This window comes from Pediococcus stilesii (assembly GCF_001437075.1).
In the GTDB taxonomy this organism is placed as follows: Bacteria; Bacillota; Bacilli; order Lactobacillales; family Lactobacillaceae; genus Pediococcus; species Pediococcus stilesii.
The window spans coordinates 1-57671 of record NZ_JQBX01000010.1 but is presented as its reverse complement, the minus strand read 5'-3'; the positions used below and the strand labels follow the sequence as shown (position 1 = coordinate 57671).

The window sequence follows — 57671 nt, the reverse complement described above, 5'->3', positions numbered from 1 at the left end:
ATATCGGTGATTGCGATGGATTTATTGTAACTGGAATGTTAAAAGCGGATACGGATTGGATAAAGTCGTTTGAAAAACCCGTTGTAATTTTTGGAGAAAACCATGACGGACTCGATTCGGTTGATACTGATAATCGTCAAGGCACAAAAGTATCGACAGAATATGCTTTGAAGGTGGGATATACACATTTAACGTTTATTGGTCTTGATCGTGATGAAGCGTTTGAATATGCAAGAGAAGCGGGATATATCGAAGCTGTTCAGACACAACAGATGATTCCTGATATTCATAGGATGGCTAACCATAGCCATTTAGCGTCTGATTTTATTAAGCAACATTGGGATAATATTGAAAAAAATACGGCGTTTATTTGTGGCAGCGATCGACTTGCTCTGGGAGTTGAAAGAGGAATATTCGAATCCGGTGGGAATGTTCCCGACGGTTACGGAGTGATTGGATTTGATGGTGTCTTTTTAAACCAAGTTTCTGATCCAAAGCTAACAACAATTGAACAACCAGAGGAAATGATGGGAGAAGCAATCGCCGATATGGTGTTGAATAAAATTAAACAAAATAATATTCCACAAGGATCCAAGTTATTTTCGCCTCACTTACTAATTGGGGGCTCAACGAGGAAAATTGTTAACGGTAACAACTGATTATCTATTGAGTTTCACCTCCTTTCTGCGTAAGCTGTTTTTGAAAGCGATTTACGGAGAGGGAGGTTTTTAATTTGGATCAGTGGTTTAAACGGGCGATTATATATCAGGTTTATCCTCGAAGCTTTTTTGATACAAACAATGACGGGATTGGTGACTTAAAGGGAGTCATCGTAAAACTTCCGTATCTAAAAAAACTGGGAGTTAACACGATTTGGATTAATCCAGTTTTTGTTTCTCCGCAAGTAGATAACGGATACGACGTTTCGAACTATTTTGCAATTGATAGCCAAATGGGTACGATGGACGATTTTGAAGAATTAATTCGAACGGTACACAGGATGAAAATGAGAATTATTGTTGATTTTGTAATGAATCATACCTCTGACCAACATCCTTGGTTTCAAGACGCTATTAATAATAGGCAAAGTATTTACCACGATTATTATTTATGGAAAGAATCAGAAGATGGACGTGAGCCAAACAATTGGGGTTCTTTTTTTGGTGGTAGCGTCTGGGAGCCAAATCCAAATAACAAAAACGAATACTACTTTCATTTGTTCGATAAAAAAATGCCAGATTTAAATTGGAAGAATCCCGAAGTTCAACGCTCGGTTACTGATATCGCAAAATTTTGGGTAAAAAAGGGAATTGATGGAATTAGGTTGGATGCTTTTATTCATATTGCTAAAGCAGATTTTACTCAAAACTTCATTTCTAATTCGAATGAAGAATTTCCGATTGCAGAGATAATGTATTCGAATCGAATTGAGCTACGCAATTACTTGAGGGGATTTACATCAGAACTAAAGCAAATCAATCCAGAACTATTTATTTTGGGCGAGGCTGCATCGGCTAATGCGGATTTAATTGCTGATTATGCTAGTCAAAATCACAACTTATGTGATGAAGTAATTTCGTTTTATCATTTTGCCGACGACCGAACTAAAAATAATCATCAGCTGAACTTTGAATTTCAGCCAGTGAAACTGGACTTAGCAGCTTTTAAGGGAAAAATGCTAGAATTTCAATCAAAATTACAAAATGTTTGTTTGCCCGTCCTTTATTGGAGTAATCATGATATGGCTCGTATTGCTACAAGATACGGTGACTCAGAATTTGTAAAAGAAAGTGCAAAAGCGTTGGCAACAACTCTTTATTTACAACGGGGAGTTCCCATAATTTATTACGGTGAAGAGATTGGAATGCAAAATGAGAAACGAAATAGTTTGAATGATTTTAATGATATCAAGGTTACGCAATTTCATAAAGAAGCATTAAATCGGGGGTACACGGATAAACAAGTTCTGCAGATGGTCAATCTGACTCATAAAAAATGTGCCAGGGGATGGATGCGATGGGACGATATAAGTGTTACAAGTAAAGATAGCGTTTTTAGTTTTTACCAATCAGTGTTAAGGCTGAAACAACAACCATTATTTATAGAGGGTAAAGAGATTATTTTAGAACTCGGCGAGCATATTTTTGCTTACCGTAGGGAGCGACGAGATGAGAAGGCATGGATTATTTGTAATCTTTCAAGAGAAGAGCAGACCGCTGACGCTCCCCAATATAAGAAGATATTGCTAAAACAATCTGGTGTAAAGATAGTCGGTGGGAAAATTATGCTACCGGCTTGGACAAGTATCGTTTTGTTGGATAAGGTGGAGGGTCAAAATGACACAGAAGACAAATATTAACATGAGAAAAGAGCTAATTTACTCTATTTTTGTTAGAAATTTTTCTGATCAAGGAACATTTAAAGGAGTCGAATCTCAACTAGACCGACTAAAACAAATGGGCGTTGATACTATATGGCTAATGCCAATCAATACAATTGGTAGCGAAAATCGTAAGGGAGATTTGGGATCACCTTATGCAATTAAGGATTACTATGAAATTAATTCGGAGTTGGGATCCGAGTCAGATTTAAAAAATCTAATTAACGCCATCCATCAGCATCGAATGAAGGTAATGATCGATATTGTATTTAACCATACCTCTACGGATTCAAAGCTGTATAAGGATAAACCCGACTGGTTTTTACACGACTCAAGTGGTAAGCGAGTGAACAAGAACCCTGAGTGGACGGATGTTTCTGAGCTAGACTATTCAAAAAATGACCTATGGAATTATCAAATCGAGGTATTAAAATATTACGCAAAATTTGTCGACGGGTTCAGATGTGACGTGGCTCCACAGGTGCCTATTAATTTTTGGATTACTGCTCGGCATGAAGTTGACAAAGTTAATAATCGCCTAATTTGGTTAGCGGAATCGACGGATAAAGAGTATATAAGAAGTATTCGTAGCAAGGGATTTTGGGCTTCATCTGATGGTGAGCTGTACAACGCGTTTGACATGACATATGATTATGACATTGATCAGCTATGGCGGTCTTATGTTAAGGGAAAAACGAGTACAGCTGACTATGTTAAAGCGTTAAATGAGCAGACTGTAATTTATCCAGATAACGCAATAAAAATGCGTGCACTGGAAAATCACGACCAAGATCGCGCACATGACTTAATTCCTAATATGAATGATTTGATTAATTGGACGGCTTTTTCAGGTTTTCAACGCGGATCTTTGCTGATTTATAATGGTCAGGAGTATGGAATACATCGAACGCCGTCACTATTTACTCGCGATCCGATTGATTGGGAAGCAAAAGACGGTGATTTAACGGATTTAATTACACGACTACATCAGTTAATGCAAGATGATATTCAAGTGAGTGGTGATTATATGATTACGGAAGACTATAACGATATTGTTCAAGTTAGTTACCGACTCAAGGATAAAATTCGGATTGGAATTTTTAATTTAAAAAGTAAGGGTGGCTGGTGTAAAGTCAGTCTGCTTGATGGAGAATACCAAAATTTATTAAATGAGGAGCAAGTGAAAGTTCTTAATGGGACAACCGAAATAGGATTAGATCCGGTGATTATCGAAGGAAAACTTTAGATGATTTCATTGAAAGAGCGAGCAAAAGAGGCTAGGCAAAATTTACTTTGTCTAGCCTCTTTTGTGTTTTAAGGAACATTTATGCATTAATTAAAAAATACTTTTAGCATAACGAATGTTACAAAAACTCGCTAAAAGGTTTTGAATTTTGTTATCGGTAACATAAACCAAACCTATTGCAAACGCTAACAAATCGGGTGAGAATAGAACTTGTTAAAAAGATTAATTTTAGGAGGTAGTTTATCGTGAAAGCTAAAGTTTGGAAACGCCTTGGCTTATTGGCAATGGCCGCAGGGGTGACACTCAGCCTCGCCGCGTGTGGTAATAGTGGCTCAAGTAAAAAAGTTAAGGTAACTATTTTGCAGGGTAAGGTAGAATCAAACAAGCAATTCAAACAAATTGCTAAGGAATATGAAAAGACACATTCCAACGTTGATATTGAAATTACATCAATTGGTGGTGGAACTCAATATAATCCAGTATTAAAGACACGAATTTCATCTGGAAACTCACCAACAATTTTCAGTCTAGCTGGTCCTGCTGATGCCAAGCAGTTTAAGGCATATACGGCGGACTTATCAAAGACAAAAGCGGCTAAAAATGCGTTGCCTGGAACGGTTAGTGCGGTATCAACAAATGGTAAAACTTATGGATTACCATTCAATGTTGAAGGATATGGTTTTGTTTATAACAAAGACGTTTTCAAAAAAGCTGGAATCGATCCTACCAGTTTGACATCATACGACAAACTTGAAGCAGCCGTTAAGAAGATTGACAGCCAGAAAGATAAATTAGGAATTAAGGGCGTCTTTGCATTACCTGGTAAAGAATCCTGGATTTTATCAGACCATTTGATGAGTTTATATCTTGGGCAAGAGTTTAACGGTAACGCTCAAAAATTGTACAACTCTAAGAGCATAAAATTCAATAACAACGCAGATATGAAACAAATGATTGATTTACAAAAGCAATATTCAGTACAACCAGTAATGCAAATGGATTACGCTGGACAAGTTAACCAAAACTTTTCACAGGGCAAGGCGGCGATGATTCAGCAAGGTGACTGGATTTATCCAACAATAGAATCTGTTGACAGCAAGTTTGCTAAAAATAATGTTGGTATGATTCCGATTCCGGTTAAAGGAGAAGAAGGGAAATTGCCTGTTGGTACATCACTTTATTGGGCTGTAAACAAAAAGAAGACAACGGCTGAACAAAAGGCCGCAACAGATTTCCTTGACTGGTTGTATACATCAAAGGCCGGAAAGAAAGATGTTGTTAACACATTGCACTTTGTTCCAGCTTACAAGGGATACGAAGGAATGAAGATGCCTGATGCTTTGACACAAGTTGTTTATGAATATTCAAAGGATAATAAGACAATTGGATGGGCATTTCCTGGATACACAGGCACATCATGGGATCCAGATGTGGCACAACCTAATTTACAGAAATATCTATCTGGTAAGCAAAGTTGGGATAAAACAGTTGAAAATTTAAAGGATGGTTGGAAGAAGCAACAAAGTAACGTATCAAATTAGTTCAGTTGGTAATATAAAATAATTGGATAAAAACAAGGGGATGCATCATGAAAAATAGAAGTCTTTCATTCTGGTTATTCTTGACCCCAACCCTGATTGCGTTAGCACTAGTAGTTTTCATTCCAATGCTTGAGGGTCTATTCTATTCATTTACTGATTGGGATGGACTCTCATTTACTAAGGTGGTTGGTTTTCAAAACTATGCAACCTTACTGCAAGATAAAGCATTTGTGAATGCCTTCTGGTTTACCGTTGCTTTCGTTATAGTGACGGTGATTATGTTAAACGTTATTGGGTTAGGTCTAGCATTACTGGTTACACAAAAGTTTAAGGGAAGTAATTTTTTAAGAACGGTTTTCTTTATGCCGAATATGATTGGTGGATTAATTTTAGGATTTATTTGGCAATTTATTTTTACTCAAGGTTTCAGTGCGTTGGGAACGACGTTGCATTTGGGCTGGCTAAATAATTGGTTGACGAATGAAGTTACTGGATTTTGGGGACTAGTTATTGTAACGGTTTGGCAGATGAGCGGGTATATTATGATTATTTACATTGCTTACTTGCAAAATATTCCAAATGAAGTGATCGAAGCAGCTAAAATTGACGGGGCTTCTGCATGGCAGCGATTTACGAAAATTACCTTTCCAATGATTGCTCCAGCATTTACGGTATGTATGTTTTTAACGCTCTCGAACGGGTTCAAAATTTACGACCAAAACCTTTCTTTAACGAATGGTGGTCCGTATAATTCTACGCAAATGCTAGCAATGGATATTGTTAATACAGCGTATAATTCAAGCAACTTTTCATTAGCTGAGGCAAAAGCAATTATCTTCTTTATAATCGTTGCCGCAATTTCTCTCCTCCAAGTCTTTTATAACAGAAAACGGGAGGTTGACCTCTAATGAAAATAAAAAGTAAAAAAATGATAGGAATTTTGGGACTCATAATTGGTATCTTGTGGCTGTTTCCTTTTTATATGATTGTAGCCAATTCATTTAAAACTCCGAAGGGAATTTTTGCATCTGTGTTGGCACTCCCTGCGCCGGCTACTGGTGAAAATTATGCTAATTCATTTAAAGCCTTAAATTTCATCGGATCATTGACTAATTCATTAATTATCACAATTTGTAGCGTGCTACTAATTATTTTGTGTTCATCGATGGCTGCATATGCTTTGCAAAGGAATAAATCTAAATTGAGTAGTGGATTACTATTGCTGTTCATTTCAGCCATGTTAATTCCCTTTCAATCGGTAATGATCCCAATGACCGCAAATTTTGGCAGCGCTCACATGCTTAATATGTACGGACTAATGTTCATGTATCTGGGATTTAATTGTAGTTTGTCGATTTTCTTGTACCAAGGTACACTTTCCAGTATTCCGATTGCGATGGATGAAGCGGCGGAAATGGAAGGAGCCAGTCGTTGGCAAATTTACTATAAAATAATTTTGCCAATGTTGAGCCCGATGACAGTAACAGTTGCGATCCTAAATATTATTGCGATATGGAATGATTATCTATTACCGTCGTTAGTTTTGCCGCAGATACAATATACAATTCCACTTCAAATGTTTAACTTCTTTGGAGAATATACTAAACAATGGCATCTAGCATTAGCCGGCATAACGTTATCAATCATTCCGGTAATTATATTTTATCTCTTTGCGCAGAAATGGATTATTAAGGGTGTTACTGATGGTGCGGTTAAATAGAAAAGAGAGAGGATTTAGTGATGAAAAACAAAAAAATTTTATTGGAAGCTGGAAATTGGGTATGGTCGCTTTTTACGATTAATTTAGCTTGGTTTCTATTAAATTTCCCGTTAATTTTAATGACAGTTATTATCTGGAACTTTCCGATGAAAATGAATTTTTTTATGCTAAATACTGTTCTAATTGGAATGATAATGTTCTTTTTAATACCAAGTATAACGGCGGTATTTTTTGGCATTAAGAAGTGGGGAGAACGGGGAAACGGAGAGTACTTTCGAACCGTATTAAAATGCTGGTGGGATCAGGCTTTCGATATGAAATTAAATGGAACTATCGCTATTATAATTGGACTCATTGTGACAGGCTTAAAATTTTTTGGTGAAAATAGCATTATGATCCAATCTGAATTACTGATGATATCAATTTTTATCATAATGTTTATAATCACAATGAGTTTTTTGAAGGCAGAGAATAATTATAGTTTATCAAATGTACTCAACATAACTATTCATCATCCGGTCAGATTACTGGTTGGTGCAATAACGTTCATCACTCTAATTGGAATTAATACTTTTCTAAAATTAGCTTTTCTGATAATGATTTGTAGCGTTTCATTGGCAGCGTTAATCACTACTAGTCTATTTAAAAATGCATCACTAAAACCTGATAAAGGAGAAAAAGAATAATGGTTGAACTTAATTTAGAGCACGTTTATAAAAAGTATAAAGGGAATAAAGATTATTCAGTATCGGATTTTGATCTTCATGTCGATGACGGAGAATTTATCGTTTTTGTGGGGCCATCTGGGTGTGGTAAATCAACAACCTTACGGATGATTGCTGGATTGGAAGATATTTCAAAAGGTGATTATAAAATGGGCGACAGAGTAATGAACAACGTTGCTCCCAAAGACCGTGACATAGCGATGGTTTTCCAAAATTATGCGTTATACCCGCACATGACGGTTTTTGATAACATGGCTTTCGGATTAAACATCCGTAAAAATGATAAGGAAGATACTAAAAAAAGAGTTGAGGAAGCTGCAAGGATTTTGGGACTAACTGATTACTTACAAAGAAAGCCAGCTGCCCTTTCAGGTGGTCAAAGACAACGTGTAGCACTAGGACGTGCGATTGTTCGCGATGCTGAATTATTTCTGCTTGACGAACCGCTTTCAAATCTAGACGCTAAACTACGGGTACAAATGCGAACGGAAATTGCACAGTTACACCAGCGTTTGGGACGTAATTTTATTTATGTAACTCATGATCAAATCGAAGCAATGACGATGGCAGATCGAATCGTTATTATGAATAAAGGACGAATTCAACAGGTGGGAACCCCGGCAGAGTTGTACAACATGCCAGTTAATAAGTTTGTCGCTGGATTTATTGGATCGCCATCTACAAACTTTTTTGATGTTAGATTAGAAAATGGGTACATTACAAATGATGATGGACTGCGTGTTGCGGTTGCAGAGGGACAACTAAAAACGCTCGTTGAAAAAGGATATGATGGTCGTAATTTAACTTTTGGAATTCGACCAGAAGATATTCATGCAGAAGAAATTGCGCTACAAACGTATCCGGATGCAATTATTGAGGCAGAAGTTGAAGTATCAGAATTGCTTGGAGCAAATTCGATGCTGTACTCTAAATTAGGAAAAACTGATTTTATTGCTGAAGTAAACTCAAGAGACTACCACGAGCCGGGTGATAGACTCAAGATGGCTCTTGAAATGACTAAAGCACACTACTTTGATAAGGATACAGAGGAAACAATTATCTGAAGATTGATGGGAGAGGAATACGATGATACAAACCTTTGAAATTAATCCTTGGAAAATTGTGACGCATCAACTTGACAAGGATCATAAAAGATTACAAGAGAGCATGACAAGTATCGGCAACGGTTATATGGGAATGCGCGGAATGTTTGAGGAAGATTACTCAGGCGATACTCTTCCTGGAATTTATATTGGTGGAGTTTGGTATCCAGATAAGACGGTTGTTGGTTGGTGGAAAAATGGATATCCGGAGTACTTTGGTAAAGTAATTAATGCAATTAACTTTATCAAAACCAATGTCCTAATCGACGGTGAAAAAATTGATTTAGCCATTGATCAAATTCGTGAGTTTGAATTGAGTTTAGACATGCATAACGGTATTTTAACCAGGCAATTTGAAATTTTAAAGGGTGATAAAAAAATCCACTTTAAAATCCAACGATTCGTAAGTGTGTCTCAAAAACAATTGTTTGATTTAAATTACGAAATTGAAAATCGATCTGACTCAGATGTTTCTATTGAAATCAATTCGGAAATTGATGCGGACGTTAAAAACGAAGACGCAAATTATGATGAAAAATTTTGGGAGGTTAAAGAAGCAGAAGTTGATGGTCGTAGCTCGTATATGATCGTTAAAACTAAACCAAATAATTTTGGAGTTCCGAGATTTACGGTAGGAGTAAAGGCTCAATATTTAACGTTAATGAATGAACATAAAGTCATTAAAGATGATTGGGACGTGCAAAATATATTTAAACAAACGTTAAGCCCCAAAAAGTCGATTGATTTTGAAAAAAGAGTTGTGGTCGTTACGTCAAGAGATTATTCGCAGCCAGAAAATCTTAAGCTGGCTTTGAATGATATAAGTTCTCGAGTTATTCAAAAAAAACGCAATCAACTGATTCATGAACAATCTGCAGTTTGGAACGAGCGTTGGGAACACGCTGACGTTGAAATAGAGGGAAATAACTCTGCTCAACAGGGGATTAGATTTAATCTATTTCAACTATTTTCAACCTTTTATGGAGAAGATAAACGTTTGAATATTGGTCCAAAAGGTTTTACCGGAGAAAAATATGGCGGAGCAACGTATTGGGATACAGAAGCATTTGCGATACCAATGTACATGGCTTTAGCTGATCAATCAGTTGCCCGTAATTTATTGGAGTATCGCCATAACCAGTTGGCTGGAGCTTTTCATAATGCTCAACAGCAAGGACTCAAGGGCGCACTTTTCCCGATGGTAACGTTTAATGGTATCGAAAATCATAACGAATGGGAAATAACTTTTGAAGAGATTCATCGTAATGGGACAATCGCATACGCCATATATAATTACACCCGATATACTGGTGATGAAAGTTATCTTTTGTCTGAAGGAATTGAAGTTTTAACAGCAATTTCTAAATTTTGGGCGGACAGGGTCCATTTTTCGAGCCGAAAGCAAGTATACATGATACACGGCGTCACTGGTCCTAATGAATATGAAAATAACGTTAATAATAATTGGTACACGAATTTGATTGCAAAGTGGACTTTGAAATACACGATGGATGCTTTGGGAAAATTAGATAAAGGTCGAGTGGAGAAGTTAAAGGTCACTCCACATGAACTTCGGCATTGGAGTGATATCATCGATCACATGTATTTGCCGAAAGACTCGGAATACGGGATTTTTCTTCAACAGGACAATTTTCTGGATAAAGAATTAAAACCAGCAAGTTCGATCCCGATTAATCAACGACCAATAAACCAACACTGGTCCTGGGACAAAATTTTACGGTCACCGTATATTAAGCAAGCTGATGTTCTCCAAGGAATCTGGTATTTTATTGACCAATTTTCACCAGAAGAAAAGAAGCGAAACTACGATTTTTATGAACCGCTCACCGTACACGAATCGAGCTTATCCGCGGCAGTTCACTCAATTTTAGCGGCCGACTTACGTTACGAAGATAAAGCCGTTGAAATGTATGAGAGAACTGCAAGATTAGACCTTGATAATTATAACAATGATACCGATGATGGACTTCATATTACGTCAATGACGGGTAGTTGGTTAGCAATTGTCCAAGGATTTGCAGGCATGCGTATTGACCGAGATGGATTTCTATCATTTAAGCCATTTATTCCCAAAAAATGGTCCGCATATCAATTTCGAATTAACTTTAGAAATCGATTAATCAAAATATCGGTGAAAGGTAAACAAGTAACGATTAAGCTATTAAGTGGTTCGCCACTTAGCATAAAGCTCAATGGGAAAATTGTGAAGTTGGAGGGATCAAAATGATGGAGGGAGTTCTATTTGATTTAGATGGAATCATTACAGATACTGCAAAATTTCATTTTAAGGCCTGGAAACAGCTCGCTCAGGATGAATTAAATATAACGCTGCCTGCATCATTTGAATCGCAGTTGAAGGGCATTAGTCGGATGGAGTCAATGAAGTTAATTTTAAAGTTTGCCAATTTAGAAGATAACTTTAGTGAAAAAGAAGTTTTCCAACTCGCGAATAAAAAAAACGAATTATATCTTCGAGAAATTAATAAACTTACTCAAGCTGATATTTTACCGGGAATAGAAAACCTGCTAGATGCATTAGCGGCAAACAGAATTTTATTGTCGATTGCTTCTGCCAGCAAAAATGCTCCTCTTATTTTGGAAAAATTGGGTTTGCTAAATCGATTTGATGCAATTGCTAATCCTGAAAATGTTGCAAATGGAAAACCTGCACCAGATATTTTTATTGAGGCCGCACATCAGATCGGTTTATCACCTGAAAAATGTGTTGGAATTGAAGATGCGCCCGCTGGTGTCATTGCTATTAAAAAAGCAAAGGCAGTAGCAGTTGGGGTGGGAGACGATGCAGAATTAAATGAAGCAGATGTAGTAGTTAACAAAACTAGTAATCTATCCTATCTACTATTAGTTGACACGTACGACAAAAAATATTTGAATGAACCTAAAAATGATGAAATAAAATAATTACAATTTTTAACATGCAAAAGATTTTGTGGAACTTAAAATCCAATTCGCCCTGACACTTAAGTTGGTGAACTGGATTTTTTATTAGCTGATTATTAGGCGCTTACGATTTTTTACTTTGATTAAATATTAATTCCGGTATACAATGATAAACGAAAAAGAAGCCGTGAATTGGAGTTCACGGCTTCCTGTGTAGCAAGGCTTGCTACTCGAATAGAAGCAACTTGATAGCACCGATTGATTATTTAAATACTTTTAAACAAAAAACCATTGCCGGCAAGCAAAGTGGTTTTTTTGTTTACGAAAATATTTTCACTGCTGTAATGCATATCGCTATGACAATCACAACAGCTCCAATGATGCACATGCCTTGAATAATTGGCGAGCGTATTAAACTCACGTTTTTGACGAGGTTGGCAATCCATTGAAAATTTGAAAACAAAGGTTTTTATATCTCCCAATTTTCGGCGGACCGTAACCAAAACAAAAATTCTTTTGCATAGGCAACACCTCCACTTTCAAATTTCAGTGCCACCATGCAGTTCTATGACTTGCTAACTTGGTAAGCATAGCATAATGGAGCTGTTGGTGGTTATGCAGAAAAGTTATCGTCAATAATTGATTTTTCGAGACGATAATCGTGGCAGCAATTGAATAACATCGCTGAAAATAAAATCCTGATATATGTCTCTAAAAACGATCTTTCATTCTTTAGGAGTCCAATGCAACACAAATTCACTAAAAATAAGCACAACAAAAAATACAATTAAAAATCTAGATAAATCGCTAATTTGAACGTGATTAACAATTAAAACTGTTGTTCCCGAAACAATGCCGACAGCAAGTGCTTGTCTTTGTTTATTTTTAAACATGTCATTTCCTCCTCTGACCGTTAAGGTGAATTGATTATATTTAAGGATCTTATAAGAAATAAGTCAAATAGTACGACTTAGAGGTTTTGTTTGACTATTGCCGTTGATTTTAGATATGATACTTAATACAAACAAAAATTTTATTTTTAAGGAGAAACATGTATGAGATCAAAATCCACATCCGATGACTATGGAGCGCAGCCGCGCTATAATAATGATTTTTACAACGTTGAGGCAGAAAAGGTTGCTCAAGATTTGAGAACTGATTCTGAGCTTGGTTTAACCGAAAGGGAAGCGGAGGACCGGCTGAAAAAGCACGGGCCCAACGCCTTAATCGAGAAAAAGCAAAGTAATTTGATGCGCTTTTTACGGCAATTCAATAATAGTATTATCTATATTTTGATTTTAGCCGCAATCGCAACTTTTGCTTTGAAAGAATATTCTGACTCAATTGTTATTGGAATGGTGGTAATCATAAATGCCCTAATTGGGTATTTCCAAGAGGTGAAAGCCTCTGATGCAATTGATAAAATTAAACAGATGCTTCAAGTTGAAGCGACTGTTATTCGTGACGGGCGCCGAGTTGATGTTCCTGCTGAAGACTTAGTGGTGGGCGATGTCGTCTTTTTAGAAGCAGGTGACAACGTTCCGGCCGATTTACGAATTATTGACGCTGATAACCTTAGAATCCAAGAGTCCGTGCTGACTGGTGAAGCAGATTCAGTTTTAAAGAATGCTGAAGTACTACCAGACAAAACTACTTTAGGTGACCAAACTAATATGGCTTTTGCGTCAACTGCTGTTACGAACGGTAGTGGACTCGGAATCGTCGCCGCCACGGGGGTTCATACTCAGTTGGGACAGATTAGTTCTAGTGTGGATGAAGTAAAGTCCAAGACAACGCCATTGATGCGTGAAATTAATGGATTAGGTAAATATATTTCTTACGGAATTGTGATTGTGGCGATGTTAGTCGGAATTTATGGATTTGCAACCCAAATCTATTCGTTACCGGTGTTGGTAATCGCATTAATTACAATGATTGTGGGATCCTTACCAGAAGGTCTTCCAGCTAGTACTTCGGTTGTTTTAGCGATGGGCGTTAGCAAAATGACCAAGCAGAACGCCATTATGAAGTCACTTCCATCTGTTGAAACGTTGGGTGCCGTGAACGTTATTGCAACGGATAAAACCGGAACTTTGACTAAAAACGAAATGACAATTGATGAAGTGATTACTAAGGATGGAACCTATGAGATTACTGGAACGGGTTATCAACCCTTAGGAAACATTCTATTTAATGGTCAAAAAATTGATCTAGCCGAACACGAAAGTTTACGTCGACTAATTATTACCGGTCATGAAGCCAATGACACAACGTTGGCTAAAGAAGATGGCGTTTGGACCATTAATGGTGAACCAACTGATGGAGCCTTCTTAACATTAGCTAACAAGGCTTTCCACCAAAAGGTTCCTGAGTGGACGGAAATTGATAAGATTCCGTTTGACTCAGATTACCGTTACATTGCTGAACTTAGTGAAAAGCCAGACGGTGGACGTCGAATCTTAGTTAAAGGCTCGCCAGATAAGATCTTTGAAATGGCAGCAGTTGGCGATCCAACATTTGACGAAAAATACTGGTATAACAAGGTTTCCGAAATTGCGCAAGAAGGCCATCGAGTGGTTGCAGTGGCATATAAGCAAGTTGAAGCGACAAAAGATACTATTGATCACGCCGATTTGACGACGGGGATGCAGTTCTTGGGGATTGCAGGCCTGATTGACCCACCACGTGAAGAAACCATCCAGGCTCTAAAGGAAATGCGGAGCGCCGGTGTTAAGGTGAAAATGATCACAGGTGATCATCCTGAAACCGCTGCGGCAATTGCTAAAAAATTGGGTCTGGACGATCAAATTGCGGCGATTACGGGTGCCGAAATTAATGAAATGGATGATGAACAGTTAAAAAATATTATCCAAGATTACAACGTCTTTGCTCGAACAACGCCAAATGATAAATTACGAATTGTGAAGGCATATCAAGCGAACGGTCTAGTAACGGCGATGACTGGGGACGGTGTTAATGATGCTCCGGCCTTGAAGCGGGCTGATATTGGGGTCGCGATGGGGATTAAGGGAACTGACGTGGCCAAAGAGTCCGCCGATATGGTCTTGACCGACGATAACTTTGCAACCTTAACGAAGGCGATTAAAGAAGGTCGTCGAGTATATGACAACATTAAAAAGACGATTCGTTTCTTACTACCTACCAGTTTTGCGGAAGGGTTGATTGTTTTGCTGTCGATTTTGGCACAGCAAGATTTACCATTAGTTCCAACCCAGTTATTGTGGATTAACATGGTTTCGGCAATTACCATTCAGTTTGCATTCCTGTTTGAACCAGCTGAAGAGGGAATTATGAAGCGTAAACCGCGTCCTTCAGGGAAGTCGTTCTTAAACAAGGCCGATGTGATTCAAATTATTTATGTTTCAATTTTGATCGCCGGTCTAGGAATTGTTGGATTTGACTGGTTAGTTGGACAGGGCGTAAGTGAAGTGGTCGCTAGCACCGTGACGGTTAATATTATCGTTTTTGGAAAGATTTTCTACCTATTTAATATTCGAACACCAAAGCCTGCCTTTTCAAAAGATATTTTACGGAATTTGCACGCCTTTTGGATAATTGCGCTTCTATTAGTGTTACAATTTGGTTTAACCTACGTTCCGTTCATGCAGTCAATCTTTAGTACTGGCTCAATGAGCTGGATGCAGTGGTTAATTCCTATCGTAGCCGGGATTATTGTTCTAATTGTGACGGAAGTGGATAAATATTTCCATCCGGCACATTTCAAACAGGTTCATCCTGAATAAAGGTGCGGTAGAAACTGATTCAACGGAGGAATTTGCATGAGTTTATTAGAAGTTCGGGATGTCCACAAATCTTATTTCTTAGGAAATCAAGAATTTAAAGTTCTAAAGGGCATTAACCTTCAGTTCGACCGCGGAGAATTTGTCTCGATTTTAGGAGAATCCGGGGGTGGTAAATCAACGCTCATGAATATTATTGGTGGGCTTGATAATCAGTATGATGGAGATGTTGTTTATAATGGTCGTTCCCTTCATTCTGCTAAACAAAAGGTCTTGGATGCTTACCGCCGAGAAAATATTGGATTCATTTTTCAAAGCTTTAACCTGATTAGTCATCTAAATATTTTAGATAATGTGATGGTTTCACTTGAAATGACCAAGCTTTCACATTCTAAGCGGGTGGCTAGAGCAAAGGAACTATTGGAACGTGTTGGGCTTAAAGATCACATGAAGAAGCATCCCAACCAACTTTCTGGTGGTCAAAAACAACGTGTGGCAATTGCGCGTGCTTTAGCTGGAGATCCCGATGTCATCATTGCAGATGAACCAACAGGTGCCTTAGATAGTCAAAACACTAAGGAAGTTTTGGAAATTTTAGAGTCCATCGCCAAAGACGGAAAACTTGTCATTGCGGTCACTCATTCGCAAGAAGTCGCGGACTTTGGAACGCGGGTGGTGCATTTAGATGACGGTGTACTCCATGGGGAAGCGCAGTTACGAGAACCGTATCCAGTGCCCGATGCGCCTAAAACGTTGATTCCAAAACATTTAACCTTTATGGCAGCTTTAAAGATGGCTCTCAAGCACATGGGATATAATTTAAAGCGCAATTTGTTAATTATCTTTGGAGCATCAATTGGGATCTTTTCAGTGATTTTAATGTTGGGTCTCGGAAATGGTGTGACAGGGTATATGAACGACCAAATTTCATCGCAAATTAATCCAACGGCGATTCAAGTTGCTAAAAACGTTAGTCAAGATCAAATGGAAAACGGTGAAAGCGCGGATCTTTCCGACACCGACTATCAGCGAATGAAAGACATTAAGAATGTGAAGTCCGTTGAAAAAGGTTACTTTTTACAATCGGTGAAGGTTGTTCGCGATAAAAAGTCAGCTACAATCCAAGCTTTCCAAACTTGGAACAAGACTGAACGAGCAAGCGATATTAAATATGGTAGCAAGCCTGGGACAAACGAGATCTTGCTAGATGAGGCATCAGCCAAGAAGTTCGATAAGACATATAAAAACGTTGTTGGACAAAAAGTAACCGCATATGTTACAACCGTTAATAGTAAAAATCAGCCCGTCCAAATTCAAAAAGAATTAACAGTTTCGGGTGTGATTACTTCGGGAACGAGTGCGATTGATTACAACACATTAAAGAAAATGTACCAAGATCAAGACCTAACGTTTAATCCTAATTTTTTGACGGTTAACGTAAATGAAACACAAAATGTTAAAGACGTTCAAAATAAGATTAAGGATTTCAAACGAACGGTTAAGAATAAAAAACAAGCTTCGTATACAATCACAGGTGTCGGCGCAATCTTAGACACGGTTAACACGTATATTAAATTAGCCTTCTATGTTCTAGCTGCAATTGCTGGGATTTCACTATTAGTATCTGCCATCATGATTATTGTGGTGCTCTACATTAGTGTTTCCGAACGTACGAAGGAAATTGGAATTCTTCGCGCAATTGGAGCACGGCGGAAAGATATTCGTAATCTGTTTGTTTCTGAAGCATTCTTCTTGGGACTCTTCTCAAGTCTGTTGGGATCAGCATTTGCGTTACTTGCTCAATGGGGGGCCAATGCCATTTCGACCAAGCACATCGACTTTTCAATCATTGGTATTACACCAGGATACTTAATTTTTGGTGTAATTATCAGTGTGATTATTAGTCTCTTGGCGGCATTTACTCCGTCACGGAAGGCTTCGAAGTTAGATCCTGTTGAGGCGTTGTCACAGGAATAGAAATAGAATTTAATTTAATAAACAAAGAAAGTCATTAATTGACTGTCCAATGTTAGGACGGAAAATTAATGACTTTTTTATTATCTTCTTTAATAAAGTTCGTATTTTATATATGAAAATTAAATTTACTATAAAAATATTTCGTGTTATTATGACTTATATTACGAAAGGGGTTGGGTCTGATTTATAGCAAAAAGATTATTAAGGGGTCATTCTTTACTTCCAGAACGGATAAAGAAGTTTATTTTGTTAAAGATGCATTGATTGAAACGGATGATAATGGTGAAATTACTAAAATCATTAACCCGGCGGATCAAGATTACCAACGCACGCTTGAAGATGCAAAAGAAAATAAACAACTGGTTGAAACGAGGGACGATGAATATGTTTTGCCAGGATTTATTGACTTACATGTGCATGCGCCGCAATGGCCACAAGCGGGATTGGCTCTTGATCAACCATTGAACGAGTGGCTTGAACAATATACATTTCCGCTAGAAGCGAAGTATCAAGATTTAGAGTTTGCTCGTAAAAGTTACCGCCATCTTACTCGTAATTTAGTTAAAAACGGGACAACAACGGCACTTTATTTTGGAACAATTCATGAAGATGCGAACTTGATATTAGCAGAAGAATGTCAGCATGTGGGGCAGCGGGCGTTTATCGGGCAGGTCGTTATGGATAATCCGGAGCAAACGCCAAAGTATTATCGAGATTCTTCCACAAAGGAAGCTTTAAACAAGACGATTGATTTCATTAAACAAATTCGAACACTATATCAAGATTCAGACCTAATTCAACCCGTGGTAACGCCACGATTTGTACCCAATTGCACGGACGAAGCTTTGGAAGGATTAGGGCAAATTGCAAAGAAATTTGACGTTTTAGTTCAGTCCCATTGTAGCGAAAGTGATTGGGAACATGGATATGCAATTGAACGATTTGGCAAAACGGATACGGAAGTACTCAAACAGTACGGTTTGTTAAATGAAAAATCGGTTATGGCACACGGAACGCTATTAACGGAAGCAAATATGGATACTTTTAAGGACGAGAAGGCGGCTATCGCACATTGTCCAATCTCAAATGCCTATTTCGGAAACGCAGTATTGCCAACTCGTAAGCTTTTGGAAAGGAAAATTAAAGTGGGGATTGGGACTGATATTTCAGGTGGATTCTCATCAAGTATGTATCGAAACATCCAGCAGGCGCTAATTTCATCAAGAATGCTGGAAGACGGTGTCGACGCACAAAAGCCAGCAGCAGAACGTGGGGTAGCAGGTGCAAGAATCTCCGCTAAACAAGCTTTTTATATGGCAACAATCGGTGGCGCGGAAGCATTACATATCCGTGCAGGACAAATTAAGGTAGGCTTTAAAGCTGATTTACAAATCGTTCGAGACGAATTATCAGCAATTTCTTCAAACGCATCCCAAGATGTTTTTGAACGTTTAATGTATCAAACCAATGCAGACAACATCTCAAAGGTTTTTGTCTCAGGTAAGTTAGTTGATCACAAATGAAACTAGGAGAGTAGCATTTACATGGAAGAGAAACGAAGTAACTTAATAATTGGACCGGATGACAAAATTGGAAACGTTGAAGCAGGACTCCTAGGACTTCAGCATGTATTAGCAATGGATGTATACGTTCCGCCCGTTATTTTAGCAATGATGTTGGCGATGTCAGTGGGCGACAAGATGGGCCTCCTGCAAGTGACCTTTTTAGCGGCCGGGATTGGAACGATTATTCAAACAGCCATTTTTATGAAAATGCCGGTTTCTCAAGGCCCGTCTTTTGTTCCATTAACCGCGGCTGCAGGAGTGGTTCTCGCTAATGGTGGCGTTAAAAATGGGATGGCGACTCTGCTGGGAGCTTTAGTTGTTGGTGCCATTCTACTGATGCTATTGGGAGTCTCAGGAGCCTTTTACAAGATAATCAACACGCTGGTTCCAGCAATTGTTGGGGGAACGATTATTACCTGCGTTGGTTTATCTTTAATCCCAACGGCTCTTAACAGTAATATTTTTCAGGCGGCAGGAAATATTAATCAAAATATGATTCTTGCTGGTATCACGGCACTTACTTTATTGGTATCAATCTCAATCAGTATTCATTTTCCAAAGCTACAACGAATTTTTAGAACGGGTGCGATTATTATCGCCCTTTTGGTGGGAACGGTTGTTGCAACCATGATGGGTCGTTTTGATTGGAATACCGTAGGAAATGCAGCTTGGTTTAGCCTTCCACAGGGGACAGCGTTGCATTATGGGATTTCCTTTTCACCATCGGCAATTTTAACCTTTATCATCATTTACGCCATTTTGACGACTGAAACGACGGGAACATGGTTTGCGATGGGAGCAGTTACTAACCATCAAATTACAAATAAACAATGGAATCGGGGAATTATCGGTGAAGGAGTTAGCTGTTTAATCGCGGCTTTGTTGGGAACAACCCCTGTAACTGGTTATTCAACTAATGCTGGAATTATTTCGATTACTGGAATTGCCAGCAAACGGGTCTTTATTTCCGCCGGTATTTGGTTTATCCTGTTGGGATTTTTCACTAAAATTTCAGCTTTTCTATCCGCAATTCCTGCTCCCGTAATCGGAGGAGTATTTGCGATTATTTGCGTAACCATCATGTTGAACGGCTTACGTGTGATTCGTAACTTAAAAGAAAGTGAGAGTGATATTTACGTAATCGGCGTTCCGATTATTTTAACGTTAGCTTTGGTATTAATCCCGGCAGCGGTAGTTAAAGAAGCACCACAAATGTTGCAATATCTCTTAGGATCACCGATTGCGGCCGCAGCTGTAGCGGCAATTATTTTAAACTTAGTGATGACAAAACGGGAACGTAAACAAGAATTAAACACTGAAAAAATCTAAGGCCACTTGCGGCCTTTTTTCGTATCAAATTTTGGTTGGTTGAACTGGATTTTAAACGAGGAGAGTATTGATTTGAAAAAAGAGCAGGTAGTTGAATTAAATCGTTCGTTAGGATTATGGTCGGCTTTAGCATTAGTGATCGGAACAATTATTGGTTCAGGGGTGTTTGTGCGGCAAGCCGCCGTATTGGATCAAACGGGCTCGGTTAAAGTAGCGCTGTTTGCCTGGTTGGCAGGTGGAATAATGACGCTGGCAGCAGGATTAACGATTGCCGAAGTTGCATCGCAAATGCCTAAAACGGGTGGCTTGTACTATTATATGGAAAAGATGTACGGTCGCATCTGGGGCTTTCTTTCAGGATGGATGCAGATTATTGTTTATGGTCCAGCGATGATTGCAACCATTGCCGCTTATTTAGGAATTTTAATCGTTGATTTTTTCGGAATTAATCCGGCATTTAAAATACCGATTGCGGTCATTTCAATTACCTTATTAGCAATTCTGAATTTCTTTTCTAACCGCTATGGAGCAATGTTTGCGATTATTACGACGGTTTGTAAATTGGTTCCAGTATTGGCGATTATTGCGTTGGGATTATTTTTTGGAAAAGAACAGTCATTGGTTCAAAGTATCAATGGAATTCAAACATCAACCGGTAGTTTTGGAGTAGCTATTTTGGGAACCCTGTTTGCCTATGATGGGTGGATACTGGTCGCTAACCTGGGTGATGAAATTAAAAATCCGGCCCGACGACTACCGCAGGCCATCATTTGGGGAATCGTAATTGTAACTTTTGCCTATGTTTTTGTTAGTTTTGGAGTTTTTCAAAGTATTGGCGCAGCCAAAGTTCATCAACTGGGAATCGGAGCAATTCCATACCTTGCCTCAAAAAGTTTTGGTGTTTATGGAGGCCGACTTTTAAGTATTGGCGTAATAATTTCAATCGTTGGTTGCTTAAATGGTAAGGTTATGACTTTCCCACGAATTATGTATGCCATGGCGGATAACCGTGAACTTCCATTTTCAAAGCAACTAAGTTATCTGCATCCGAAGTCACGGACACCGATTTGGTCGGTAGTAACGATTGTGGGTATCGCAATTATCATGATTGTATTCTTCGATGCCGATCGTTTATCCGAGTTATGTATTTTTACCGTTTACTGTTTTTATTTGATGGCATTTTTTGGCTCATTTAAGTTACGTCGACAAAATTTGGACCGCGTTTTCAGTGTTCCACTTTATCCGTTACCACAGCTCGTTGCGATTGGAAGTTCGATTTTCGTTTTAGTAAGTGAAATTCAAAATGATTTAATAGGGGTAATGTTGTCGTTAATGATTGTACTTGTTGGAGTTCCAGTGTATTGGAAGTACCGGAATCAAAGAAGTATCGTGGACAATAAGGTTGTTCAAGAACGCTAGATATGTTAAATTAAACAGACTGGGTGAAATTGGGACAAGACGTTGTTTTGCCTCTTTTTCTTTTGTCTAAATAATGGAGGAAATTAATGATAACTGTAACTGATATGAGCATGCAATTCTCTGATCGAAAGTTGTATAGCGATGTTAATTTGAAATTTACCCCCGGCAACTGTTACGGCATTATTGGTGCTAATGGTGCTGGTAAGTCAACATTTTTGAAAATTCTAGAAGGTAAATTACAACCTACTTCTGGAAATGTAAGTATTTCGCCTAACGAGCGGATGTCCAGCTTGAATCAGGATCATTACGCATTTGAAGAATTTACCGTAATGGATACCGTAATTCAAGGCTATAAAAAATTATACGAAGTAATGCAAGAAAAAGATGCTCTATATGCAAAGCCTGATTTTACTGAAGAAGATGGGATGAAGGCGGCCGATTTAGAGGCTGAATTTGCTGAAATGGATGGCTGGAACGCCGAGGCAGAGGCTTCACAGTTACTTCAACAACTTGGAATTGAAGAAAGTCTTCACCAAAGTAAAATGAGCGAATTGACAGAAGGCCAACGAATTAAGGTCCTTTTAGGGCAGGCACTGTTTGGAAAGCCGGATATCCTAATTTTGGATGAGCCAACTAATGGTCTTGATCCAAAGTCAATTAGCTGGTTGGAAGACTTCTTAGCCGATTTTCCCAACACCGTGATTGTTGTTTCACATGACCGTCACTTCTTAAATTCGGTATGTACAATGATGTGCGACGTTGACTTTGGTAAGATTGAACTCTTTGTTGGTAACTATGATTTTTGGATGGAATCTAGTGCTCTAGCTAAACGTCTTCGCGAAAATGCCAACTCTAAAAAAGAAGAACAAATTAAAGAATTACAAGAATTCGTTGCACGTTTTAGCGCTAATGCTTCCAAATCAAAACAAGCTACTTCACGTAAAAAACAATTGGAAAAAATTACCTTGGATGACATTAAACCGTCATCACGGAAGTATCCGTTCATTCGGTTTACTCCAGAACGTGAGCTTGGTAATGATTTAGTTCGGGTTGATAAGGTTAGCAAGTCAATTGATGGCGTTAAAATTTTAGATAACATTACCTTCACGGTTCGTCCGGGAGAAAAGGCTGCTATTTTGAGCCGAAATGATTTGGCAACGACCGTATTGATGCAAATTCTCGCTGGGGAAATGGAACCAGATACGGGTTCTGTAACTTGGGGACAAACGACCGAACGAAGCTATATTCCACGTGATATTAACCCATACTTTACGGATGACCGCTTGGATATCTTAGAATGGCTTCGTCAATATGCACCAAAAGAAGAAAGTGATAACACCTTCCTTCGCGGCTTCTTGGGTAAAATGCTCTTTTCTGGAGAAGACGTATTGAAGAACGTTACAAAACTTTCTGGTGGTGAAAAGGTTCGCTGCATGATTTCTAAGACAATGTTGAGCAAGGCCAACGTATTATTGCTTGATGATCCAACCAATCATTTGGATCTGGAATCAATTACTTCATTAAATGAAGGACTAACGAGCTTTAAGAGTTCGATTATTATGACTTCACATGATCATGAATTCATTCAAACGATCGCCGATCATATTATTGAAGTATCCGATAAGGGTGTGGTCGATCGGGCAGAAACCTCATATGATGAATTCTTAAATCACAGTGTCATTCAAGAACAAGTAAATAAACTATATTAATACTAATGTTTCATAACCTTTAAAGAATATAAGTACGAGATAAATTTAATTAAAATTTATCTCGTTTTTTTAATGTTTTTAACCTTTTTCTGTTTTAATTCAATTAATAACGTGATAATCTAGTCATGTAAATTAGTTGATTCTATTGAACTTTGACGTTTACACACGTATATAATTTTACTTGCATAAGAAGTAGGTGATATTTGGAGGAGAAATTAAATGAGGTTTAAAGAGACGAGAGAATACTATGAACAACATTTAGTTCGCCAATTTTTGCGGATTCGAAAGCTTAAAGTTTATGACGCAATTCAGCAAACAATCGTGATTCTGTACCCATTTATGTTAGTTGGCTCGATTATGGAGCTTCTTCGAGAATCCTTTTTGATTAAAGGAAGCTATTTTGATGAACTTTTTGGAACCGTGGCAATGATTCCGCATGCCAATGGAATTAACTTTTTCTTAGGTAGCATGTCGAAATTAACCATTGGTTTTGCCGGGGTCCTCGCAGCGACAGAAGTAGCTCGTAACTTGGCTAAAAAATTTGATAAAGATACCCAAATGGCTGGAGTGACTGGTGGGTTAGCCTACTTGATATTAACTTTTTATGATAGTGATCAAGGGGTGCTTGGGTTCACCGCACGTTCGCTAGGTTTTTCAAGCCTGCTGTTTGGAATTTTAGTGGGCGTAGTTACTGGCTATATTTTTAAGTATTTAAGTCGAAAAGTTGACACGAACCAGCCAAAGGGATCCGTTATTCGGGATCGAATGTTTAACTCGATGTGGGCAATCACCGTGACGCTGATCCTATCTGCTGGATTAAATACGGTATTTTACCTACTAAATAGTAAGGCATTAACGCCCGAAATTAACCGTTTGTTAATTCAAAACGTAATGAATACCCATTCGGCATGGGTATTGACCGGCGGGACAGCGCTAAGCATCATCCTCCAATTTATTGGTATGGGTAGTCCGATTGCAAACGGACAAATGATGGGCGCCGACGCGGTTAGTAATTTAAACTACGCACTGCAACATCAGAGTGCGTGGAACATTCCGAATCCAATTAACGCGCATGGAATAATCGGTATTTATACCAACATCGGTGGTACGGGGGCAACGTTGGGTTTGCTGATCGCGATCATCTGGGTTGGAAAGGGACGCCAATTTCAACGGGTGGCGAAACAGTCACTATTGCCAGGTCTATTTAACTACAATCAATCGACCCTCGTGGGATTGCCGATTCTATTTAATATAGCCTATGTAATTCCATTTATACTAGCACCAATTGTTAATTTGCTGATCACGATGAGTGCCTTAAAGCTCCATCTGATTCCTTCGGCGGTTTATCAAATTCCAAATGGAACACCAGGGATTTTTATGGGATTTATTGGCACCAATGGTAGTGTGCAAGCGCTGATTTTATCATTGGTCTTGGTTGCGGTGGATGTACTAATTTACGTTCCGTTTGTTGAAATCGGTGAAAAGGTAAATGCTGATTTAAACCAAGGAGGGGATGCTGAATGAAAAAAATAAAAAGGCTTCTCTTTGGTGCAATCTTTATCGCACTGGTAATCCTGCTAATTCCAACTAATACTTGGATTAAATCTAATGTTAAAAACCAGGAATTGCGGCATAACACACGGATGGTACCAATTTTCTGGGTTCCAGGAAGTAGTGCCACGGTTAATCGATTTGATGGAGTTTTTAAGACGATTAATAGTGAGGCAAAGTCAAAACACAGTATTTTAAAAGTAAAAGTAATGAAAGATAATACTTTAAAATATTCCGGCTCCATTCGTCCAGGTGATCAACAACCATTTATCGTTGTGGGATTCGAGGATAACAGCGATGGATATGAAACAATCAAAAAAGAAGCTAAATGGTTCAACATCGCCTTTAATGATCTGGACGAAAAGTATCAATTTGGTAAATTCGAAGGTGTGGGACATTCCAATGGTGGATTAGTTCTTTCATTTTTTTTAGAAGATTATAATGACTCTAATCAAAATCAAATGACGAAATTGATGACACTCGGTTCACCGTATAATTCGTATGAAACATCAACTAGTACCAAGACACAAATGTTGACTGATCTAATTGATAGCCGAAAAAATATTGACTCCAATTTAATCGTATATTCTGTTTTGGGAACCGAAAATTATAGTAATGATGGAATTGTGCCGGAGGAAAGTGTTCAGGCTGGTAAATATGTGTTCCAAAAACAAGTAAAACAGTACACACAGCTAACTGTTACGGGTGTCAATGCGCAGCACTCTGACCTACCTTCTAATTCGCAAGTAATTGATTTAATTGAGAAAAACATTATTGATAGTAGTTCAAAAACTAATAAAAATCGACCAAATAATGCACAAGATGTGAAACATAAGGACTCGTAACTGGGTGCTAATAAAATTAAAATCAGATTGACAAACATTGCCATTCTGTTAAAATTTAAACATGTGTACAATTTTGAGTCGCTTAACTAGGAGGAAACAATGAAAATGAAACAAGCAGATATTACATTTATTGCACAAACTTATAACAAGAGTCTAAAGTTAATCGGTTCTTTACTAGAAAGTAAAATTTCTGATCCACGGGTCTCGTTTGATATGTTTATGATTATGCATTTTATCGAAGAAGCAGGTTCAGAACCAATCACACTTAGCGAGATTGCTGATGCACAAGAAGTAACTAAGAGTGCTATTTCACGTAAGGTGGGTACTTTATTAGACCTTGGACTGATTGAACAAGAAAGTGATCGGGTGGATCGTCGTAAGAAATACCTCTCGCTAACTACAAAAGGTCATGACCTATATAAAGAAAATGACAAAGTTTTCCGCGATATGCTTAATGAAGTTTCCGATAAGTTTGGCAAAGACGACTTTTTAAAAACATTGGAACACGTTAACTCCATCCTTGAAATCATCAAAAAAACAGCTGAATAAAAATTAGTTTAACTAATCGTAAGCGGAGTGCAATGCTTCGCTTTTTTGTATATACCGATTTTTATTTTAACTTTTAAATACAAATATGTTTTAAATTAGCTTTTATGGTGGTAATTTTTTAGATATAATCGTAAGTGTTGTGTAAAAATATTTGTATGTGGGGTTTCTTATGGAAAAAGAATTAATCAACCAACACGTGGGAAAAGGAATCTTTTGGGCGTTATTGGCTTCCTGCATGTGGGGAATTTCAGGAACGGTGCTCCAGGTAATTTCTCAAGGAGAAAGTATTCCAGCGTCTTGGTTTTTATCGGCCCGAACACTCGGTGCTGGTCTAGTATTAATTATCATCAGCTTTATTAAATATCAATTTCATATCTTTGACGTTTTTAAATCACTTCGAGACGTATTGTGGTTATTAGCTTATGCGATTTTTGGATTAATGGCTAATTTATTAACATTTTACATGAGTGTTCAAGAGGGGAATGCCTCAGCTGCAACCATCCTACAATACTTAAGTCCATTATTTATTGTGTTGGGAAGCCTAATTTTTCAAAAGGAATGGCCGTTAAGAAGTGACATAATCGCCTTTGCTTTAGCAATGCTGGGTGTTTTCTTGGCAATTACACACGGCAACATCCATAGCTTGGCGATTTCCAATACTGCGTTAATTTGGGGAGTTCTTTCCGGTGTTACAGCGGCGTTTTACGTTGTTCTTCCCAAACCAGTCACTAAAAATCATCCACCAATGGTTGTCTTGGGCTGGGCGTTGATTATCGGTAGTATTTTGTTTAATATTCATCAACCGGTTTGGGTTAATACACCAGATATTTCAACTAAGCTGGTTCTTTCAATGGCAACGGTGATTCTAATTGGAACAGTATTTCCATTTTGGGCATTGTTGCATAGCCTTAATTTTGCACCATCGGCGGTCGTGAGCATCCTTGATGCAGTTCAACCGGTGGTGACGTTCATTTTAAGTTTAATCTTTTTAAACCTTAAATTTAATATTGTCGAATTAATTGGAGCAATTTTAGTTGTAATCGCAATTATAATTATTCAGAAATTTCGATCAGAGCCTTAAAAGCTGGAAAAAGCAGGAATTATTACGAATTTATTCGTAGTGATTCCTGCTTTTTTGTGTATTTTAATTAATAATTAGGGTTTAATTGTTGACATCTTACGTCTACATCTGTAGTCTATAAGTATAAATTACATTTGTAAACGAAAGGAATTAGCCATGAATACAACGGATGAAATTGAAATTAGCCAATCGGAATGGGAAACAATGCGAGTGATATGGACCTTAAACGGTGCCAGCAGTAAGCAGATCATTGCAATTTTAGCCGAAAAATTGGGGTGGAAGGCTTCCACAACTAAAACCTATTTAGGACGGTTAGTCAAAAAAGGGGCGCTATCGACTACTAAAAACGGCCGAGAGTATGTATACCAGCCTTTGATTGAAGAACAAGTTGCAATGAATAATGCGACAAGCGGTCTATTCGACCATCTTTGTCAACACAAAGTGGGACCAACGCTGACAACACTGATTAATAATGTCGAACTTTCCCAGTCTGATATTGAAGAATTGATCAACGAGTTGAACCAAAAAGCAAAAACGGCTCCAGAAATGGTTAAATGCAATTGTTTACCTGACGGATGTGACGAAAATTGTGAAATGGAGGAAATGAAGTAATGAAACATGATGAAATGAACGAACATGACGGAATGAAAATGGATCATTCTAAAATGGATCATGGAAAGATGCAGATGGATCACGCTCAAATGAATCATGGCGATATGAAAATGGACCATTCCACAATGGACATGAGTATGGAAGGTATGGAAGGTCATGATATGGGCGGTGGCCACATGATGCACATGGGGAACTTAAAGCAATTATTTTGGATCAGTTTGGTTGCCACGATTCCAATCTTATTGTTCTCGCCTTTTATGGGAATGGATTTTAGCATCGGGAGTTTCCAGTTACCAATTACGTTTGCTGGTTCAGAGTACATCGTGTTAGTATTGGCTACATTCTTATACTTCTACGGTGGGAAACCATTTCTTACCGGCGCGATAGGTGAATTAAAGGAAAAAGCGCCGGCAATGATGACGTTAATTGCCATGGGAATCACGGTCGCTTATGGCTACTCGTTGTACGCCTTCATCATGAATCAGTGGGTAAATCCGGCTGGACATGTGATGGATTTCTTTTGGGAATTAGCGACTTTAATTGTGATCATGTTGCTTGGTCACTGGGTTGAAATGAATTCGGTGATGGCAGCTGGGTCTGCCGTCGAAAAAATGGCAGCATTACTTCCAGGAAAAGCCCATGTACTGCATGGGGATCACGTTATGGATATGGATTTAGCTGATGTCACGATTGGTCAGACAGTTCGAGTACTTGCGGGTGAGCAAATTCCAACCGATGGGAAGGTGCTTTCTGGTAGCACCAAAGTGAACGAGTCGTTGGTGACGGGTGAAGCACGTTTAATTGATAAAAAAGAAGGAAACCAAGTAATTGGTGGTTCGGTGAATGGTGATGGAGTAATCGAAGTCGAAGTTACCGGAACTGGCGAGAGTGGCTACCTTTCGCAAGTAATGAAATTGGTTAGCGATGCTCAAAAATCAAAATCAAAGGCCGAAAGTTTGGCCGATAAGGTAGCGTCATGGTTATTTTATGCAGCATTAATTATTGGATTAGTTGCGTTTGTGGCATGGTTGCCGCAGGGATTAGACGTTGCCTTTGAAAGAATGGTTACCGTGTTTATTATCGCTTGTCCGCATGCACTTGGACTAGCAATTCCGCTTGTTGTAGCTCGTAGCACAAGCATTGCGGCAACCAATGGATTATTGGTTCGAAACCGGCAGGCTATTGAAAAAGCTAAACAGGTTAAATACGTCTTAATGGACAAGACTGGAACTCTGACTGAAGGAGAATTCACCGTTAACGCTACTAAGAGTTATAGTGACGCACACACTGACGATGATATTTTAGCAATCATGGCCGGACTTGAAGAACATTCCGATCATCCGTTAGCAACAGGAATTAAAGCAGCAGCTCAAAAACTGAAACAAGCAATTCCACAGGCTCAAAAAGTGACTGTTCAAAAGGGAGTCGGTTTGACTGGAGTAGTTGATCAAAAAGAATATCAAATTGTAAATGCGGCATATTTGAGAAAGAATCAAATTAGTTTTGATCAAAATGACTTTGATCAATGGAGCAAGGCCGGAAACTCCGTGGCATATTTACTTGAAGAAGATCAGGTGCTTGGTGGCCTCGCAGAAGGCGATCAGTTGAAATCGAACAGTGTAAGTTTTGTTAAGGAATTGAAGAATCTCGGGTATACGCCGGTTATGTTAACCGGGGATAATCGCGCCACGGCTGAAAAAATTGCTGATAGTTTAGGAATCGAAGAATGGCATGGCGAATTAATGCCAGAAGATAAGTTGAAATTACTTGAAAAGTATCAAAAAACAGCCAAAGTTATCATGGTTGGTGATGGTGTTAATGATGCACCAAGTTTAGCTAAGGCCGACATTGGAATTGCAATTGGTGCGGGAACGGACGTGGCGATTGATTCTGCAGATGTAGTGCTAGTTCATAGTGATCCAAATGATATTTTGAACTTTTTGAAGCTGGCGCGAGCAACTAACGCCAAAATGGTTCAAAATTTATGGTGGGGAGCTGGATACAACCTCTTTGCAATCCCGCTAGCCGCCGGAATTCTGGCACCGATCGGATTCATATTGAGTCCCGCCGTCGGAGCGGTATTAATGTCACTATCAACGGTGATTGTGGCGTTGAACGCAATGACGTTGAAGATTAAAGATTCTGAGTAAGGACAGAATCTCTAGGAAAGCATAAATCAGTAATCAAAAGAAGCACGATGCGTTATGTCGTGCTTCTTTTTTTATTAACCTAAACTTTCGGAAAATAAAATTCAATAATATTAAATTCACCGAGCTTTCACCGGAAATTATAGATGATTAGTTTTGCGAAATATTAAATAAATTAATAGAAGAGTCATGGCAAAGGATAAAATTTGGGTAAAGGCGCTGAAACCAGTTAAAAACAAAGAAATGAAGTCGAGAACTACGAGCAAAATGGCGGTGTTTCGAGCGAATTTATTCATGTACCGTTCTCCTTATTTACAATAATGTTTGCTTTAAAGATTAGTGACACCGACTTTGATTCACCCTGATTAAACACCGATAACGTAACAAATTCAAGTTATACGTTTTAAAGTGACCGTAGGACAGAATTAAGAAATTAGTAAAGAATTTTAAATGAAAAGGTTTTAATTTTAAAAAATGTATAAATTAGGGGAATCCTTAGGATATAATTGGCGTATAAAATCAATGGGGGATGCACCGATGAATGAAGAGAGAACATTAATCTTAGTTAAACCTGATGGAGTTCAGTGTGGTCATATTGGTCACGTGATCTCGAGAATTGAAAATCGCCGTTACGAAATTAAAGCGCTAAAAATGGTTAACCCAACGAAGGAACAACTTCGTCAACACTATTCGGAACTGGTGGATAAACCATATTATCCAGGAATCGAAGAATTTATGACAAGTGGTCCAATTGTTGCAATTATCGCTGAAGGCGACGAAATTATTGAAACATTCCGAAAAATGGCTGGTCCGACCGATCCGACCGCCGCACCAGCCGGAACAATCCGAGGAGATTATGCTAGATCTTGGGGACCCGGTCCAATTAAAAACGTTGTGCATAGTTCGGATAGCGCTGAAAGTGCCACGAAGGAAATTAAGATCTGGTTCCCGGAACGCAGTTAATACTAATTACAAAAAATAGTGCAAATCACTTGAAAACCTGACCTTTCCTGACTAATATAAACCTTGTAAGGATGAATAGATAAGTTCATCTGATTTAGAAAGGGGTTTTATTTTATGGCAAATGAAATGATGAATCGTAATCGTCGGAATGATATGTGGGATCCATTCTTTGATCGTTTATCTCGTGGTTTCTTTAACGACGGATGGAATGGAACTCCAACCACTCTAAAGACGGATGTTAGCGAATCAGATTCAGAATATAAGGTTAAGATTGATGTTCCAGGAATTGACAAGAAGGATATTAAGTTAAATTACCAAGATGGTGTATTGAATGTTGAAGTGAAGAAAGATAGCTTTGCCGATCATGAAGACCAAGACCATAATGTGACGATGACGGAACGCAGCTACGGAATGATGCACAGAAGTTATGCGCTTCCTTCCGTTGATTCAGACAATATCAAGGCTAAGGTTGAAAGTGGTGTTTTGAACATTACTTTGCCAAAGGTTAGCGGCGATCAAGCGTCTGGAATTGAGATTGAGTAGTATTGAATTATTAACGATAAAAAGTAAAAGAGACGTGCGAAAAAATTGCACGTCTCTTTTTTGTTCTTAGCTTAATCGGGATCATCAGCGTTAATTTTCATTAAACTCGGTTTTCCATAATAATAGCCCTGTCGCAGATCAATTTTCATTAAATCTGCCCAGGCATCATCACGATCGTTATCGATGCCTTCTAAAACAAAGCGAATCGAGTTAACGTTAGCAATATTTCGCCAAAAAGATACCCGACGATCAGTTTCAGCTTGATCAAGATGTTCTTTATAGTTTTGGAGTGCATATTTTAGTTCACAGGCATAGGGAAGGAGCGGTTCAATTTCTGGCCAGGTATTAATCCCGCTCCCAACGTCATCTAGACAGAATTGGATACCAACTTCGTTTAACCCATTAGCAATTTGAATTAATTTCGCATTAGAAACAGCCGGTTTGACGGCGCTTTCAATCAGTTCAATAACCAGCTTTACGGGGCGCAGCATCCCTTGAGCGATAACTAATGCGTCCAATAATTTTTGATCTTGAATTTGAAAACGATCAACGTTGATAGAAACGGATCCTACTTTTAACGACAGTTTTCTAGCGGTTGCAATTAAGGTTTCCGCGATCGTTTTTGCTGAAATATCTGAAAAAGAGGCGGGCATTTGCCAACGACCGTCTCGATATTCCTTCATTAATAATTCGTAACCCACTACGGCTTGAGCCTGAGTATTTAACTGAGGTTGAATAAAAAATCTATACATACTTGTATTCTCCCTGCGTTTTATTTTATCGTCCGGTTTTATTATAATATTAAAAGGATCAATAAAACGCTTTAATTGATAAATTAATTTTATCGATTACATATCCATAAAATAGTATACTTAAATTAATTATAAATTCATAATTTTTATACTTGTATATAGTTATTAGTTTTTACATTTTAGGACATAAGCCTTGGCATAGACCATTTAGGAGGAAATATGAAGATTGCAATTATTGGATGTACACATGCTGGTACAGCCGCTGTAAGAGAAATCTTACGACAATCACCAGAAACGGAAGTTAATATTTATGAACGAAATGATAATATTTCATTTTTATCGTGTGGTATATCATTGTACCTAAATGGTCGAGTAAAAAGGTTAGAAGACATGTTTTATGATAGTGCGGAAGATTTACGCTCGGCCAACATCCATGTTAATCTTCAACATGATGTTTTACGAATCGATCGAAATAAAAAGGATTTGTTAATCCAATCTTTAGAAGACTACAGTATTAGTCACGAATCTTACGACAAAATCATTTTGTGTACCGGTTCGTCCGTGATCTTGCCACCAATTAACGGCATTGATCATTCGCGTGTACTTCTTTGTAAAAATTACGCACAAGCCCGTCAATTATATGAAGCATCAAAAGATCAGCGACGAATTGCTTTAGTTGGTGGAGGATACGTCAACGTTTAATTAGCGGAGAGCTTTGCCACTACTGGGCATGAAGTTACCCTTTTTCAAAGTCACGAAACGATCCTTAATAATTATGTCGATGAACAGATTAGCCACAAGATGATGGATTTACTGACCGAGCATGGTGTTAGAGTGGAAACGAGAGGCAATGTAGTTTCTTTTACGGATGAAGAGGATGATCTAGTTGTAACAACTGAAGACGGCCGGAACTTTAAAACTGACATTGCGGTCGTTTCAACCGGATTTGTGCCAGAAACTGATTTGCTTCAAGGACAGGTTAAAATGGATCGCAAGGGCGCAATTATCACGAATAAGTACGGTCAAAGCTCAGATCCTGATATTTATGTTGCGGGAGATGCGCGAACGATTGAATACAATCCGACGGGTGATTTTGAGTATATTCCACTGGCAACCAATGCGGTTCGACAAGGGTTAATCGCTGGAATCAATGTTTTTGGTAATCGATGGCCAGAGATGGGCGCGCAAGGAACTTCAGCAATTGAGCTTTTTGGACATACCCTGTCAACGACCGGTTTGACCTATGCGCGCGCATTGAAAGCCGGATTCGATGCCGATTTCAGTTTTTTCGAAGATAGTTATCGTCCAGGCTTTATGCCTTCGACAGAAATGATTACGATCGTGATTGTTTATGATAAAAAGGACTTACGAATTCTGGGTGCACAATTCTTTAGTAAGTACGATGTTGCACAGTCCGCCAACACCCTTTCATTGGCAATTCAAAATAAAAATACGTTAAAGGATCTCGCGTTTGTTGATATGTTATTTCAACCTTACTATGATCAACCGTTTAATTACATCAATTTGGCGGCCCAAGAAGGTTTGAAAAAAGAAGGTCTAATTTAAAGAAGGAAAGTGTTTTAGAAATGGCAAAAACTGAGCGAGAAAAGATGACGGCTGGGGAACCGTACCAGCAGTTTGATACAGAATTGATTGAACGTCGGAAATTTATCCGTCAGCAACTACAAGCGATTAATAGTGAAACGGATAATGAAAAACGAAACGGTGATTTTAAGAAACTATTAGGAGATGTCGGTGAGGACTTCTTCGTTGAAAGTGACTTTAAATTTGATTACGGATGGAATATTCATATTGGCGACCACTTCTATGGTAACTACGACATGACCTTTTTGGATACGTGTCCGATCACGATTGGCGAACATTGTTATTTTGGACCCAATGTAGGATTGTATACACCAATTCACCCACTGGATCCGGTCCAAAGAAATGCGGACGTAGAATTAGGCGCACCAATCACCATTGGAGATAGTTGCTGGTTTGGTGGACGAGTAACCGTTTTGCCGGGTGTTACACTTGGTAATAACGTAGTGGTCGGCGCAGGTTCTGTGGTGACTAAAAGCTTCGGCGACAATGTTGTAATTGCGGGAAATCCGGCTAAAAAGATAAAGGATATGAAGAAAGGCGATTAAGAGTTGAGGATTAGTCTAGCTATGGCCAATATCCACGGATTGAGTGGATGTTGGCCATAGCGTAACTAACCGGAAACTCTTGCCTTTCAGAGTTCACTAGGCTATAAAGCAGGTATAACGCCTCAATCGAGTCTAGTTGAACTACGAAAGATTGAGTTCTGCGGATAGCTACGTTTAGTAAAACATCCACCGAAACCGTGAGCATTTCACTAAACTAGGCTATTCCTCAAACTCAGCCCATCTTTCTGCGTATCCTTAGTTGAACTATGAAAGATTGAGTTCTGCGGATAGCTACGTTTAGTAAAACATCCACCGAAACCGTGGACATTTCACTAAATTAGGCTATTCCTCAAACTCAGCCCATCTTTCTGCGTATCCTGGGTTTAGTCGAGCTCCAGAAACCAGAAGTCTGCGGTTAGTTACGCTATGACCAACATCCACCCAACCCGTGGATATTAGTCATAGCTAGACTAATCCTCAACTTCTAACCGGTTTCTTCCACATCCTAGGTTTCTTGCGCATCCCCATCCTTTGTAGTACCATGAAAATAACAGGTATGACGAGTTTCGAACTAATTTCGATTGAGCAACGCTATGCAGGTGTAATTTAATACGCCAGCTGCGTTGCTTTTTTTGTACCTGAATTTTTGAGAGCATATGGGAGGAATTTTTTATCTTACACAGTAAGAATGTCGATCGAGCTGTCTTTTTACCAACAATGATTCTGTTTGGAGTTGTTTCGGTAATATTAATCACAGGCGGCCCAGCCGTTCAGCAATTAATGAACGCGTTGTTGTCATTCGTTACAAGCAAATATGAATGGTTGTATATATCAATTTACGTCATTAATTTTGTTTTCTTTATCGTTCTGATTTTTAGCAAGTACGGAAAAATCAGATTTGGAAAAGCAGATCCAGGCAAGGACTACAGCTCCTTTCAATGGGGAAGCATGGTGTTTGCGACGGCAATTGATGCCAGTATTTTGATGTTAAGTGCAACCGATCCGTTACAATATTTGCAACATCCCGCATTTGGCGCAAAGCCTTTATCGGCAGATGCGTTTGCGTATGCAAATGTGGTGGGACAATTCAATTGGGGGCCAATGGCATGGATGATGTTTGCAACGGCCACAATTGCGATTGCGTATACAATGTATGTTAAAAAAATTCCGGTAAGACGACTAAGCACGGTCATTCCAATTTTACGTGGTGATCAATTTTATAAAAAGGTGCTTCGTCAGTTTATTGATTTTCTAGTTGTTTTTGGAATTATGGGTGGGATCGGTTCTTCAATTGGAATGGAAATCCCCGTAATTGCCCGAGTTTTAAGTATTATCGTAGGTATCAAGGACACGATCTACTTAAAATTGTTTTTGTTTTTTATTTTGTTAATACTATTTTCACTAACGGTCTATGCTGGTTTGAATAAGGGAATTAAAAAATTATCAGCATGGCACATTTACTTAGCAATTATTTTTTTGGCAATCGTTTTATTGGTAGGTCCAACCAAGTATTTAATCGGTTCGGAAGGACATAGTTTGGAATTAATGGGGCAACATTTTGCCGCACTATCATTTAACAAAGCTAATGCCGGAACGAACGGATTTGCACAACATCAAACCTTATTTTACTGGGGATGGTGGTTGGCTTACATGCCGGTCATGGGACTTTTCATCGCCAGAATTTCGCACGGAAAAACAATTCGTCAGGTCGTAATTGGAATGATGACGTATGGTGTTGGGGGGTGTCTTTCGTTTTATGCCGTTCTCGGTGGCTATGCGCTATGGCTACAACAGTCCGGTACATTAAATATTGTGCACATTTTGAATACTCAGGGCCAAGCTGCGGTACAAGCGGCTTTGATCACCACCTTACCGATGAATAAACTAATGTTAATAATTTTCTGCGTTTCCTGTTTTATTTTTCTGGCAACGACGATTTCTTCTTCGGCATTTATTGTGTCATCATTTACAAGCTTGGATTTGTCGAACGGTAGACAGCCAAGTCGTTGGAACCGAATGGCATGGGTAATCGTCTTTATTATCTTCTCACTAGGAATTGTGGTTGTTGGCGGCTTTGAAACGGTTCAGGCAATTTGCACGGTGGCTGGTTTTCCACTAATTTTTGTCTGTGGATTATTGTTATTTTCGATTTATCAAAGTGTAACTGGTCGTGAAGAAATGGCAAAGGTGAAGGTTCCAAACTACTTACCAGTCGTCAATTTACGTCCGCTACAAAAAATAATGATTAACCATCATTTGTTGCATAATATTAGTCAGGATGACTTTTAAAAATTAAAAAAAGATGAGACATTTGAAACATTTCGGACTACAATTAACTTAGAATATCAAAGGAGGATGATTTTATGGCAAAAGTAGAAAGTTTTGAATTAGATCACACAAAGGTTAAAGCTCCATATGTTCGTTTGATTACGGTTGAATCAGGTGGCAAAGGAGATAAAATTTCAAATTTTGATTTGCGCTTAGTTCAACCAAATGAAAATGCGATTCCAACAGCCGGACTGCATACCATTGAACATTTATTAGCCGGATTATTACGTGATCGAATGGATGGAATCATTGACTGTTCTCCGTTTGGTTGTCGGACAGGCTTCCACTTAATCGCTTGGGGCGAACCAACCACAACTGAGGTTGCAAAAGCTCTAAAGGGTGCATTAGAAGAAATCGCGAATGTTACTAAATGGGAAGATGTTCCTGGGACGGATATCTACAGCTGTGGAAATTATCGAGATCACTCGTTATTCTCTGCCAAAGAGTGGTCAAAGAAAATTCTAAGTGAAGGAATCAGCGATGATCCATTTGAAAGAAATGTAATTTAATATTTCCATAAAAATATTGATTTAAAGAGAGGCCAAGAAAAATTTGACTTCTCTTTTTTAAAAAGTTATAGTAACCCTATTGTTTAATTTTGGGTTACAAATAAGTGATCGATATTTTAGAGCGTCAAGAAGAGGAGTTTAAAATGGAAAGAAAAGTACAAGGGACCGTTAGAATGACGGTAGTGGCGGCAATGATTACCGCCTTAACGATCGCGATGGGATTAGTTCCAGGAATTCCGATGATATTAATTCCTGTGCCAATCATTCTACAGAACATCGGTGTGATGTTTGCGGGTGAAGTTTTAGGCGCCAAGTATGGAACCTTATCAGTTGCGGTATTTCTACTATTGGCGAGTCTGGGTTTTCCGGTTCTATCCGGGGGACATGGAGGCGCGGCAGTTTTTGTGGGGCCAACCGGAGGATACTTAGTCGCTTGGTTGCTTGCGCCAATGGTTATTAACTTGGTTAAAAAATTTTTACCAAGTAAAATTAACTCTGGCTGGATTGGAAGCTTGGTTTCAGTTTGGCTTGGTGGAGCAGTTTTTATGGACTTATTTGGCGCATTTTGGTTATCAATATTTTTCCATGTCCCATTTGTAACGGCGATGGTTTCTAGCTTAATGTTTATTCCTGGAGATACGATTAAAGCAATCTTGACGGCTTTAGTAGCAAAGCGCCTAAAGAAAATAGTACACTTGAGATAACTAATTCGAAGGTGAGGAGTGGTCGTAATCAAAACAAAACAAAAAGTGCTATTGGAACTGTTAAAAAATCAAATGAAGTGGATATCGGGAAGTGAAATGGCGGCGGACCTCGATGTTAGTCGTGAAACCGTGTGGAAAAACATAAATGCGTTAAAGCATGATGGACACGTCATTGTTAGTAAAAAAAATATGGGTTATCGATACGAAAATAGTTCAAACCTGGATGAAACGGTCGTTAATTTTTACAAAGGTCAAGTTGTTGACCATGTATATGTGGAAGAACAGATGGATTCAACACAGGTAACCGCTAAAAATTTCTTGTTAACTAATACAATCGAAAAACCAATTGCTTTTTTAACTAATCACCAATTAAAGGGCTATGGTCGACGAGGGCGACAATTCTATTCGCCAGAATCTTCGGGCCTTTATCTCAGCGTGGTGCTTCCGCGACCGAAATTTGATGTGAACCAAGTCGGTTTGATTACCACGGGCGTGGCGTTAGTGGTGGCCAAAGTATTGGAGAATTTTTTAGATGAGCCAAATTTAAAATTAAAATGGGTTAATGATATTTATTTAAATGGTCGAAAAGTTGCGGGGATTATTACCGAAGCGATCACTGAAATTGAATACACGTCAACACAGGCGTTAGTGATTGGCGTGGGAATCAACTTAACAACCGATAATTTTCCAGAAGAATTGAGCGAAAAAGCTGGAGCCATTACGTCAAAGAAGGCAATTAACCGAAACCAATTAGCCGCTGAATTAATTACAACAATTATTAAGAACTGGGATAATTATTTAGATGGATCACTATTACCAGAATACCGAAAGCGTTCCTTAGTAATTGGGAACAGGGTTACCTTAGAAGTTGGCAATACGGCAGTTAGCGGAGTAGTTGAGGATATCGATGATACCGGAAATATCGTGATTAAAGACGGTAATGGAACGCAGCGCAGCTTTAATAATGGAGAAATTCAAAAAGTTAATATTTAATTTAATGGAAGCGAGATTGATGACCGCATTAAGTGTGGAATCAATCTCTTTTTTGTTTTGGACGTGTTATGATAGTGGGATACGCCAACTATAAGGAGATGAATTGCAAAATGAATAGTAAAAATAGAAAAACTTTGTATATTTTAATTATTGGAAATCTTTTAATATGTTTAGGAATTGGGTTAGTTATACCGGTCACGCCGTTTATTAAAAATTACTATCACTATTCCACAACTCAAATGGGGATAATGACGGCTTTATTTGCCTTTTCGCAATTTATTGCGTCTCCTTTGGTTGGAAGATTGTCCGATCGAATTGGTAGAAAACCACTAATTGTTGCAGGATTATTATTGTATGGTGTATCAGAAGTGATCTTTGCAATCTCAAATACATTACTTTTGTTCAATGTTTCGCGTGTGATTGGGGGCTTATCGGCTGCGTTATTTATTCCAACTTCAATGGCGTTAGCATCAGACGTGACGACGATTGACCAGCGAGCCAAAGTAATTGGCTGGATTTCCGCCGCATTCAGTGGCGGATTAATTCTTGGCCCAGGAATCGGTGGAATGCTGGCGAACATTAGCTATAAAACGCCCTTCTGGGTCGCCGCTGCACTGGGATTAATCGCCACAATTTTTACCCAAATGGTTATGCCAAAAACAGAGATCAAAATTGAAGAAGCCAAGATTACCGGAACTCCCAAAACTAGTGCGTTAAAAAGCGTTTTGACGGCTCCATTAATTATTTTATTTGCCATGATTTTCATTGCATCGTTTGGTTTACAGGGCTTTGAAAGTATCTACAGTATCTATGTTAATCAAATTTTTGGCTTCACCCTTGGAACGATTGCGTTGGTTCTAACGTTAAATGGAATTTTTTCGTTGATCCTGCAAGTTTTTATTTTTGATTTTCTAGTTCGAAAAATGGGCGAGGTGCGCTTAATTGGAGCGTGTTTCCTCCTAGGAGCAATTTTTGTCTTTTGGATTACGCAGGCACATACTCAAATCGAAGTAATTATTGCCACATTAGTTATCTTTTCAGCATTTGACATTTTGCGTCCAGCGATTACGACTTTGCTCACTAAGGAAGGGAAAAATAATCAAGGACTGATTAATGGCCTCAACATGTCACTGACAAGTGTCGGGAACGTTATTGGACCCATCATGGCAGGAATGTTAATGGATTACAATACGCATATTCCATATCTAATCGTGGCAGTAATTCTGTTTATTTCTTACGGAATTACGTTTGTGGTAAACTCTGCCATGAAAAGAGAAAAGTCCTAAAAAGTTAAGCGTGTTTAATTGATTTTAAACTCTGTAAGAAGTATAGTGTGGTTGTTGAAAATACCTTTACTTATAACGGAGGGATAATATGAATATTCAAAAGTAGTTAATTGTTATAGCAATTTTTATGCTCGCATCTGCCGTTTTAAATTCACTTCACGTTCTAAGCTGGTGGTCAGCAATGCTGTTGGTAGTTGTAGAGTTGTTTGGACTTTACATGATGGTGCATACGCAAGAAAAGAAATAATCAAGAGAATATAAAAAAGACGCTAGGCCATACGGAATGATTTCTTCGTACGGTTTAACGTCTTTTTAGCTAGTTTAATTCAAAAGCAAAGCGATTAACTTTATACCAGTTCTCCAGCCTTTGGACCAGCATCTAATGTCCAGATTGTATCAATTTCGATGACAACGGCCGCTTTAGCTGCGGGATGTCCACCTTTTTCAGCCCATTCTTTAGCCATATCAAAGTACTTTCCTTCTGTATAAGCTGTTGCGGTACCGCCAAAACGGTAACCTTTCATTGTTGGAAGATCAGCAACCGCTACAATTGCCTTTCCGTTATCCTTGATATTACTGTAAATCTGTTTTCCAGTCATTTCATTGTAAATAAGATGGCTATCATCTAAAACGCGGAGGCTCATTTTAGGGCCGACATCTGGATTACCATCATGATCAACGGTTGCGATGTAAGCCAGGTCCTTATCAAAATATGCCTTCATATCATCAGTCATTACTGACATGTTCAATTCCTCCTAAAAATCTATTTTTCATTCACTTACAAAAAGTATTGTAAAACTGTTGACATTTTGAAGCAACAGATATATTTTAGTAAATGTACTTACAAAAAGTAAGCAATAATTTTAAAAAATAAACATTATTAAATATACACGCACAGGAGAGATTGAAAAATGGCAAAAATGAAAGCAGGACAAGCATTAGCACAAGTTTTGAAAAGCTGGGATATTGACCATATTTATGGAATTACAGCAGACTCAATCAACAATACGGTTGATGGACTTTATCAAGAACGTGATGGATTGGACTATATCCAAGTTCGTCATGAAGAAGTTGGTTCACTTGCAGCAACGGCAGATGCAAAGTTAACAGGTAAAATTGGAGTTAGTTTTGGATCAGCTGGACCTGGTGCAACACACTTGTTCAACGGATTATACGACGCAAAAATGGACCACGCTCCAGTACTCGCAATTGTGGGTCAATCAAGCACGGAAGTTATGAATACTAATTTCTTCCAAGAAATGAATCAAGATCCAATGTTCATTGATGTTGCAGTTTTCCACAAGCAGGTAGTTAGTGCTGAACAGATTCCTTACGTTGTTGACGAAGCTATCCGCGCCGCATATGCACAACATGGACCAGCTGTTGTAATTATTCCGGACAATTTATCCGGTCAAGAAATTGACTATGCGCCAATGAAGACGGCTAAAGTTTATAGCAACGCGACGAAGTCTGATATTTCTGAAGAAGCAATTGATGAAACAGTCAACATGCTAAGAGAAGCAAAGCATCCCGTACTTTGGATTGGTCGTGGAGTAGCAGGCGCACGTGAACAAGTAATCGAATTATCACAAAACTATCAAATGCCCGTTGTATCAACGGTTCCCGGAACTGGAATTATTCCATCAGACCATCCAAGTTTCATGGGCTCAATGGGACGTCTTGGTACAAAACCAGCTTTTGAAGTAGCACAAAATGCGGACTTGATTCTTTTTGTTGGAACTAACTTCCCATTTGCGCGCTTCTGGCCTGAAAACGTTAAGGTTCTTCAAGTTAACAATAGTGCAGAAGACCTTGGAAAGCAGCATGATGCAGACTTTACAATTTTAGCCGATGCTAAAGATTTCTTGAATGATCTGTTATCACGAGGTGTAAAACTTCCTGAAAGCAAGTGGCTAAAGGCTGCACAAGAAGATAAAGCAAATTGGGACGAGTGGTTACTTGATTTATCTAAAGATGAAAGCAAGGGCCTTCGTGCTGAAAGCGTAATGGAAGCAATTAAGGAAAATGCAACGGATGAAACCGTCTTTGGCCTTGATGTTGGTAATAATACTGAATGGGCAATTCGTCAAATCCCATTAAATAAGGATCAAAAATTCTCACTATCAGGTTGGTTCGCTACCATGGGCTACGGATTACCAGCTGGAATGGCTGCTAAATTAAGCTACCCAGATCGCCAAGTTGTAACAATTTCTGGTGACGGTGGATACGCAATGGTAATGCAAGATTTGATTACCGAAGTTAAATACAACATGCCAGTTATCAACGTTGTTTTGGAAAATAAAGCATTTGGTTTCATTGGTCATGAAAAGTTAGTTGCTGGACAAGCTCCTTATGGAATTGAACTCCAAGGTGCAGATTGGGCCGGAATTGCCGAAAACATGGGCGCAATCGGATTAACTGCAACGGATCTTCCATCATTGAAGGCTGCTTTTGATAAGATTAAAGAGCTTGAGGCAGCTGGAAATACAAAACCAATTGTTTTAGATGCTAAGATTGCAAACATCGATCCCGTGGACACTGCATTCATGCCACTTGATCCAAAGATCTTTGACAAGGAAACAATTGACGGCTTCCGTGCTCAATACGAGTTAACAGGTAACCAACCAGCATTGAGTGAAATTTTGGATAAGGATTAGGATGTGAAAGAAGCCGGGTAGAAGTTGAGGATTAGTCTAGCTATGACTAATATCCATGGGCTTGGTGGATGTTGGTCATGGCGTAACTAACCGCAGACTTCTGGTTTCTGGAACTCAACTAAAATCAGGATACGCAGAAAGATGGGCTGAGTTTGAGGACTAGCATAGTCTGGTGCAAGGACTTGCGAAGCAAGGCATTTTGCTGGACGTAGCTATCCGCAGAACTCAATCTTTCGAAGTTCAACTAAAGTAAGGATATGAAGAAAGGCAACTAAGGGTTGAGTATTAACCTAGCTAAGCCCAGTATCCATTGGTTTAGTGGATGGTGGGTTTGGCGTAGTTAAACGGAAGAAGCAGATTTTCGTAGTTCAACTAAACCAAAATGCTTCGAACCCAACCTTCCAAACTTAATCGAAATAAATAATTTTTTAACCGCAACGGTCGGAACAATTCCACCGTTGCGGTTTTTTGATGGAAAATTGTTTAAAAATGAGTTGCTTTAGATGATAATAATTGTCTGTCAGAAACGAAGCGATTATTATGGTGGTAGTAAAAGTTAAGATTAAATGTTTTTGTTTGGAGGAATGCTTATGAAAATATTGATTATTGACGGCGTTGGTTTAATTGGGGAGACAATCGCTCGAAAACTTTTAGAAAATGTTGAATTGAAATTTTTTTCAAAAGATCCGATGAATTTAGAGATTCATGGTGAAAATGTTGAAAGAATTAATGGCGATGTCCAAAATGTTGAACAGTTGATGGTGGCGATGGCTGATATTGACCGAGTTTTGGTAATACCATCTAACGACGATTTACCTCAGGTGATGCAAGGATTAATAGAAACGATGTCGGAAAGAAATGTTCAGAAAGTCGTTTTTATCGTTCCAACGGAAGTTTACGATGAAAATCCCGCGCAAATAGAAATTGAGGGAGACTTAAAAGATGATTTGCTTTTGAGAAATATCCGCGAAGCAACGGATGAAATTGAAAACTCAGGGATTAATTACACGATTATTCAGCCAGATTGGTTTGATAACCCTCAAGATCGGTATCGGATTGCTCAAAAGAAACCAGCAGCTAATGGTTACGATACCGATTTGCAAAAGAAATGTGTAGATTTAGCGATTCGGGCGTTGATTAGTGAAGACTATGCCGCAAGAGAAAGCCTTAAGGTTTAGTAAACCAAAGATTATGGTAATTCGAAGTCGCTTTACTGCTAAACTAAAACCGTTTTTGCTACAATTCAATTGAGAAAATCATTTGGAGGGATGCAAGATGGATTTTGACGTGTTGTTTATTGGTAGTGGTCAAGGAGCTTGGAATGGCGCGATTCCAATGAGTCAAGCCGGACTGAAAGTTGCCGTAGTGGAAGAGGGACGCTTTGGTGGCGTATGTACAAATCGGGGATGTAACGCAAAAATCACACTCGATCGTCCCGTCGAAATTTTACGTCAGGTTGAACAGCTACAAGGAAAGGGATTTGAATCGACGCCGGCATTAAATTGGGCGGATTTAATGTCACACAAACATGAAGTAATTGACGGTTTGGCTGAGGGAAATCGAATGAAACTGGTCAATGCGGGTGTGACTAACATTATTGGTCATGGAAAATTTATTGATGCCCACACGATTGATGTAAACGGTCAGCAGTATACAAGTGAAAAAGTAGTGATCGTCGCAGGGCGTCATCCACATCGAATGGATATTCCAGGAAGCGAGTTATTTCACGATAGTACCGATTTTTTAGTTATAGAAGAAATGCCGGAAAAATTGGTAATCATTGGTGGAGGATACGTGGCGATGGAATTTGCAACGATTGCAAATGCTTTCGGCAGTGATGTGACGATGATTCTACGTGGAACCAAGGTTTTAAGAGATTTTTATCAACCGTATGTTCAAAAAATTGTTACAGATTTGAAAGAGCGCGGTGTTAAGTTTAATTTTGATGAAACTCTTACAAAGGCTGAAAAAATCGGCGAGAAAATTCGGCTAACCGGCAGTGACGGATACCAGATAACGGCAGATTACGTTTTAGATGCTACGGGGCGGATTCCTAACGTCACGGGGATGAACTTTGATGAAATTGGATTAGATTACGATAATTTGAAGGGCATTCCAGTCAACGATCATTTAGAAACCAATGTTAAAGATGTTTACGCAACCGGTGATATTGTTGATAAAAATTTACCAAAAATCACGCCAACTGCAATCTTTGAGTCCATGTACCTATCGCATCTTTTTACCGGTGAAACGGATAAAGCAATTCACTATCCGGCAATTGCATACACGGTGTTCACTTCCCCAAGACTGGCTTCCGTGGGGGTAACAGTGGAAGAAGCGCAGTCAAAACCTGAGCAATACCGCGTGGAAGAATTTGACTACGCAACGGATTGGTTCCGCCAGGTTGGGAATGAAAATAAGGGTGGATTAACAGTGGTTTACGACAAGGAAAACATCATTGTGGGAGCTACTAGTTATGGAAACGATGCGGTTGAAACGATTAATGGGTTAACTGACATCATTGAAAATCGGACATCACATGAAGATGTTGAACGATTAATCTATATTTTCCCAAGTATCGCTCATTCCTACATGAGAAAAGTATAAAGTTTGAACTTTGGAACGTATTAAATCAAAAGCTAATCGGCATGATGCCGGTTGGCTTTTTTAAATAATAATATCTGTGTTAACTTTTGTTTGATAAAAAGATATATAATGAAACTATAAATTACATTCAGGAGGCGGATATCATGATTAATACGATGAATCGACTAGATGAGTTAAAGAAAATTGCAACGACATTGATAAAATTGGATGCGGTTTCAAGATCGAAGCGACGGTTATCTAAGATGATTGTGAGTGGAATTGATGATATATTTGTAGTTGAACAAGCCGATGATGTAGACATTGACGAATATTTACGAACACGGGCATTAGATTATTGGTTTTACCCAACGATGGATGTTGAGAAGCTGGTTCCACAGCTGGCCAGTCAAATTGATGAAAAATGGGAAATTCAAAATGGGGACGATCGGTTAGTAGAGACGTGCTTAGAAACGGTTATGGCTTATCATCCAGTTAATTTAAAAACAAATTTAGGTGACTTCTTGAAATCAGATCCGTCAACAGCCGATTTGGCAACAGTAGATGGATTCGACATCGACCAAATTAACCAAATCTTAGTTGAGCGGGATATTCGGGCTGTCCCAACCAACCGATCGGAGTAAAAATGGATAAAATCGAAAGTTATTGGAATCAATTTAAAAAAGAGCATGAAATTCAAGCGTCAAGCTATGAAGCCTATAGCTTTGGACTAGGCGTAGAAGTAGAGGATGAACTGGCTAGCTTAGTGCAAAAAGGGATAAAGACGGCCACGACATCAACGTTTGATTTATATGAAGAGGGTGAACACGTTCCACAGGCCGGTGATTACAACGTAATTTTAGATGGATCAGGGAATCCAGTTTGCGTGACGAAGACACTGCTGACAGAGGTCGTTCCTTTCAATCAAATCATGGCTGAACATGCTTATCATGAGGGTGAGGGCGATCGTTCTTATCAATATTGGCATGATGTACATGTTGATTTTTTTAGTCGAGAATATGCGGAGGCTGGACTGGTATTTACAGAAAACGTTCCTTGTTTATGTGAGGTCTTTGAAGTTGTAAAATAGGACAAAACGGCATGGAGGAACAATTATGGCTAAAAAACAATTAACAAGATCAGAGGTTCCAGTTGAATTGACATGGAACGTCGATGATATTTTTGCGAATAAATCAGAATTTGATCAAGCGATTGAACACCTCGAATTAGATATTGAGCAGTTAAAAGGGTTCTCTGAATCGGGAACTGAAAATGCTGATAACCTATTACGGCTAACCGAATTACTATATTCCAGCGAAGAACTGCTGATGAAGGTCTATGGATACGCAGCTCGCATTAATGATGGAGATACTGCCGACCCCTATGGGAACGATCTAATTAATCGGGCATTGTTGATTGTGAATAAGTGGGAAGCAGCCGTATCATTTTATGATCCCGCAATTACCAAGTTATCAAGTCAGCAGTTGGACCGTTTTTTAACTGAACAACCACTTTTAAGCAAATATGAATTTAATTTACGCCGAATTCAGCGCCAGGCTGAACACACTCTTTCTCCGGCGGAAGAAAAATTATTGGCACAGCTACAGCCAGCCGTAGATGATGCAGCGGAAATTTCGACGAAACTTGATGATGCCGATTTAGATTTTGGTGTGATTAAGGATGAAAATGGAGAAGAAGTTCAATTAACTAACGCTACAGCGAGTGAATTTGCAACTTCATCAAACCAAGAGATGCGTAAAAGGGCTGCAAAACAGGTGGCGGAAGCATATCATTCAGTAAGAAATACATTTGCTTCAACTCTAAAAAGTCATGTTCATGCTCAAAACATTGTTGCTACAATTCGTCACTATGAAAGTGCGCGGCAAATGAACCTTGATGATCAGAAGATTCCTGAAACAGTTTACGATACGCTGGTGAAAACGACGCATAAGCATTTGGACTTGATGCATGATTACTATGCCTTTCGTAAAGAATATTTGGGCTTAGATCAGATGTATCAGTTTGACCGACATGTCCCACTAGTGGCGGATGCAAAACTCAGCCTAACTTTTGAAGAGGGTAAGAAGGCAACGATGGCCGCTTTAGCACCATTGGGTGAGGACTATCAGGAATTTTTAGAAGAAGAATTTAGCCATCGCTGGATTGATTCAGCCGAAAACAAAGGAAAAAGAAGTGGCGGATACGAAGATGACGTTTACGGTGTGCATCCTTATATTTTGCTAAACTGGAACGACATTTATGACAGTACTTCTACGTTGGCACATGAATCGGGACATGCTTTACAAAGTGTTTACACGGATAAAGCTCAACCATTTTGGTATTCTCAGTATCCAATCTTTATTGCTGAAATTGCGTCGACATTAAATGAAAGCTTACTAAATCATTACATGTTGGAAAAATATGCAAATGATCCTCAAATTAAAGCGTTTATCTTAACTCAAGATATCGATAATTTTATTGGAACGGTTTATCGTCAAACTTTATTTGCTGAATTTGAGCATTTCATTTATACGGAAGACGCAAAGGGGACCACGCTAACGCCAGATCTACTTGCGGATAAATTTAACGGTTTGTTTGAGGAGTATAACGGAGACGCGATCACGAAACTCCCATGGGCAGATGATACGTGGGCTCAAATTCCACACTTTTACTATGATTACTATGTTTATCAGTACGCAACCTCAAGGGCAATCGCTGTATCACTTGCTGATGACATTATTTCTGGTAAACCAGGTGCATTAGAAAGTTATAAAGAGTTTCTTTCGGCGGGAGCCAGCGATTATCCCGTTGATATCGTAAAGCGTGCGGGCGTTGACGTAACGAAGGCCGACTATCTCGACCATGCCTTTAAACTATTTGGACAAGAAGTACATGAGTTGAAAAATAATTTATCGAAAAAATAATTATTTGAAAAATGCTACTTTTATATATAATAGACCCCCAATATTTTCTTATTGGGGTATAATTGAGACGTGAGCAATTAGAGTAATTCTCCTCCAAAGAATGAACGTAATGATTGCTGACAAAAATTGGTAAAGTTCTTTACCTTAACGAAAGAGTTCAACGACCTTGTTTGGTTGTTGGACTCTTTTTTGTATTATGATTTTTATGGTTCTACAATATCTGTTGTTGATGGACAATGATTCATCGTCTGTCGACACCTTTTTTGTTCAAAGAGACACGGCCCGGCCCAGCCCAGCCCTTATCTCTAATGTTGCTGTAATCCAACAACCACATGAGAGGATTACAAAATTAAATAAATTCAAACAATTAGCTTATATTATTGAAGTTTTAACGCTTTAGAAATCATAGGTATAGAATTTATATTTAAAACAAGAAAAGAAAACCAATCCATTTACGAATTGGTTTTCTTCAATTGTTTTCATCAATGTTTGTTGACTTAGAGTCTTATTTTTAAACTATTAAAACTCATTTAAGGAATCGTATTAAATAATACAGCTCCTAGAGCTCCACCAACTAGTGGTCCTAAAATTGGAACCCAGCTGTAGGCCCAATCAGAGTTGCCTTTGTTGGCAATTGGCAGAATTGCGTGGGCAATCCGCGGTCCAAGATCCCGAGCGGGGTTAATTGCGTAGCCGGTGGTTCCTCCAAGTGAGAAACCAATTGCGGCAATTAGGACACCAACAACAATTGGATTAAGTCCATCGGTAAAGTTACCTCGAGTGAAGGTTAGAAGTGCGAAAACTAAAACAAAAGTTCCGATTAACTCACTAATAAAGTTCATTCCATAACTTCGAATCGCTGGTCCAGTGGCAAAAACGCCTCGGATCGTATCTTCGTCTTTGGTTTCTTTCCAATGGGGGTAGTAGTGAATCCATACAATAATCCCACCAAGCAAACCACCTAGGATTTGAGCGATGCTGTAAGGAATTACGCTTGACCATGGGAATTTACCAGCAATTGCCATTCCCAGTGAAACAGCCGGATTTAAATGGGCTGGACTTAGGAATGCCGAAGCATAAACACCTAATGTAACGGCTAGTCCCCAACCAATCGCAATCGCAATCCAACCGGCACCTTCGGCTTTAGACTTTTTCAAGCTAACACCGGCAACAACGCCGTCACCAAGTAAAACTAGAATAAACGTCCCGATAAATTCACCAAGTAATTGGAGTGATAAACTATCGTGCATGCGCAGTACCTCCTATTTTAGGTAGCTAAGACTTGCTTCGTCGATTGTGTCTTGCAATTTCTTAGCTTGTGCGTCGCGTTCTTCATCTGACCAGTCAAAGTAACGAGCCATTTCATCAACAACGCCCTTCTTAATATCATCAATTGTATCGTGATGGAAGAGAAGATGGTTCGTCCGGCGAAGAAGGTAATCAACTGGAGTTAATGTCATTTCTTCGTTCATTGAGTAGTGAAGGCTGATCGTTTCAGCGAGAGTCAAACCTTCTGCAGGTTCAATCTTACCAATTTGACTAAATACACGAGCAGCATTTGAACCAAAGAGGTTGGCAATCTGTTCGGCTTCCTTCTTTGAAAGGCCACTTTCAATTCCTTGTTTAGCAAAGAAGGAGATGGTTGCGTCAACGTTGTTTGGATCAATATCGCCACCAGAAACTTGGAGATGTTTGGAATCGATCGCATTGAATGTTTCGCCGAAGTCCTTCTTTAGTAGGTTAGAGATTAAGGCGATTGCACCGGCAGCCATCTTCCGGTAATCGGTAATCTTACCACCAGCAAGGGTAATTAAACCATCGTCAGCGACTTCAAGTGAACTACCACGCGAAACGGCTGAAGGATTTAATTTGTTTTCTGAGAGGGTACTTTCAAGATTGTTTAAAACATCTTCAACATCTTCACGGGAAGCATCTTTATTTTCGAACTTATTAACAATATCAATTACTTCATCAAAGCTGTCAGAAGTGATCTTACCAGAATTACCACCATTGTAGTCAGAGCTACCGTTTGATGAAATTAGTGGGCGAAGTCCTGCCCAACTAGCTTCAATATCATCAAGCGTGATATTAACTTCTGGATAGTGGGCGTTAATAATGCTAAGAAGGTAGTCGACATCTTCTTGTTCAACGCGTGGATGTAAGAAGTCGCCCTTGTAGTCCGTGTCAGTTGTACCGAAGTAAGTCTTATCTTCACGCGGAATTGCGAAAATCATTCGTCCGTCGCCCTTACCAGAGTCAAAGTAAGTTGGCTGTGGAACGTTTAGACGTTCGCGGTCGACAACTAAATGAACTCCCTTAGTTGGACGCATTTGTGGAGTTACCTTTTCGGCATCGTCCATTTCACGAATAAAGTCTGACCAAGGACCGGTAGTGTTAATTACTAATTTAGCGTGGATGTCAAATTCTTCTCCGGTAAGTAGATCTTTAACGTTAACCCCGTTAACACGGCCTTTTTCATCATGGAGAATGTGTTGAGCCTTGATGTGGCTAACCATTAATCCACCGTTTTCGTGCGCCTTCTTGATGTTTTCGATTACAAGACGAGCATCGTTATTACGAAAATCAAGATAAACACCACCACCAAGTAAACCTTTAGGATTCAATTGTGGTTCGCGTTGAAGAACTTCTTCCTTTGAAATAGTGTAGTTGGTGAATTTAGGATCAGTCACACCAGCTAATTGGTCGTAAAGGTTCATTGCCACTTTAACTGAGAACATGTCAAAAGTTGATCCTGGTTCATCATAGATTGGAAGTAGCATTGGATCAGGGCGTGGAATGTGTGGTGCAACGCCTTGAACAACGGCCCGTTCTTTAACTGTATCGGAAACTACTTCAACATCGAAATTTTTAAGGTAACGGATTCCACCATGAACTAATTTAGTTGAACGAGACGAAGTACCTTCAGCAAAATCTTGCATTTCAATTAAGGCGTTGTTCATGCCCATTGCGCTTGCTTGAATCGCAACGCCGGCACCGGTAATTCCGCCACCAATCGTAAGCAAATCTAGTGTTTCATTTTTTAATCTTTCAATATCTTGTTTTCTACTAACTAATGAGAATGACATGAAATAAGCCTCCTAAGTTATTTTGATTGTCTTGGTTTATGTTTGAATTGACGGGTTGCTGCAACTGCTTCTTGCCATCCCGTGTAGAGATCTTCACGTTCTTCTTTACCCATTTTAGGTTTGAATACCTTACCAGGTTTGTATTCTTTCTTTAAATCATCGAGATCTTTCCAGAAACCGACTGCTAAACCTGCTAAAAATGCTGCACCTAGAGCGGTTGTTTCGAGATCGCTAGCACGGTCAATTTCAATTCCTAAAATATCAGACTGGAACTGCATTAAATAATCGTTATTTGATGCACCACCATCAACTCGGATGGAAGGAATATCAATTCCAGAGTCTTTTTTCATGGTGTTAATAACATCACGTGATTGATAAGCGAGTGATTGAAGAGTTGCCTTGATGAAATCTTCGCGGGTTGTCCCACGTGTGATGCCAAATACTGATCCACGAGCATCTGGATCCCAGTATGGAGCACCTAATCCAGTGAAGGCTGGAACAACGTAAACTTCGTTGTCATTATTGGACGCGATTGCTGCAGCTTCCGATTCGGATGCTTTTTTAAATAATTTCATTCCGTCTCGAAGCCATTGAATCGCTGAACCAGCAACGAATATACTACCTTCCAATGCGTAATAGACTTTGCCATTAATACCGTAACCAATGGTTGTTAATAAATTGTTATCAGATAATTGCGGTTTTTCACCAGTATTCATTACGGTAAAGGCACCAGTTCCATACGTATTTTTAACCATTCCAGGTTCGAAGGCTAGTTGTCCAAATAAAGCAGCTTGTTGGTCACCAGCCATTCCTGAAATCGGTACTTCACTACCATAGAAGTGATAATCCTTTGTCTTACCATAAATGGTCGAATTAGGCTTAACATCAGGTAGCATTGACTCTGGAATATTTAGTAAATCTAAAATTTCTTTGTCCCATTGTAGCTCATGGATGTTATAAAGCATGGTGCGGCTAGCATTTGAGTAGTCTGTGACATGAATGTCGCCATCCGTTAATTTCCATGTTAACCAAGTATCAATCGTTCCAAATAGTAACTCTCCACGTTCTGCACGTTCTTGAGCACCATCGACATGGTCTAAAATCCAGCGTATTTTGGTTGCCGAGAAATAAGCATCGGTCACTAATCCAGTCTTTTTATGGATCATGTCGCCATATCCATCTTTGAATAATTGATCAGCAATTTCCGATGTTTGACGTGATTGCCATACAATCGCGTTGTAAATTGGAAGTCCGGTCTTCTTATCCCACACAATGGTTGTTTCACGTTGATTCGTGATTCCAATTCCACTGATCTGGTTAGGTTTAATCCCTGACTCAATAAACGCATTGGCAATTGTCGATAAGACCGCATTCCAAATTTCGTTGGCGTTATGTTCTACCCACCCAGGTTTCGGAAAATACTGCGGAAATTCTCTTTGAGCGTCCGCCATTTTATTTCCGGCGTGGTCAAAAATAATTGTTCGAGTACTTGTCGTCCCCTCGTCGATGGCAAGAATGTATTTATCTGCCATTTCCGTACCTCCGTCTAGTTTAAAATAATCTTATTGAAGTTTTTAGTAAGCGCTTACCTGAACCTCTGGTAACATTATAAGTACTTTAGACGATATTGGAAAACAAAAAGCCTTTTTAGAGGCGGTTATTGATTTTTTACAACCTATACCAAAATGTGATTGATTTTAGGAAATTTGTAAATGAGTAATAAATAGGCATTTATTTAAAATCAGTACTATAATAAATGTTAAAGTAAAAGCGTTAGTAATAAACCACTTCAACTACATAATATATAAATCAGTAGAGAGGGGTATGATGAAGGTTGAAAATAAGATTGTTCTAACCGAGATGATTATAGGAATGGATGACCATCTGTACCATCGTGATACGATGCAAATTAGTGTTGCAGAATCAGTTGAAAAGCAGGCTCGTTCGCTTGAACGGTATAATTTGCCACTGTATGTTTTAACTAATACCGATCAACAAACGACGCAATCTAACGTTCACATGCTCCAAATCGAATTACCAAAGTATCAAATACCATTAAGTTTTTATTTTTTACGTTGGAGAATGGCGTTTGATTTTTTGCAAGCACATTCTGAAATAAAATGGGTAGCATTAACTGATGCTACTGACGTTGAACTTTTAAACTATCCGTTTGATCAATTAGAGGAAAACAGAATATATTTTGGTGATGAACCAATGTATATTTCAGGTTCAGATTTAATTATTCAAAATAAAAATCCAACCGTAATTCAAGGCTGGCTATGGGCTAATGGACACCTGATTGTCCTAAATCCAGGAGTTATACTTGGCAGTCGAATGATAATTTTAGAGTATCTAGGTGCTATGATTCAATTAATTAATGAGGAAGAGTTAAAGGCTGTGGATGATAGTTCAGTAGCCGGAATGGGTAATTTAGATATGGCGGTGGTTAATTATGTTGCGTACCGATATTTTAATCGGCGCTTAGTGCATGGACGACGGGTAAGCACTGTTTTTCATGAGCAACAGCAAAATCGCGGTTCGTGGTTTAAGCATAAGTAGGATGGGGGATATATTTTGAAGAGCGAAGATGTATTTCAAATTATTGGTCATAAAACTTGGATTTTTGAAGTCATCAATGAGGAAAATAATCCGGTTGTTATTTTTTTGGGTCAACAACTAGACCAAAATGGATATTTAATTATTCGTTTTGAAGAGGATGGAACCATTTCTTTTCCCACTCGTTTGGGATTTCTTCCTCCGGAGTACCGTGGGTGGCGCTTTGACGAAGTTAACCAGAAAATTATTTTCCTTAATGATCATGGTCAGGATGGACTACGAGCTTCACTACCGATACCAACAATTCATCAAAATTTAGTTATTAACATTATTGGAAGACGAGCACATTTTTTATTTACACCAGAAGTTGACCAACTAGAAGTTAATCGTGCATTAATGGGTGGTATAAATATTTACATGATTCCTCGTCAACACATCAGCCAGGCGTTGTTTACAGAGATGGATCGCCATAATTTTAACGTGATTGCATTGGGTGACCAATCTAGTTGGTTAGAGCAGCTCAGGGAAGCATACTGGTATTTGGTTAGTCATGACCAGGTTCAAAGGGTTATTATTACTCAAAAGCAAATGGATACTACTAACTTTGAATTAGCAAAAAAACTATCCTTTAAACGGGATAGTAAGGGAGGATTTCGAGTTGACTACGTTGCTGGTCAACGCGGAACTGTACTGGAATTCTTAAATGTTTTGTTAATTCGTATCCAAAAACAACGGGTAAGTGGTACAGAAATACTAAATGCCCGTCAAATTTTAGCCAATATTATTCGGGAGAAATTTACCGATCGCTTCGAAGTAGTGGAATAGCTACTTATGCATTAACAATGTTGAAAGTGCATAAATCAGGTTAGCGAAGACGATCCCGAACAGAATTACCCCAATTAAGATTTGGGCAAACTTTTTCTCGGGTGGCTTGACCTGCTGAGGTTTGAGCTTTTTTTCGTAAGTAATTCGTTGATTAATATCCTTATCTAAAAGGTTACGCTTTTCTTTTTTCATACCCCGATATTACAATGCCATTTAGTGGTATGTCAATTAAGAGGGCGATATATAATTATTAAGAAAATGAGAAACTTGAAGATGAAATTGAATGTTAACAGTTTTAAATTGAGAAAATATCGAAAAATCACAAACGAAGTATTGAGATTGGACTCAAAATATCGTGAATTCAGTGATAATCAGTTGAAAGATCGAACTAAGTATTTTCGTAAGCAATTAGAATCAGGACACAGTTTGGAGGAAATGTTACCGGATGCGTACGCCGTGGTTAGAGAAGCTGACTTTCGGGTGCTTGGAATGCGTCCGTTTGATAATCAAGTATTAGGTGCCGTAGTTTTACATTTTGGAAACGTTGCTGAGATGAAAACTGGTGAAGGCAAAACGCTAACGGCAACGATGCCAATGTATTTAAACGGGTTGACGGGTCCGGGAAATTTTTTAATCACGGCTAACAGTTATCTAGCTACACGTGATGCTGAGGATATCGGACAGGTGTACGAATGGCTTGGGTTAACCAGTACTGCCGGAGTTAGTGTTACCGACGAAGAACTTGATAAGGCTTTTGTTTATCAACACGATATTGTTTATACAACTAATAGTGAAATTGGTTTTGATTATTTAATTGATAATTTGGCCGATGATAAATCCAAGAAAAATTTACAAGGTTTTAACTATGCGTTAGTTGATGAGGTGGACTCTGTCTTGTTGGACTTGGCACAGACTCCGTTAGTGATTTCAGGGGCACCTAGGGTTCAGTCCAATCTTTTTGAATCATCGAATCGAGTGGTCAAGAATTTAACTGAGGACGTTGATTATGAGTTAAGTGATGATACTAAAAACGTATGGTTTACTAGAAAAGGAATCGAAAATCTAGAAAAATATCTTGGCATAAAGGGACTACTTTCAAAAAAATGGAGCGATCTTTACCGCCATTTAGTTCTAGCTTTACGAGCCAATACCTTAATGAAGAAAAATCAGGATTATGTCGTTGATAATGGTGAAGTAATGTTACTCGATGACGATAATGGTCGTGAATTAGATGGAATGAAGCTAGAAGCTGGGAGTCATCAGGCAATCGAAGCAAAGGAAGAAGTAAAGGTAACTGATGAGACTCGTTCGATGGCATCAATTACTCTACAGAACTTCTTTAAAATGTTTAAAAAGATTTCAGGGATGACTGGAACGGCAAAAACGGCTGCTCGTGAATTTATGGAAGTTTATAATCTACCGGTGCTTGAAATTCCAACCCATAAACCTAACGTTCGGATTGATCATCATGATGTTGTATATGCGAATATGGAAGAAAAATTAGATGCTACCATTGCTAAAATTAAAGAAGTTCATAAGATTGGTCGTCCGATTTTGATTGAAACGGGTTCTGTTTCACTATCAAGCTTATATTCAATGGCATTGTTAAAAAATGGAATTGCACATAATGTGCTAAATGCTCGGTCTGAAGCTCGAGAGGCATCGATTATCGCCGAAGCTGGACAGGAAGGAGCCGTAACGGTGGCTACTTCAATGGCGGGACGTGGAACTGATATTAAATTAGGAAGTGGCATTGCTGATAAGGGTGGTCTGCTAGTTATTGGGACCGAACGAATGGATAACCAACGAATTGATAATCAGTTAAGGGGCCGTTCGGGACGCCAAGGGGATCCTGGTGAGAGTGTTTTTTTGGTATCGCTGGATGATAAAGTTGTTATTGAAAATGGTCCAGAATGGGTAGAACGATATCGTCAAAAATTAGCACGTAAAAAGCAGCAAGGAAAACGAGTTGTTGGGTCTCCACTCAAGCGACGGTCGGCTCGTAGAATTGTTGATCGTTCACAAAGGTCGTCTGATAATTCAATGACGGATAGTCGAAAAAAATCGGTTCGAATGGATGATATTCTGCGGGTTCAACGAGGGCTAATCTATAACTTTAGGGATCAAGTTATGGAGGGTGAGCAGCTAGAGCAGCGTACACAACGAATTATAAGTAATATTTTAGATGAGTTTGTTAAACAAAGGCATCTAACGCTACCCAAGGTGATTGATTTTATTAATAATAATATTGACTATAATTTCTTTTATGACGACCGGCGACCAATTTCTTTGAACAATCGTAAACAGTTACGTAGTTATTTACAAGAACAAGTTAATAAAGGGTGGCAGAAACAACAAGTAACCTTGGACAATGAATTTAAACAGGGCTACTTACAGCGACTATCGATTTTAAAGGCGCTGGATGTGGCTTGGATTGAGCAAGTTGATAATTTGCAGCAATTAAAAACCGTGGTTGGTAACCGGTCAACGGGACAGCATAATCCAGTTTTTGAATACGAAAAAGAGGCCAAGAAGTCGTTTGAAAAAATGAAACGCTTATTCTGGAAAGGGGTCCTTCAAAATATGATGTTATCAGATTTAAATGTTAAAAAAGGGCTGTCCGTCAATTG

Annotated in this window: 46 protein-coding genes and 1 pseudogene (1 of these 47 running past the window's edge); 40 read left to right on the top strand and 7 right to left on the bottom strand. The window is 38.8% G+C overall.

The window, feature by feature from the left end; genetic code table 11:
• The 10 genes from IV81_RS05660 to pgmB form a co-directional block, all read left to right on the top strand.
• Positions 1-659 carry the 3' portion of a LacI family DNA-binding transcriptional regulator gene (locus tag IV81_RS05660; protein WP_057803153.1) on the top strand. The gene continues 310 nt to the left of window position 1, outside the view, so only the last 659 of its 969 coding nucleotides appear in the window; its start codon lies beyond the left edge, outside the window; its stop codon occupies positions 657-659.
• Positions 660-733: 74 nt separating this feature from the next.
• Positions 734-2359, top strand: a complete 1626-nt coding sequence (locus IV81_RS05655; RefSeq protein ID WP_057803151.1) for an alpha-amylase family glycosyl hydrolase — start codon at positions 734-736, stop codon at positions 2357-2359.
• Entirely contained in the window at positions 2337-3626 is a 1290-nt protein-coding gene (locus tag IV81_RS05650; RefSeq protein ID WP_057803149.1) for an alpha-amylase family glycosyl hydrolase, read from the top strand. Before IV81_RS05655 ends, IV81_RS05650 begins: the two co-directional genes overlap by 23 nt.
• Positions 3627-3871: 245 nt before the next feature.
• Positions 3872-5167 (top strand): ABC transporter substrate-binding protein, encoded by a 1296-nt coding sequence (locus IV81_RS05645; RefSeq protein ID WP_057803147.1) that lies wholly within the window; start codon positions 3872-3874, stop codon positions 5165-5167.
• A 47-nt stretch (positions 5168-5214) separates the two neighbouring features.
• Positions 5215-6075 carry a carbohydrate ABC transporter permease gene (locus tag IV81_RS05640; RefSeq protein ID WP_057802873.1) on the top strand — a complete coding sequence of 287 codons (861 nt, stop codon included), beginning with the start codon at positions 5215-5217 and terminating at the stop codon, positions 6073-6075.
• Positions 6075-6887, top strand: coding sequence for a carbohydrate ABC transporter permease (locus IV81_RS05635; RefSeq protein ID WP_057802872.1), 813 nt, complete (start codon positions 6075-6077; stop codon positions 6885-6887). Before IV81_RS05640 ends, IV81_RS05635 begins: the two co-directional genes overlap by 1 nt.
• 20 nt (positions 6888-6907) lie before the next feature.
• Positions 6908-7573, top strand: coding sequence for a hypothetical protein (locus IV81_RS05630; RefSeq protein WP_057802871.1), 666 nt, complete (start codon positions 6908-6910; stop codon positions 7571-7573).
• Positions 7573-8676: an ABC transporter ATP-binding protein gene (locus IV81_RS05625; protein WP_057802870.1), complete on the top strand. Its 1104-nt coding sequence runs from the start codon at positions 7573-7575 to the stop codon at positions 8674-8676. Before IV81_RS05630 ends, IV81_RS05625 begins: the two co-directional genes overlap by 1 nt.
• Before the next feature lie 22 nt (positions 8677-8698).
• Positions 8699-10963 (top strand): glycoside hydrolase family 65 protein, encoded by a 2265-nt coding sequence (locus IV81_RS05620; protein WP_057802869.1) that lies wholly within the window; start codon positions 8699-8701, stop codon positions 10961-10963.
• Entirely contained in the window at positions 10963-11658 is a 696-nt protein-coding gene (gene pgmB, locus IV81_RS05615) for a beta-phosphoglucomutase (RefSeq protein WP_057803210.1), read from the top strand. Before IV81_RS05620 ends, pgmB begins: the two co-directional genes overlap by 1 nt.
• Positions 11659-12362: 704 nt before the next feature.
• Here the strand turns inward: pgmB and IV81_RS09290 are convergent.
• Entirely contained in the window at positions 12363-12530 is a 168-nt protein-coding gene (locus IV81_RS09290; RefSeq protein ID WP_157059756.1) for a hypothetical protein, read from the bottom strand.
• 162 nt (positions 12531-12692) lie between these two features.
• Here IV81_RS09290 and IV81_RS05610 point away from each other — a divergent pair, with 162 nt between their 5' ends.
• From IV81_RS05610 to IV81_RS05545, 14 genes are all read left to right on the top strand, one after another.
• Positions 12693-15401: an HAD-IC family P-type ATPase gene (locus IV81_RS05610; protein ID WP_057802868.1), complete on the top strand. Its 2709-nt coding sequence runs from the start codon at positions 12693-12695 to the stop codon at positions 15399-15401.
• A 36-nt stretch (positions 15402-15437) separates the two neighbouring features.
• Positions 15438-17375 carry an ABC transporter ATP-binding protein/permease gene (locus tag IV81_RS05605; RefSeq protein ID WP_057802867.1) on the top strand — a complete coding sequence of 646 codons (1938 nt, stop codon included), beginning with the start codon at positions 15438-15440 and terminating at the stop codon, positions 17373-17375.
• A 173-nt stretch (positions 17376-17548) separates the two neighbouring features.
• Entirely contained in the window at positions 17549-18898 is a 1350-nt protein-coding gene (gene guaD, locus IV81_RS05600; protein WP_057802866.1) for a guanine deaminase, read from the top strand.
• Positions 18899-18919: 21 nt separating this feature from the next.
• Positions 18920-20269, top strand: coding sequence for a uracil-xanthine permease family protein (locus IV81_RS05595; RefSeq protein ID WP_057802865.1), 1350 nt, complete (start codon positions 18920-18922; stop codon positions 20267-20269).
• Positions 20270-20341: 72 nt separating this feature from the next.
• The gene (locus IV81_RS05590) at positions 20342-21688 is read left to right on the top strand and encodes an APC family permease (protein WP_057802864.1); all 1347 of its coding nucleotides are present in this window, start codon (positions 20342-20344) and stop codon (positions 21686-21688) included.
• A gap of 86 nt (positions 21689-21774) precedes the next feature.
• The gene (locus tag IV81_RS05585) at positions 21775-23397 is read left to right on the top strand and encodes an ABC-F family ATP-binding cassette domain-containing protein (protein ID WP_057802863.1); all 1623 of its coding nucleotides are present in this window, start codon (positions 21775-21777) and stop codon (positions 23395-23397) included.
• A 219-nt stretch (positions 23398-23616) separates the two neighbouring features.
• Entirely contained in the window at positions 23617-24921 is a 1305-nt protein-coding gene (locus IV81_RS05580) for a PTS transporter subunit EIIC (protein WP_057802862.1), read from the top strand.
• On the top strand, positions 24918-25793 hold the full coding sequence (locus tag IV81_RS05575; protein WP_057802861.1) for an alpha/beta hydrolase: 876 nt from the start codon (positions 24918-24920) through the stop codon (positions 25791-25793). The genes IV81_RS05580 and IV81_RS05575 overlap by 4 nt, the downstream gene beginning before the upstream one ends.
• A gap of 99 nt (positions 25794-25892) precedes the next feature.
• The gene (locus tag IV81_RS05570) at positions 25893-26342 is read left to right on the top strand and encodes a MarR family winged helix-turn-helix transcriptional regulator (protein ID WP_236696835.1); all 450 of its coding nucleotides are present in this window, start codon (positions 25893-25895) and stop codon (positions 26340-26342) included.
• A 169-nt stretch (positions 26343-26511) separates the two neighbouring features.
• Complete coding sequence (locus tag IV81_RS05565; protein WP_057802860.1) at positions 26512-27423, top strand: DMT family transporter; 912 nt, start codon at positions 26512-26514, stop codon at positions 27421-27423.
• 156 nt (positions 27424-27579) lie between these two features.
• A complete protein-coding gene (locus IV81_RS05560; RefSeq protein WP_057802859.1) occupies positions 27580-28035 on the top strand; it encodes a CopY/TcrY family copper transport repressor in 456 nt (151 codons plus the stop codon).
• A complete protein-coding gene (locus tag IV81_RS05555; protein WP_057802858.1) occupies positions 28035-30185 on the top strand; it encodes a heavy metal translocating P-type ATPase in 2151 nt (716 codons plus the stop codon). Before IV81_RS05560 ends, IV81_RS05555 begins: the two co-directional genes overlap by 1 nt.
• Before the next feature lie 534 nt (positions 30186-30719).
• Positions 30720-31145: a nucleoside-diphosphate kinase gene (ndk, locus tag IV81_RS05550; RefSeq protein ID WP_057802857.1), complete on the top strand. Its 426-nt coding sequence runs from the start codon at positions 30720-30722 to the stop codon at positions 31143-31145.
• Positions 31146-31259: 114 nt separating this feature from the next.
• A complete protein-coding gene (locus IV81_RS05545; RefSeq protein ID WP_057802856.1) occupies positions 31260-31688 on the top strand; it encodes an Hsp20/alpha crystallin family protein in 429 nt (142 codons plus the stop codon).
• A 71-nt stretch (positions 31689-31759) separates the two neighbouring features.
• Here the strand turns inward: IV81_RS05545 and IV81_RS05540 are convergent, their stop codons facing one another.
• Positions 31760-32440, bottom strand: coding sequence for an EAL domain-containing protein (locus IV81_RS05540; RefSeq protein ID WP_057802855.1), 681 nt, complete (start codon positions 32438-32440; stop codon positions 31760-31762).
• A gap of 219 nt (positions 32441-32659) precedes the next feature.
• On the opposite strand from IV81_RS05540, the pseudogene IV81_RS05535 reads away from it, so the two are divergent.
• The 7 genes and pseudogenes from IV81_RS05535 to IV81_RS05505 all read left to right on the top strand — a co-directional run bounded on the left by IV81_RS05535 (position 32660) and on the right by IV81_RS05505 (position 40410).
• Positions 32660-34006 (top strand): annotated as a pseudogene (locus tag IV81_RS05535) (FAD-dependent oxidoreductase).
• 20 nt (positions 34007-34026) lie between these two features.
• Entirely contained in the window at positions 34027-34590 is a 564-nt protein-coding gene (locus IV81_RS05530) for a sugar O-acetyltransferase (RefSeq protein WP_057802854.1), read from the top strand.
• A gap of 672 nt (positions 34591-35262) precedes the next feature.
• Complete coding sequence (locus IV81_RS05525; protein WP_269083940.1) at positions 35263-36879, top strand: BCCT family transporter; 1617 nt, start codon at positions 35263-35265, stop codon at positions 36877-36879.
• Positions 36880-36953: 74 nt separating this feature from the next.
• Positions 36954-37427, top strand: coding sequence for an S-ribosylhomocysteine lyase (locus tag IV81_RS05520; protein WP_057802852.1), 474 nt, complete (start codon positions 36954-36956; stop codon positions 37425-37427).
• Between the two features lie 143 nt (positions 37428-37570).
• Positions 37571-38131, top strand: coding sequence for a biotin transporter BioY (locus IV81_RS05515; RefSeq protein WP_057802851.1), 561 nt, complete (start codon positions 37571-37573; stop codon positions 38129-38131).
• Positions 38132-38149: 18 nt separating this feature from the next.
• Positions 38150-39124, top strand: a complete 975-nt coding sequence (locus tag IV81_RS05510; RefSeq protein WP_236696834.1) for a biotin--[acetyl-CoA-carboxylase] ligase — start codon at positions 38150-38152, stop codon at positions 39122-39124.
• Positions 39125-39234: 110 nt separating this feature from the next.
• Positions 39235-40410 (top strand): MFS transporter, encoded by a 1176-nt coding sequence (locus tag IV81_RS05505; protein WP_057802850.1) that lies wholly within the window; start codon positions 39235-39237, stop codon positions 40408-40410.
• A gap of 347 nt (positions 40411-40757) precedes the next feature.
• On the opposite strand, the gene IV81_RS05500 is transcribed toward IV81_RS05505, so the two are convergent.
• Positions 40758-41153 carry a pyridoxamine 5'-phosphate oxidase family protein gene (locus tag IV81_RS05500; RefSeq protein WP_057802849.1) on the bottom strand — a complete coding sequence of 132 codons (396 nt, stop codon included), beginning with the start codon at positions 41151-41153 and terminating at the stop codon, positions 40758-40760.
• Between the two features lie 168 nt (positions 41154-41321).
• Between IV81_RS05500 and spxB the strand changes: the two genes are divergently transcribed.
• The 6 genes from spxB (at position 41322) to pepF (ending at position 48574) form a co-directional block, all read left to right on the top strand.
• Positions 41322-43067 (top strand): pyruvate oxidase, encoded by a 1746-nt coding sequence (gene spxB / locus IV81_RS05495; protein WP_057802848.1) that lies wholly within the window; start codon positions 41322-41324, stop codon positions 43065-43067.
• A 590-nt stretch (positions 43068-43657) separates the two neighbouring features.
• Positions 43658-44245 carry an NAD(P)H-binding protein gene (locus IV81_RS05490; protein WP_057802847.1) on the top strand — a complete coding sequence of 196 codons (588 nt, stop codon included), beginning with the start codon at positions 43658-43660 and terminating at the stop codon, positions 44243-44245.
• Between the two features lie 97 nt (positions 44246-44342).
• Entirely contained in the window at positions 44343-45674 is a 1332-nt protein-coding gene (locus tag IV81_RS05485) for a dihydrolipoyl dehydrogenase family protein (protein WP_057802846.1), read from the top strand.
• A gap of 143 nt (positions 45675-45817) precedes the next feature.
• Positions 45818-46294, top strand: coding sequence for a hypothetical protein (locus tag IV81_RS05480; RefSeq protein ID WP_057802845.1), 477 nt, complete (start codon positions 45818-45820; stop codon positions 46292-46294).
• 2 nt (positions 46295-46296) lie between these two features.
• Positions 46297-46740 (top strand): ASCH domain-containing protein, encoded by a 444-nt coding sequence (locus tag IV81_RS05475; protein ID WP_057802844.1) that lies wholly within the window; start codon positions 46297-46299, stop codon positions 46738-46740.
• A 25-nt stretch (positions 46741-46765) separates the two neighbouring features.
• Entirely contained in the window at positions 46766-48574 is a 1809-nt protein-coding gene (gene pepF / locus IV81_RS05470; protein WP_057802843.1) for an oligoendopeptidase F, read from the top strand.
• Between the two features lie 530 nt (positions 48575-49104).
• Here the strand turns inward: pepF and IV81_RS05460 are convergent.
• The 3 genes from IV81_RS05460 to glpK are packed head-to-tail and all read right to left on the bottom strand — an operon-like array spanning position 49105 to position 53192.
• The gene (locus IV81_RS05460; RefSeq protein WP_057802841.1) at positions 49105-49824 is read right to left on the bottom strand and encodes an MIP/aquaporin family protein; all 720 of its coding nucleotides are present in this window, start codon (positions 49822-49824) and stop codon (positions 49105-49107) included.
• 12 nt (positions 49825-49836) lie between these two features.
• A complete protein-coding gene (glpO, locus tag IV81_RS05455; RefSeq protein WP_057802840.1) occupies positions 49837-51660 on the bottom strand; it encodes a type 1 glycerol-3-phosphate oxidase in 1824 nt (607 codons plus the stop codon).
• A gap of 17 nt (positions 51661-51677) precedes the next feature.
• Positions 51678-53192, bottom strand: a complete 1515-nt coding sequence (glpK, locus tag IV81_RS05450) for a glycerol kinase GlpK (RefSeq protein ID WP_057802839.1) — start codon at positions 53190-53192, stop codon at positions 51678-51680.
• Between the two features lie 295 nt (positions 53193-53487).
• Here glpK and IV81_RS05445 point away from each other — a divergent pair, with 295 nt between their 5' ends.
• Together IV81_RS05445 and IV81_RS05440 are read left to right on the top strand one after the other, a co-directional pair.
• Positions 53488-54219, top strand: a complete 732-nt coding sequence (locus IV81_RS05445; RefSeq protein ID WP_057802838.1) for a hypothetical protein — start codon at positions 53488-53490, stop codon at positions 54217-54219.
• A gap of 15 nt (positions 54220-54234) precedes the next feature.
• The gene (locus IV81_RS05440) at positions 54235-55041 is read left to right on the top strand and encodes a hypothetical protein (RefSeq protein ID WP_057802837.1); all 807 of its coding nucleotides are present in this window, start codon (positions 54235-54237) and stop codon (positions 55039-55041) included.
• Here IV81_RS05440 and IV81_RS05435 read toward each other — a convergent pair whose 3' ends face one another.
• Positions 55042-55233, bottom strand: coding sequence for a hypothetical protein (locus IV81_RS05435; RefSeq protein ID WP_057802836.1), 192 nt, complete (start codon positions 55231-55233; stop codon positions 55042-55044).
• Positions 55234-55314: 81 nt separating this feature from the next.
• Between IV81_RS05435 and secA2 the strand changes: the two genes are divergently transcribed.
• Positions 55315-57671, top strand: a 2357-nt coding sequence (gene secA2, locus IV81_RS05430) for an accessory Sec system translocase SecA2 (protein WP_057802835.1), incomplete at its 3' end; no start/stop codon positions are given.

Excerpts from the sequence above, each read along its gene's own strand:
- pgmB (WP_057803210.1), top strand. The coding sequence starts at position 10,963 with ATGGAGGGAGTTCTATTTGATTTAGATGGAATCATTACAGATACTGCA.
- IV81_RS05585 (WP_057802863.1), top strand. The coding sequence starts at position 21,775 with ATGATAACTGTAACTGATATGAGCATGCAATTCTCTGATCGAAAGTTG.
- IV81_RS05435 (WP_057802836.1), bottom strand. The coding sequence starts at position 55,233 with ATGAAAAAAGAAAAGCGTAACCTTTTAGATAAGGATATTAATCAACGA.
- IV81_RS05575 (WP_057802861.1), top strand. The coding sequence starts at position 24,918 with ATGAAAAAAATAAAAAGGCTTCTCTTTGGTGCAATCTTTATCGCACTG.
- IV81_RS05445 (WP_057802838.1), top strand. The coding sequence starts at position 53,488 with ATGAAGGTTGAAAATAAGATTGTTCTAACCGAGATGATTATAGGAATG.
- ndk (WP_057802857.1), top strand. The coding sequence starts at position 30,720 with ATGAATGAAGAGAGAACATTAATCTTAGTTAAACCTGATGGAGTTCAG.
- IV81_RS09290 (WP_157059756.1), bottom strand. The coding sequence starts at position 12,530 with ATGTTTAAAAATAAACAAAGACAAGCACTTGCTGTCGGCATTGTTTCG.
- IV81_RS05625 (WP_057802870.1), top strand. The coding sequence starts at position 7,573 with ATGGTTGAACTTAATTTAGAGCACGTTTATAAAAAGTATAAAGGGAAT.
- glpK (WP_057802839.1), bottom strand. The coding sequence starts at position 53,192 with ATGGCAGATAAATACATTCTTGCCATCGACGAGGGGACGACAAGTACT.
- IV81_RS05565 (WP_057802860.1), top strand. The coding sequence starts at position 26,512 with ATGGAAAAAGAATTAATCAACCAACACGTGGGAAAAGGAATCTTTTGG.
- IV81_RS05560 (WP_057802859.1), top strand. The coding sequence starts at position 27,580 with ATGAATACAACGGATGAAATTGAAATTAGCCAATCGGAATGGGAAACA.
- IV81_RS05515 (WP_057802851.1), top strand. The coding sequence starts at position 37,571 with ATGGAAAGAAAAGTACAAGGGACCGTTAGAATGACGGTAGTGGCGGCA.
- IV81_RS05475 (WP_057802844.1), top strand. The coding sequence starts at position 46,297 with ATGGATAAAATCGAAAGTTATTGGAATCAATTTAAAAAAGAGCATGAA.
- IV81_RS05460 (WP_057802841.1), bottom strand. The coding sequence starts at position 49,824 with ATGCACGATAGTTTATCACTCCAATTACTTGGTGAATTTATCGGGACG.
- IV81_RS05530 (WP_057802854.1), top strand. The coding sequence starts at position 34,027 with ATGGCAAAAACTGAGCGAGAAAAGATGACGGCTGGGGAACCGTACCAG.
- glpO (WP_057802840.1), bottom strand. The coding sequence starts at position 51,660 with ATGTCATTCTCATTAGTTAGTAGAAAACAAGATATTGAAAGATTAAAA.
- IV81_RS05540 (WP_057802855.1), bottom strand. The coding sequence starts at position 32,440 with ATGTATAGATTTTTTATTCAACCTCAGTTAAATACTCAGGCTCAAGCC.
- IV81_RS05630 (WP_057802871.1), top strand. The coding sequence starts at position 6,908 with ATGAAAAACAAAAAAATTTTATTGGAAGCTGGAAATTGGGTATGGTCG.
- IV81_RS05580 (WP_057802862.1), top strand. The coding sequence starts at position 23,617 with ATGAGGTTTAAAGAGACGAGAGAATACTATGAACAACATTTAGTTCGC.
- IV81_RS05605 (WP_057802867.1), top strand. The coding sequence starts at position 15,438 with ATGAGTTTATTAGAAGTTCGGGATGTCCACAAATCTTATTTCTTAGGA.
- IV81_RS05520 (WP_057802852.1), top strand. The coding sequence starts at position 36,954 with ATGGCAAAAGTAGAAAGTTTTGAATTAGATCACACAAAGGTTAAAGCT.
- IV81_RS05635 (WP_057802872.1), top strand. The coding sequence starts at position 6,075 with ATGAAAATAAAAAGTAAAAAAATGATAGGAATTTTGGGACTCATAATT.
- IV81_RS05480 (WP_057802845.1), top strand. The coding sequence starts at position 45,818 with ATGATTAATACGATGAATCGACTAGATGAGTTAAAGAAAATTGCAACG.
- IV81_RS05595 (WP_057802865.1), top strand. The coding sequence starts at position 18,920 with ATGGAAGAGAAACGAAGTAACTTAATAATTGGACCGGATGACAAAATT.
- IV81_RS05490 (WP_057802847.1), top strand. The coding sequence starts at position 43,658 with ATGAAAATATTGATTATTGACGGCGTTGGTTTAATTGGGGAGACAATC.
- IV81_RS05640 (WP_057802873.1), top strand. The coding sequence starts at position 5,215 with ATGAAAAATAGAAGTCTTTCATTCTGGTTATTCTTGACCCCAACCCTG.
- IV81_RS05545 (WP_057802856.1), top strand. The coding sequence starts at position 31,260 with ATGGCAAATGAAATGATGAATCGTAATCGTCGGAATGATATGTGGGAT.
- IV81_RS05555 (WP_057802858.1), top strand. The coding sequence starts at position 28,035 with ATGAAACATGATGAAATGAACGAACATGACGGAATGAAAATGGATCAT.
- spxB (WP_057802848.1), top strand. The coding sequence starts at position 41,322 with ATGGCAAAAATGAAAGCAGGACAAGCATTAGCACAAGTTTTGAAAAGC.
- IV81_RS05650 (WP_057803149.1), top strand. The coding sequence starts at position 2,337 with ATGACACAGAAGACAAATATTAACATGAGAAAAGAGCTAATTTACTCT.
- pepF (WP_057802843.1), top strand. The coding sequence starts at position 46,766 with ATGGCTAAAAAACAATTAACAAGATCAGAGGTTCCAGTTGAATTGACA.
- IV81_RS05500 (WP_057802849.1), bottom strand. The coding sequence starts at position 41,153 with ATGTCAGTAATGACTGATGATATGAAGGCATATTTTGATAAGGACCTG.
- IV81_RS05505 (WP_057802850.1), top strand. The coding sequence starts at position 39,235 with ATGAATAGTAAAAATAGAAAAACTTTGTATATTTTAATTATTGGAAAT.
- IV81_RS05485 (WP_057802846.1), top strand. The coding sequence starts at position 44,343 with ATGGATTTTGACGTGTTGTTTATTGGTAGTGGTCAAGGAGCTTGGAAT.
- IV81_RS05610 (WP_057802868.1), top strand. The coding sequence starts at position 12,693 with ATGAGATCAAAATCCACATCCGATGACTATGGAGCGCAGCCGCGCTAT.
- IV81_RS05570 (WP_236696835.1), top strand. The coding sequence starts at position 25,893 with ATGAAAATGAAACAAGCAGATATTACATTTATTGCACAAACTTATAAC.
- IV81_RS05620 (WP_057802869.1), top strand. The coding sequence starts at position 8,699 with ATGATACAAACCTTTGAAATTAATCCTTGGAAAATTGTGACGCATCAA.